General features: G+C 41.9%; 52 protein-coding genes and 4 pseudogenes (2 of these 56 only partly in view). 42 read left to right on the top strand and 14 right to left on the bottom strand.

The window, feature by feature from the left end:
* The 23 genes from fni to WKK05_RS04190 all read left to right on the top strand — a co-directional run.
* On the top strand, positions 1 to 369 hold the 3' end of the coding sequence (gene fni, locus WKK05_RS04300) for a type 2 isopentenyl-diphosphate Delta-isomerase (protein ID WP_341528551.1). The gene continues 687 nt to the left of window position 1, outside the view; only the last 369 of its 1,056 coding nucleotides appear in the window; its start codon lies off the left edge, out of view; it ends in the stop codon at positions 367 to 369.
* Positions 370 to 424: 55 nt separating this feature from the next.
* Positions 425 to 1,333, top strand: coding sequence for a DMT family transporter (locus WKK05_RS04295; RefSeq protein ID WP_341528550.1), 909 nt, complete (start codon positions 425 to 427; stop codon positions 1,331 to 1,333).
* A gap of 52 nt (positions 1,334 to 1,385) precedes the next feature.
* Positions 1,386 to 1,994 (top strand): LysR family transcriptional regulator, encoded by a 609-nt coding sequence (locus tag WKK05_RS04290; RefSeq protein WP_341528549.1) that lies wholly within the window; start codon positions 1,386 to 1,388, stop codon positions 1,992 to 1,994.
* Positions 1,987 to 2,676 (top strand): cupin domain-containing protein, encoded by a 690-nt coding sequence (locus WKK05_RS04285; protein WP_341528548.1) that lies wholly within the window; start codon positions 1,987 to 1,989, stop codon positions 2,674 to 2,676. Before WKK05_RS04290 ends, WKK05_RS04285 begins: the two co-directional genes overlap by 8 nt.
* A 12-nt stretch (positions 2,677 to 2,688) precedes the next feature.
* On the top strand, positions 2,689 to 3,483 hold the full coding sequence (locus tag WKK05_RS04280; RefSeq protein ID WP_341528547.1) for an SDR family oxidoreductase: 795 nt from the start codon (positions 2,689 to 2,691) through the stop codon (positions 3,481 to 3,483).
* 78 nt (positions 3,484 to 3,561) lie between these two features.
* Positions 3,562 to 8,574 (top strand): amino acid adenylation domain-containing protein, encoded by a 5,013-nt coding sequence (locus WKK05_RS04275; RefSeq protein WP_341528546.1) that lies wholly within the window; start codon positions 3,562 to 3,564, stop codon positions 8,572 to 8,574.
* Positions 8,575 to 8,833: 259 nt separating this feature from the next.
* Positions 8,834 to 9,610 carry an SDR family NAD(P)-dependent oxidoreductase gene (locus WKK05_RS04270; RefSeq protein WP_341528545.1) on the top strand — a complete coding sequence of 259 codons (777 nt, stop codon included), beginning with the start codon at positions 8,834 to 8,836 and terminating at the stop codon, positions 9,608 to 9,610.
* Positions 9,611 to 9,642: 32 nt separating this feature from the next.
* Positions 9,643 to 11,433, top strand: coding sequence for an ABC transporter substrate-binding protein (locus WKK05_RS04265; protein WP_341528544.1), 1,791 nt, complete (start codon positions 9,643 to 9,645; stop codon positions 11,431 to 11,433).
* A gap of 122 nt (positions 11,434 to 11,555) precedes the next feature.
* Positions 11,556 to 12,530 carry a 2-oxoglutarate and iron-dependent oxygenase domain-containing protein gene (locus WKK05_RS04260; protein WP_341528543.1) on the top strand — a complete coding sequence of 325 codons (975 nt, stop codon included), beginning with the start codon at positions 11,556 to 11,558 and terminating at the stop codon, positions 12,528 to 12,530.
* Between the two features lie 72 nt (positions 12,531 to 12,602).
* Complete coding sequence (locus WKK05_RS04255; protein ID WP_341528542.1) at positions 12,603 to 13,589, top strand: 2-oxoglutarate and iron-dependent oxygenase domain-containing protein; 987 nt, start codon at positions 12,603 to 12,605, stop codon at positions 13,587 to 13,589.
* Between the two features lie 70 nt (positions 13,590 to 13,659).
* Complete coding sequence (locus WKK05_RS04250) at positions 13,660 to 14,832, top strand: hypothetical protein (protein ID WP_341528541.1); 1,173 nt, start codon at positions 13,660 to 13,662, stop codon at positions 14,830 to 14,832.
* Positions 14,833 to 14,866: 34 nt separating this feature from the next.
* Positions 14,867 to 16,402 carry an MBOAT family O-acyltransferase gene (locus tag WKK05_RS04245; RefSeq protein WP_341528540.1) on the top strand — a complete coding sequence of 512 codons (1,536 nt, stop codon included), beginning with the start codon at positions 14,867 to 14,869 and terminating at the stop codon, positions 16,400 to 16,402.
* Positions 16,403 to 16,432: 30 nt separating this feature from the next.
* Positions 16,433 to 17,155, top strand: coding sequence for a class I SAM-dependent methyltransferase (locus tag WKK05_RS04240; RefSeq protein ID WP_341528539.1), 723 nt, complete (start codon positions 16,433 to 16,435; stop codon positions 17,153 to 17,155).
* 26 nt (positions 17,156 to 17,181) lie between these two features.
* Positions 17,182 to 19,020 carry a carbamoyltransferase gene (locus WKK05_RS04235; protein ID WP_341528538.1) on the top strand — a complete coding sequence of 613 codons (1,839 nt, stop codon included), beginning with the start codon at positions 17,182 to 17,184 and terminating at the stop codon, positions 19,018 to 19,020.
* Between the two features lie 5 nt (positions 19,021 to 19,025).
* Positions 19,026 to 19,433: an SxtJ family membrane protein gene (locus tag WKK05_RS04230; RefSeq protein ID WP_341528537.1), complete on the top strand. Its 408-nt coding sequence runs from the start codon at positions 19,026 to 19,028 to the stop codon at positions 19,431 to 19,433.
* On the top strand, positions 19,433 to 19,597 hold the full coding sequence (locus WKK05_RS04225; protein ID WP_190233927.1) for a DUF5989 family protein: 165 nt from the start codon (positions 19,433 to 19,435) through the stop codon (positions 19,595 to 19,597). Before WKK05_RS04230 ends, WKK05_RS04225 begins: the two co-directional genes overlap by 1 nt.
* Positions 19,598 to 19,607: 10 nt before the next feature.
* The gene (locus tag WKK05_RS04220; RefSeq protein ID WP_341528536.1) at positions 19,608 to 20,915 is read left to right on the top strand and encodes an SGNH/GDSL hydrolase family protein; all 1,308 of its coding nucleotides are present in this window, start codon (positions 19,608 to 19,610) and stop codon (positions 20,913 to 20,915) included.
* A gap of 119 nt (positions 20,916 to 21,034) precedes the next feature.
* Positions 21,035 to 22,123 carry an SGNH/GDSL hydrolase family protein gene (locus WKK05_RS04215; RefSeq protein WP_341528535.1) on the top strand — a complete coding sequence of 363 codons (1,089 nt, stop codon included), beginning with the start codon at positions 21,035 to 21,037 and terminating at the stop codon, positions 22,121 to 22,123.
* Between the two features lie 10 nt (positions 22,124 to 22,133).
* Entirely contained in the window at positions 22,134 to 23,096 is a 963-nt protein-coding gene (locus WKK05_RS04210) for a hypothetical protein (protein WP_341528534.1), read from the top strand.
* A gap of 70 nt (positions 23,097 to 23,166) precedes the next feature.
* On the top strand, positions 23,167 to 24,066 hold the full coding sequence (locus tag WKK05_RS04205) for a hypothetical protein (protein WP_341528533.1): 900 nt from the start codon (positions 23,167 to 23,169) through the stop codon (positions 24,064 to 24,066).
* A 99-nt stretch (positions 24,067 to 24,165) separates the two neighbouring features.
* Positions 24,166 to 24,849, top strand: coding sequence for a radical SAM protein (locus WKK05_RS04200; RefSeq protein ID WP_341528532.1), 684 nt, complete (start codon positions 24,166 to 24,168; stop codon positions 24,847 to 24,849).
* Positions 24,850 to 24,930: 81 nt separating this feature from the next.
* Positions 24,931 to 25,938, top strand: coding sequence for a 2-oxoglutarate and iron-dependent oxygenase domain-containing protein (locus WKK05_RS04195; RefSeq protein WP_341528531.1), 1,008 nt, complete (start codon positions 24,931 to 24,933; stop codon positions 25,936 to 25,938).
* Between the two features lie 376 nt (positions 25,939 to 26,314).
* The gene (locus WKK05_RS04190; protein ID WP_341528530.1) at positions 26,315 to 27,298 is read left to right on the top strand and encodes a 2OG-Fe(II) oxygenase family protein; all 984 of its coding nucleotides are present in this window, start codon (positions 26,315 to 26,317) and stop codon (positions 27,296 to 27,298) included.
* Between the two features lie 219 nt (positions 27,299 to 27,517).
* On the opposite strand, the gene WKK05_RS04185 is transcribed toward WKK05_RS04190, so the two are convergent.
* The gene (locus WKK05_RS04185) at positions 27,518 to 28,351 is read right to left on the bottom strand and encodes an aldo/keto reductase (protein ID WP_341528529.1); all 834 of its coding nucleotides are present in this window, start codon (positions 28,349 to 28,351) and stop codon (positions 27,518 to 27,520) included.
* A gap of 174 nt (positions 28,352 to 28,525) precedes the next feature.
* Here WKK05_RS04185 and WKK05_RS04180 point away from each other — a divergent pair, with 174 nt between their 5' ends.
* The 3 genes from WKK05_RS04180 to WKK05_RS04170 all read left to right on the top strand — a co-directional run bounded on the left by WKK05_RS04180 (position 28,526) and on the right by WKK05_RS04170 (position 33,179).
* Complete coding sequence (locus WKK05_RS04180) at positions 28,526 to 29,797, top strand: glycosyltransferase family 4 protein (protein WP_341528528.1); 1,272 nt, start codon at positions 28,526 to 28,528, stop codon at positions 29,795 to 29,797.
* 2 nt (positions 29,798 to 29,799) lie between these two features.
* Positions 29,800 to 31,191: an MFS transporter gene (locus WKK05_RS04175; RefSeq protein ID WP_341528527.1), complete on the top strand. Its 1,392-nt coding sequence runs from the start codon at positions 29,800 to 29,802 to the stop codon at positions 31,189 to 31,191.
* A gap of 194 nt (positions 31,192 to 31,385) precedes the next feature.
* Positions 31,386 to 33,179, top strand: coding sequence for an ATP-binding cassette domain-containing protein (locus tag WKK05_RS04170; RefSeq protein ID WP_341528526.1), 1,794 nt, complete (start codon positions 31,386 to 31,388; stop codon positions 33,177 to 33,179).
* 653 nt (positions 33,180 to 33,832) lie between these two features.
* Here WKK05_RS04170 and ftsH4 read toward each other — a convergent pair.
* Positions 33,833 to 35,719 carry an ATP-dependent zinc metalloprotease FtsH4 gene (gene ftsH4 / locus WKK05_RS04165; RefSeq protein WP_341528525.1) on the bottom strand — a complete coding sequence of 629 codons (1,887 nt, stop codon included), beginning with the start codon at positions 35,717 to 35,719 and terminating at the stop codon, positions 33,833 to 33,835.
* A 147-nt stretch (positions 35,720 to 35,866) separates the two neighbouring features.
* Complete coding sequence (locus WKK05_RS04160; RefSeq protein ID WP_341528524.1) at positions 35,867 to 36,091, bottom strand: DUF2949 domain-containing protein; 225 nt, start codon at positions 36,089 to 36,091, stop codon at positions 35,867 to 35,869.
* A gap of 214 nt (positions 36,092 to 36,305) precedes the next feature.
* Between WKK05_RS04160 and WKK05_RS04155 the strand changes: the two genes are divergently transcribed.
* The 4 genes from WKK05_RS04155 (at position 36,306) to groL (ending at position 40,171) form a co-directional block, all read left to right on the top strand.
* Positions 36,306 to 36,452, top strand: a complete 147-nt coding sequence (locus WKK05_RS04155; RefSeq protein WP_341528523.1) for a hypothetical protein — start codon at positions 36,306 to 36,308, stop codon at positions 36,450 to 36,452.
* Between the two features lie 982 nt (positions 36,453 to 37,434).
* A complete protein-coding gene (locus tag WKK05_RS04150) occupies positions 37,435 to 37,620 on the top strand; it encodes a hypothetical protein (RefSeq protein ID WP_341528522.1) in 186 nt (61 codons plus the stop codon).
* Positions 37,621 to 38,127: 507 nt separating this feature from the next.
* Positions 38,128 to 38,439 (top strand): co-chaperone GroES, encoded by a 312-nt coding sequence (groES, locus tag WKK05_RS04145; RefSeq protein ID WP_341528521.1) that lies wholly within the window; start codon positions 38,128 to 38,130, stop codon positions 38,437 to 38,439.
* Between the two features lie 97 nt (positions 38,440 to 38,536).
* Positions 38,537 to 40,171 (top strand): chaperonin GroEL, encoded by a 1,635-nt coding sequence (groL, locus tag WKK05_RS04140; RefSeq protein ID WP_341528520.1) that lies wholly within the window; start codon positions 38,537 to 38,539, stop codon positions 40,169 to 40,171.
* 519 nt (positions 40,172 to 40,690) lie between these two features.
* On the opposite strand, the gene WKK05_RS04135 is transcribed toward groL, so the two are convergent.
* Positions 40,691 to 40,957, bottom strand: coding sequence for a Precorrin-3B methylase (locus tag WKK05_RS04135; RefSeq protein ID WP_341528519.1), 267 nt, complete (start codon positions 40,955 to 40,957; stop codon positions 40,691 to 40,693).
* A 145-nt stretch (positions 40,958 to 41,102) separates the two neighbouring features.
* Between WKK05_RS04135 and WKK05_RS04130 the strand changes: the two genes are divergently transcribed.
* Entirely contained in the window at positions 41,103 to 41,330 is a 228-nt protein-coding gene (locus WKK05_RS04130; protein WP_341528518.1) for a hypothetical protein, read from the top strand.
* 47 nt (positions 41,331 to 41,377) lie between these two features.
* Positions 41,378 to 41,587, top strand: a complete 210-nt coding sequence (locus WKK05_RS04125; RefSeq protein WP_341528517.1) for a hypothetical protein — start codon at positions 41,378 to 41,380, stop codon at positions 41,585 to 41,587.
* 42 nt (positions 41,588 to 41,629) lie between these two features.
* On the opposite strand, the gene WKK05_RS04120 is transcribed toward WKK05_RS04125, so the two are convergent.
* The gene (locus WKK05_RS04120) at positions 41,630 to 42,901 is read right to left on the bottom strand and encodes an FAD-binding oxidoreductase (protein ID WP_341531017.1); all 1,272 of its coding nucleotides are present in this window, start codon (positions 42,899 to 42,901) and stop codon (positions 41,630 to 41,632) included.
* 320 nt (positions 42,902 to 43,221) lie between these two features.
* Between WKK05_RS04120 and WKK05_RS04115 the strand changes: the two genes are divergently transcribed.
* On the top strand, positions 43,222 to 43,983 hold the full coding sequence (locus tag WKK05_RS04115; RefSeq protein WP_341528516.1) for a TetR/AcrR family transcriptional regulator: 762 nt from the start codon (positions 43,222 to 43,224) through the stop codon (positions 43,981 to 43,983).
* 311 nt (positions 43,984 to 44,294) lie between these two features.
* Here the strand turns inward: WKK05_RS04115 and WKK05_RS04110 are convergent.
* Positions 44,295 to 45,357: pseudogene (locus WKK05_RS04110) on the bottom strand (ISKra4 family transposase).
* An 86-nt stretch (positions 45,358 to 45,443) separates the two neighbouring features.
* On the opposite strand from WKK05_RS04110, the pseudogene WKK05_RS04105 reads away from it, so the two are divergent.
* Together WKK05_RS04105 and WKK05_RS04100 are read left to right on the top strand one after the other, a co-directional pair.
* Positions 45,444 to 45,819 (top strand): annotated as a pseudogene (locus WKK05_RS04105) (hypothetical protein); the annotation flags it as partial.
* Between the two features lie 21 nt (positions 45,820 to 45,840).
* Positions 45,841 to 46,976, top strand: a pseudogene (locus WKK05_RS04100) (IS66 family transposase); the annotation flags it as partial.
* A 23-nt stretch (positions 46,977 to 46,999) separates the two neighbouring features.
* Here the strand turns inward: WKK05_RS04100 and WKK05_RS04095 are convergent.
* Positions 47,000 to 47,206 carry a hypothetical protein gene (locus WKK05_RS04095; RefSeq protein WP_341528515.1) on the bottom strand — a complete coding sequence of 69 codons (207 nt, stop codon included), beginning with the start codon at positions 47,204 to 47,206 and terminating at the stop codon, positions 47,000 to 47,002.
* A gap of 287 nt (positions 47,207 to 47,493) precedes the next feature.
* On the opposite strand from WKK05_RS04095, the gene WKK05_RS04090 reads away from it, so the two are divergent.
* On the top strand, positions 47,494 to 47,766 hold the full coding sequence (locus WKK05_RS04090; protein WP_341528514.1) for a hypothetical protein: 273 nt from the start codon (positions 47,494 to 47,496) through the stop codon (positions 47,764 to 47,766).
* Between the two features lie 12 nt (positions 47,767 to 47,778).
* On the opposite strand, the gene WKK05_RS04085 is transcribed toward WKK05_RS04090, so the two are convergent.
* Genes WKK05_RS04085 through WKK05_RS04070 form a run of 4 tightly spaced genes read right to left on the bottom strand, consistent with a single transcriptional unit; the run spans position 47,779 to position 49,080 of the window.
* The gene (locus WKK05_RS04085; RefSeq protein WP_341528513.1) at positions 47,779 to 48,321 is read right to left on the bottom strand and encodes a hypothetical protein; all 543 of its coding nucleotides are present in this window, start codon (positions 48,319 to 48,321) and stop codon (positions 47,779 to 47,781) included.
* Positions 48,299 to 48,541 carry a hypothetical protein gene (locus tag WKK05_RS04080; protein WP_341528512.1) on the bottom strand — a complete coding sequence of 81 codons (243 nt, stop codon included), beginning with the start codon at positions 48,539 to 48,541 and terminating at the stop codon, positions 48,299 to 48,301. The genes WKK05_RS04085 and WKK05_RS04080 overlap by 23 nt, the downstream gene beginning before the upstream one ends.
* 12 nt (positions 48,542 to 48,553) lie before the next feature.
* Positions 48,554 to 48,883: a hypothetical protein gene (locus WKK05_RS04075; RefSeq protein ID WP_341528511.1), complete on the bottom strand. Its 330-nt coding sequence runs from the start codon at positions 48,881 to 48,883 to the stop codon at positions 48,554 to 48,556.
* Complete coding sequence (locus tag WKK05_RS04070; RefSeq protein ID WP_341528510.1) at positions 48,880 to 49,080, bottom strand: hypothetical protein; 201 nt, start codon at positions 49,078 to 49,080, stop codon at positions 48,880 to 48,882. The genes WKK05_RS04075 and WKK05_RS04070 overlap by 4 nt, the downstream gene beginning before the upstream one ends.
* A gap of 113 nt (positions 49,081 to 49,193) precedes the next feature.
* Here WKK05_RS04070 and WKK05_RS04065 point away from each other — a divergent pair, with 113 nt between their 5' ends.
* Together WKK05_RS04065 and WKK05_RS04060 are read left to right on the top strand one after the other, a co-directional pair.
* Complete coding sequence (locus tag WKK05_RS04065; RefSeq protein WP_341528509.1) at positions 49,194 to 49,421, top strand: hypothetical protein; 228 nt, start codon at positions 49,194 to 49,196, stop codon at positions 49,419 to 49,421.
* 557 nt (positions 49,422 to 49,978) lie between these two features.
* Positions 49,979 to 50,260 carry a DUF5785 family protein gene (locus WKK05_RS04060; protein ID WP_341528508.1) on the top strand — a complete coding sequence of 94 codons (282 nt, stop codon included), beginning with the start codon at positions 49,979 to 49,981 and terminating at the stop codon, positions 50,258 to 50,260.
* A 137-nt stretch (positions 50,261 to 50,397) separates the two neighbouring features.
* Here the strand turns inward: WKK05_RS04060 and WKK05_RS04055 are convergent, their stop codons facing one another.
* The gene (locus WKK05_RS04055; protein WP_341528507.1) at positions 50,398 to 51,522 is read right to left on the bottom strand and encodes a hypothetical protein; all 1,125 of its coding nucleotides are present in this window, start codon (positions 51,520 to 51,522) and stop codon (positions 50,398 to 50,400) included.
* 215 nt (positions 51,523 to 51,737) lie between these two features.
* Between WKK05_RS04055 and WKK05_RS04050 the strand changes: the two genes are divergently transcribed.
* From WKK05_RS04050 to WKK05_RS04035, 4 genes and pseudogenes are all read left to right on the top strand, one after another.
* Positions 51,738 to 51,992 (top strand): hypothetical protein, encoded by a 255-nt coding sequence (locus WKK05_RS04050; RefSeq protein WP_341528506.1) that lies wholly within the window; start codon positions 51,738 to 51,740, stop codon positions 51,990 to 51,992.
* Between the two features lie 553 nt (positions 51,993 to 52,545).
* A complete protein-coding gene (locus tag WKK05_RS04045) occupies positions 52,546 to 53,256 on the top strand; it encodes a hypothetical protein (RefSeq protein ID WP_341528505.1) in 711 nt (236 codons plus the stop codon).
* 27 nt (positions 53,257 to 53,283) lie between these two features.
* Positions 53,284 to 54,150 carry a hypothetical protein gene (locus WKK05_RS04040; protein ID WP_341528504.1) on the top strand — a complete coding sequence of 289 codons (867 nt, stop codon included), beginning with the start codon at positions 53,284 to 53,286 and terminating at the stop codon, positions 54,148 to 54,150.
* Between the two features lie 63 nt (positions 54,151 to 54,213).
* A pseudogene (locus WKK05_RS04035) lies at positions 54,214 to 55,154 on the top strand (transposase); the annotation flags it as partial.
* A 212-nt stretch (positions 55,155 to 55,366) separates the two neighbouring features.
* On the opposite strand, the gene WKK05_RS04030 reads toward WKK05_RS04035, so the two are convergent.
* Both WKK05_RS04030 and WKK05_RS04025 read right to left on the bottom strand, forming a co-directional pair.
* On the bottom strand, positions 55,367 to 56,902 hold the full coding sequence (locus tag WKK05_RS04030; protein ID WP_341528503.1) for an alpha/beta hydrolase: 1,536 nt from the start codon (positions 56,900 to 56,902) through the stop codon (positions 55,367 to 55,369).
* A 226-nt stretch (positions 56,903 to 57,128) separates the two neighbouring features.
* A protein-coding gene (locus WKK05_RS04025; protein WP_341527207.1) for an IS630 family transposase crosses the window boundary here: on the bottom strand, positions 57,129 to 57,671 show its 3' portion. Its footprint extends 27 nt past the window's final position; 543 of the gene's 570 nt are visible here — the last part of the coding sequence; the start codon falls outside the window, past its right edge — the gene reads right to left on this strand; the stop codon is at positions 57,129 to 57,131.

The raw sequence follows: 57,671 nt of genomic DNA, 5'->3' as shown, positions 1-57,671 counted from the left end.
GGAACTTCATGGGCAAAAGTAGAAAGCCAACGCGCAAAAGACAACAAGCAGCGCCGTTTGGGACAAACTTTTGCTGATTGGGGTTTACCAACCGCAGAGTGTCTCAACTCCATCCGGGCGTTCGCACCAACAATTCCCTTGATTGCTTCTGGCGGGCTACTCACCGGATTGGATGTAGCAAAAGCGATCGCTTTAGGAGCCGATATAGCAGGTTTAGCCCGGCCTTTTTTAGAAGCAGCCGTCAAATCGGAAGCCGCCGTTGATGAGTTAGTCGAAGTTCTGATTGCTGAACTCGAAACAGCTTTATTTTGTACTGGCAATGCCACTTTAGCAGAACTCAGAAGTTCTGGGGCATTGCAACGTGTCTAGGTAAAGGGAATAGGAAAGCAATGTGTGTAATTGATTCTGTTTAGGTACTTTTAAGATGAAGCTAGATGACTGCAATCAACCGACGCCAAACGCCCTCCACATTCAGGGCATAATTGCGATCGCGATCGTCAGTTTAATATGGGCGACAACCTTCCCACTGACCAAAGATGCAGTCACTAGCTTTTCGCCAGCTGTACTTACCGCCAGCCGTTTCACCCTTGCAGCAGCGATATTTACTCCATATTTACGCTCTATAAATACTCAGATATTACGCGACGGCACAGTTTTAGGACTCCTACTTTTCGCCTGCTTCGCCTTCCAAGCGATCGGGCTAGAAACTGCCAATGCCAACCGGGGAGGATTCATTTTCAGCCTAAATGTAATCATTGTACCCATGTTAGGGGCGTTATTCGGTCAGCCGTTGCTAGTTAAAACTGTACTTGCCGCTGGAGTTGCCCTCACAGGTATCGGCATTATGTGCTGGGAAAATGGCTCTCTAGGCATAGGTGACTTGTTGTTATTTGGCGATACCTTCATTTATGGGGTTTATATGCTGGTACTTCAAGAAACGGCACAACGCCACTCAACCCTATCCCTGACTGCCATCCAACTGTGGATTGTAGCAGTATTAAGTACCATCTGGGCAGTGCCGGATCTGAACGTCGGGCAATTTGAGACTCTAAGCAATAACTGTGGTATTATCCTCTACCTCGGTCTGGTAGGGACTGCTTCAACCATCTGGTTAGAAACAATAGGTCAGCAATGGATTTCAGCAACTGAAGCTGCGCTATTGTGTACCCTCGATCCGGTACTCACGTCCATCTTCTCTTTTTGGTTACTTGGCGAGAAGTTTGGAGTACGCGGTTTTATTGGCACGGCTATGGTACTAACTGCATTATTTTTGAGTCAGAGTAAGTCTCAATATATAAATCGAAAATTAATATTTGGCGCAGAAGATGTTTAAAAATTAGTAATTTTAACTTTCTTTTTTTTACTATATAGCCTTGGTTAAAACTATGCTGAAGTTTTCGATTGAATTTCGACCTCCTATTCCTCCGGCCAAAACTTTGATTATAGGCACATTGGGGCCCAGCGGTACTAGTAGTGACTATGCTTCCAGCTATATAGTCAAGCAATTAGAGTCAGAAGAATTGACTGGAAAAATTCAGTTATTTAATAGCTTTGCAGATGTCAAAGAAGCTTTGTTACAAGACAAGGTGGATTTAGCTCTAGTTCCTCATGCTTACCATTTGATTAATGAGTTTTATATGGAGCCAAGTTTTGATTTGGGCTTCATTTTTATCTATCCTACTCCAGTTTATGGATTAGCTAAAAAGAAAAATACAGAGGTAGTTTTCAAGGGAGCTAGACTTGTTACTCATCCTGCGCCCTTACCTTTGTTATCAAGACTATTACCAGACTCCCTAGACCAATCAGAAATTCAGGTTGATTTGTCTCCTTCTACTAGCGATGCGGCAATTCAAGTACAACAGGGTTTAGCTACTCTAGCTATTACTAATGAAAACGCTGTTGACGCTTATGGTTTAGAGTTTATTTCCACTTATGGAAAAATCCCTATGAGCTGGTCAATTTTCTATAAAAGATTAGCAGAAAGTCATGTCTAAATTTTTTCCAACTCCCAAAAAGACAAATATTAGTTTAGATGTAGAGTTAATAGCATTTGAATGCCAAGACACACTTGTTCAATTAGTGTATCTGGCTCCAGGAGCTAATTTTGCACTACACGAACATCTAGAAAGCCAGATGGGTATGATAATTTCTGGACGTTTAGAAATGAACGTTAACGGAATTAAAAAAATTATTGAGCCGCTGCAACAAGCCTACATTGCCAATGCTTATGTTCCTCACGGTTCTGTAAATATTTTTCCAGAAACAGCACTAGTATTCGATGTAAAACGAATTATAAATTCTTTAGAAAAAACTGACGAGGTATTTCTCAATGTAGCGCCTAAAAAAGATGAAATTACTGGCTTCTCATGCAAATCTATAGTTGCTTCTTGGTTTGAGATTGCAATTACTGAAATTCCGCCAAGAGGAATAATCCCAATGCACCAATCGGCTAGCGAACAAATGGGAATAATCCTCAATGGTAAGTTGATGATGTCTGTGGAAAATGAACAGCAGCAACTAGAATATGGTAGGATTTATTACGCTCCACCTGATGTCCCTTATGGAGGATATAATTCCTCTGATGAAGCAGTATCTTTAATTGAAATTTTAATTCCGCCTCGTTCTTATTTATCTTACAAAGAAGCTTCTTTAAGTGAAATGCTAACTACGACCTAGAGGATTATTAACATGGATTTAGGGCTAACAGGGAAAGTAGCTTTAGTAACAGGAGCAAGTGCTGGTATTGGTTATGCCATATCCGAAAAACTGGCAGCAGAAGGTTGTCATTTAATTATTTGTGGGAGAAATGCAGACCGATTAGAAAAAGCTTATCAAAGTCTAGTGCATTTTCCAGCAAAAATTCTCAGTTTATCGGCTGATGTTCACATAGCAAACGACTGTGAAAAATTAGTGCAATCAGCTCTCAATCAATTTGGTAAAATTGATATCTTGATAAATAATTCCGATGGAGCTAATTTTTCTAGCATTGCGGTAGAAAATCTATCTGATGAAGATTGGATAACTGTATTTGAAGGGAAATTAATGGGCTATATCCGCATGACCAATCTGGTTTTACCTAACATGAAAAATCAGCATTGGGGACGAATTGTCAACATTATTGGCACATCAGGGAAAGAACCCTCTCCTCGTTTAATCAAATCAGGAGTAGCGAATGCAGCATTAATCAACTTTACTAAATCTGTAGCTACGCAAGTTGCAAAGTGGAATGTGTTAGTTAATTGTGTCAATCCTGGGATTATTGATACACCAAGGCATAGAGAATATCTAGAAGTATTTGCCCAAAAGGAAGACCGAAATATTGATGTAATCATAGAAGGAATAGATAATACCATTCCTATAGGTCGTCGCGGTCTTTCTGGTGAGGTTGCTAATTTAGTTGCTTTTCTCAGTTCAGAATGCGCTAGTTATATCACTGGTGTGAATATTCCAGTAGATGGTGGATTGTCTACAGGGGCTTTTTAAGTAATTTAATTGCATTTCTCTCTGCGCTCTCTGCGCCTCTGCGGTTAATTAAAAATATATATTTTATAAAAAACAGCAATGCTAACTATACAAAATAAAAATAAAACAAAAGATATCGAAGCCATCTATCCCCTTTCGCCAATGCAGCAGGGGATGCTATTTCATACTCTATATCAGCCAGAATCAAGAATATACTTTGAGCAGTTTCGCTTTACTCTTCATGGCGATTTAAACAAGAGTGTGTTTGAACAAGCTTGGCAACAGGTGGTGCAGAGACACTCGGCTTTACGGACTCTTTTTGTTTGGAAGAACCGCAAACAAGCAGTCCAAATAGTTCGTAAACAAGTTAATTTACCTTGGATTAACAGAGATTTGCGTTTGCTTTCACCTGAAGAACAACAAACACAAATTATTTCTTTTTTAAACACAGATAAAGAGCAAAGTTTTGAACTTGACAAAGCTCCCTTAATGCGCTTTATTTTATTTCAGTTAGCAGACGAGGCTTATCATTTTGTTTGGAGCTTTCATCATATATTACTTGATGGTTGGAGCTGGCCGATTCTCTTCAAAGAAATCTTTGCTTTTTACGAGTCTATCACCAACAATCAACAGTTATATTTAACTCCAACTCGCTCTTACCGAGATTACATTAATTGGTTACAGCAGCAAGACTTGTCTAGTGCAGAGGAATTTTGGCGGCGAACTCTTGAGGGTTTTACTGCTGCTACCCCTTTGGTTGTGGAACAAGCAGTAGGGCAGATTGCTCACCAGCAAACCAGTTATATTCGACACCAACATCTATCAGCCGAAGCAACTGCTACATTAAAATCTTTTGCCCAACAACATCATCTTACCCTTTCTACCTTGGTGCAGGCAGCTTGGGCGTTGTTACTGAGTCGCTACAGTGGTGAGCCTGATGTGGTGTTTGGGGCTACAGTGTCTGGTCGTCCTCATAGCTTATCTGGTGTAGAGTCGATAGTGGGGTTGTTTATTAATACCCTACCTGTACGGGTAAAAATCCCTGAAACAACTGATTTATTGCCTTGGCTGGTGCAATTGCAACAAGAGCATATAGAACGGGAGCAGTATTCATACACCTCACTGGTAGATATTCAAGGTGCGAGTGAGATTCCTCGGAATCAACCTTTGTTTGAAAGCATTGTTGTGTTTGAAAATTATCCTGTAAACGTTACACTGCAAGCACTTCCAGGGAATTTGAGAATAGGCGATCGCCAAGCCCTCGGAGAAACGAATTATCCTTTAACGGTGGTGGCAATTCCCAATGATGAACTAGTAATCAAAATCAACTACGATCGCGATCGCTTTAACGCAGATACTATTGACCGGATGATTGGTCATTTGCTCACACTGTTGCAGGGGATTGCTACTAATTCTCATCGCAGTGCAGGCGAACTAACGCTACTCACACCAGCAGAACAAGATTTACTGCTGGTACAGTGGAATGCTACCCAAGCCGCCCAACCCATCAATTATTGCATCCATCAATTATTTGAGCAGCAAGTTGAAAAAACACCTGATTCTGTGGCGGTGGTGTATGACAATCAACAATTGACCTACCGACAGTTAAACCAACGTGCCAATCAGCTAGCGCACTATCTGCAACATTTAGGTATCAAGCCAGATGTACCTGTGGGGATTTGTCTGGAACGTTCTTTAGAAGCGGCAGTTGCCATATTAGCAACCCTCAAAGCTGGGGGTGCTTGTGTTCCCCTTGACCCTACCTATCCTTCAGAACGTTTAGCATTTATGCTGACGGATACTTGTGCAACCGTTGTATTGACCCAAGCTAGTTTAAAAGGAATTGGGGAAGGTGGGGCCCCCTCTGGGGATAAGGGGCAATGGGGATTAGGGACTAGGGATCAGGAAAATTTGGTGAGGGATTCTGATCCGTTAGCCAGTACCCAGTACCCAGCCCCCAGTCCCCACGTGATTTTGTTAGATGAAGAATGGGGTGAGATAGCCAGAGAATCTGATATCAATCCTCAGACAGATGCACAAACACAGAATTTAGCTTTTGTAATCTACACTTCTGGCTCTACAGGAACTCCTAAAGGTACTCTTGTCCCCCATAGATCGCTCACCAATTTAATAGAACACCATGAGGCGAAAATGGCAACAGGCGTTGGTGTTCTCCAATTTGCTTCCCTCAGTTTTGATGTCAGCTATCACGAAATGTTTGCGGCGTGGGGTTTGGGTGGCACGCTGTATATGATTCCCGAAGGCGATCGCAAGGATTTAGATAAATTAATTCAGTTACTTGCTCAAGAACCAATTGCCAAAGTTTTCCTTCCTGTTAGCATCTGGCAACAATTAGCAGAAATATACGGAGAGGAAGAACATCTATTTAAAAACATTAGAGAAGCGATCGCCTGTGGCGAACAACTCCAGATTACTCAACCAATGATTAAGCTATTTCAACGTCTGGAGAATTGTAGACTTTATAATTTTTACGGCCCCACGGAAGCAGATTTAGTCACAGCTTATACCTTTAGCGAAAATCCAGAAGAGTGGCCTATTTATCCACCAATTGGTCAGCCTGCCGTTAACGTGCAAGTTTATCTATTAGACCACAATCTCCAACCCGTGCCGATTGGTGTTCCTGGAGAACTCTACGTTAGCGGTGATGGTTTGGCTCGTGGCTACCTCAACCGCCCAGATTTGACAAACCAAAAATTTGTCCCAAATCCGTTTGCGAAGGCAGAAGGTTTTTCCCCCTACTCCCCAATCCCTACTCCCCACTCCCAAAGAAGACTATACAAAACTGGCGACTTAGCTAAATACCTACCAGATGGCAACATCGAATTTTTAGGACGGATAGACGATTTAGTCAAAGTCCGGGGTTTTCGGGTTGAACTTGGCGAAGTTGAAGCGGTTTTGAGCAAACATCCCCAAATTAACCAATCAGTCGCTAAAGTGTTTGGAGAAAGTGCCAGAGAAAAATATTTGGTCGCTTACTTTGTACCAATTCAAGGACAGATTCTCGCCGTCGAACAGTTGCGTACTTTTCTGCAAGATCAGTTGCCAGACTATATGATTCCGTCAGCTTTTGTGCAGATGGAGTCGTTTCCTTTGACCTCCAATGGTAAAGTCAACCGTCGCGCTTTAAAAGAACCAACAACCAGCCGACCGGAATTAGCTCAAACTTTTGTTGCACCCCGAACTCCTACCGAAGAAATTTTGGCAAGTATCTGGAAGGATGTTTTGGGGTTAGAACAAGTTGGAATTTACGACAACTTCTTTAATTTGGGAGGACATTCTTTACTTGCTACTCAAGTTATTTCTCTGACACGCAAAGCATTTAAGGTAGAATTGCCTCTGCGAAGTTTATTTGAATCTCCGGCGATCGCAACTTTAGCTAGAACAGTCGAGACAGCCAACCAGCAAGAATTTCTGCCGGAAATTGTACCTTTGCCTTGGCGTAGCCCGTCGCAGACATCGCAAGAGAGAGTATTACCAATCTCCTTAACTCAGCTAGAGTTTTGGTTTTTCGAGCAATTCTATCCCGGTAATCCTGTTTACAACCTGCCGCTAGTCTATCGCGTCACAGGTTCGCTGGATGTGAAAGCGTTAGACGAGAGTTTAAGGGAAATTGTGCAACGGCACGAAACGTTGCGAACCACTTTTAAGATTGAGAATGGACAAGTGGTTTATGCCATTTCCCCCGAACCTATATTTGACTTTGCAGTAGTAGACTCACAAGACATCGGGGAAACTGAAGCAAAACGACAAGCAGAAAAAGAAATTAAGCAACCTTTCGATTTGGCGCGGGGGCCATTACTGAGGAGTAAGCTTTGGCGGTTGAGTGAAACTGAGCATTTGCTTGTTGTCACTACACACCATATTGTCGCCGACGGTTGGTCTTTTGGCGTGTTGACCCAAGAACTGGCAACCCTTTACGAAGCTTTTTCTCAAGGTAAACCCTCCCCCTTGACTGAGTTACCTATCCAATATGCAGACTTTGCACATTGGCAACGGCAATTATTGCAGGGGCAAGTTTTGGAATCACAGATGCAATTTTGGAAACAACATCTAGGTGTTACACCTCCAGTATTGCAGCTACCAACCGACCATCAACGTCCACCAGTGCGAACCTTTACAGGTGCGCGTCAACCTTTGGTAATTTCTCAAGACTTGACCAAAGCACTCAAGGCATTGAGTCAGCAGGAAGGCGTAACCCTATTTATGACCTTGTTAGCAGCACTCAAAACATTACTTTTCTGCTACACAGGGCAACCAGACATCATTGTCAGCAGCACTGTTGCCAATCGTACCCGCCAAGAAACAGAAGGACTGATTGGTTTCTTCGTCCACTTACTGCCATTTTGCACCAACTTAGAAGGCAATCCCACCTTCCGAGAACTACTGCGACGGGTGCGGGAAGTGGCTTTAGGAGTGTATGCACATCAAGAAATGCCCTTCATTAAGCTAGTAGAAGAACTGCAACCAGTTAGAGACTCTAGTTATACATTGCTAGCTCAGGTGATGTTTGTCTTTCAAAATACTCCAGAAGATGATTTAAAACTAGCAAATTTGACTTTAAAGGAGGAATTCATTGCAACAGATACCAAAGACACAGCCGAGTTTGATTTGAATTTGACACTCCAAGAAACAACAGGAGGAATTGAAGGCGCTTTAGTTTACAAAACCGATTTGTTTGAAGCTGCTACTATTACCAGAATGGTTACGGTATTTCAAAGTTTACTTGAATATATTGTGACCAATCCTGACCGGCGTCTTAGTGAACTTCCCTTTTTATCTGAAGGGAAAAGTCTGCCAATTCAAAATATCAAATTACCATTAGCTAAGAAAAATTATCAGAATGATTTTGCTGAACCGGGCAATCCTATTGAAGAAGTTGTGTTGGCTATTTGGAAAGAGGTTTTAGGATTAGAACATATTAGTACTCAAGATAACTTCTTTGACCTTGGAGGACATTCCGCTCTTGTTCTGCAAGTTATGTACAAAATACAAAAAGTTTTCCAAGTAGAGTTACACTTAGTTTCCCTATTTGAAAAACCTACCATAGCTCAGCAATCAGAAGCCATTAGCAATTTATTAAAGAGTTTATAGTAATAGTAAAATGATTTAAACTAACCGCAGAGACGCAGAGAGAAGGCTAAATAGAGATTTTAATGAATAATTCAGAACTGCTACACAACTCAATAAAATATTAATATTCAATTGATAATAGCGAAAGAAAACTTATTATTAATAACACAAAAACTCCCTCAAACTCTTTCCTCTGCGTTCTCTGTGCCTCTGCGGTTCGTATTATTCCTAAAGTCCTGTTCATTTTAAAATCACTCTAATTCAAACTGGAAAAATAATTGTGGAATCCTCCCTTTTTGACCTAACAGGTAAAGTTGCCATTATCACCGGAGCTGCACGAGGTATCGGCAGAGCGATCGCTCAAGGATTAGCATCTGTAGGCACAAAGGTTGTAATTGCTGATATTAAAGCAACCGAAGCAGAAAAAACTGCACAAATGATTCAAGCAGGTGGAGGCGAAGCGATCGCAATTCCTACCGATGTCAGAAATCGCCAAGATTGTTTACACCTAATTGAGCAAGCTGTGGCGCACTATCACAGGCTTGACATTATGGTGTGTAATGCCGGCATTGACATCATTAAATCGGCGGCTGTCTTAGAAGAATTAGAGTGGGATAACATCATCAACGTCAATCTGAAAGGATACTTTCACTGCGCTCAACTGGCGGCTCGACAAATGATTGAACAAGGGACAGGCGGCTCAATTATTATGAACTCTTCCATTGGCGGTGTAGTGGGAATCAGTGGTTCGGCGGCTTATACAGCATCAAAAGGAGGGGTAAATTTACTAGTGCGATCGCTTGCACTGGAATGGGCAGATCATCAGATTCGTGTCAATGCTTTTGCTCCTGGGTATATCGACAACATTATGGAAGGTACTGAAACATTTAGGCGATCGCCACAAGAAGATCAGCAACATTTGAGTGCTGTGATTCCTATGCAACGACGCGGTAAACCAGAGGAACTCATCGGCCCAGTGATATTTCTTGCGTCTGAAGCAGCTTCTTATGTGACGGGGGAAATTTTGATGGTGGATGGTGGATACAGCGCTATGTAGGGTAGGTAAAAGAAGTTTCCGAGAGTACAACTATGCGAAGATTGATCACACTTACTGCTATCCGCCGTCGTCGACAAGCGCCAGCTCTCATCGGATTTATCCTGGCGTTTGTCCTAGTTAGTTGCTTCCAAACTAACTTGATTTACAAAGCAGTAGCCGGATCTCAAATCATCGTTAGTAGTTCTGTCGAACCCAACACCTTTAATCCTCAGTTGATGGAGCAGGGAGTAGGAGTTTTGACTTTCCTCTATGAAGGATTAATTCGTGAAAATGGTCAAGGAGAAATTAAACCAGCCTTAGCGCGATCGTGGGAGATTTCTGAAGACCAAAAGCGAATTATTTTTACACTGAGGAAAGGGCTGAAATGGTCAGATGGTAAACCGCTAACTGCTGATGATGTAGTGTTTACTTATAAAGATATTTATACGAATCCTGCTATTCCTTCTTATGCCAAAGATTTTTTGCAAATAGGTAAAACTCGCAGTTTTCCTACAGTAAAAAAATTAGATAATTGGCGTGTTGAATTTACCCTTCCAGAACCTTTTGCTCCCTTTCTTCGCACGACAAAATTAGAAATTTTACCTGCTCACATTTTGCGCTCCAGCATTACCACAAAAGACTCCACAGGTAGACCGCTATTTCTCTCAATCTGGGGAACAAATACTCCACCCAATCAAATTGTTAGTAACGGTGCTTATAAATTAGAATCTTATATTCCAAGCGAGCGAATAACTTTTCGTAAAAATCCCTATTACTGGCGTAAAGATACTCAAAGTCATACTCAGCCCTATATTGAGCGCATTGTTCTAAATACGGTTAGTAATAATGATACAGCGTTAATTCAATTTCGTTCTGGAGGACTTGATTTTATTGAGGTAAATCCTAACTATTTTTCATTATTGAAACGAGAAGAAAAAAGGGGGAAATTCACAATTTATAACGGCGGTTCTCAAACAGGAACCACAGCGATGATGTTTAATTTAAATACGGGACTTAGAAATGGTCAGCCTTTAGTTAATCCGATTAAATCTCGCTGGTTCAATACAGTAGCATTCCGTCAAGCCGTTGCTTATAGCATCAATCGCCCGCGTATGATCAACAACCTATTTGCAGGCGTAGGAGCGCTGCAAAATTCACCCATCGCAGTGCAAAGTCCTTACTATCTTTCTCAGCAAGCAGGTTTACCAGTCTACAACTATAGCCAAGAGAAGGCAAAAACATTACTTCTCAAAGCAGGTTTTCGATACAACAATCAAGGTGAGTTATTCGATAGCAATGGGAATCGAGTCCGGTTTACGCTCACCGCTAATGTTGGTAATAAGGTGTTGCAAAACATGGCTCCTTTAATTCAAGACGATTTGAGCCAGATAGGAATTCAGGTAGATTTGAATTTAATTGCAGTGGGATTGGTTGTAGATAAGTTAACAAATCGTCTGGATTGGGATTGTCAGATTATTGATGGTTTCCCAATGACGGTAGAACCCAACGAAGCAGTAAATATTTGGTCTACGAAAGGGAACTGGCATTTTTTTAACCGCCACCCCCAAGCCGGACAAATACCGATTACTGGACAGCAGGTAGCAGATTGGGAACAAAAGATTGATGATCTCTACATTCAAGGTGCAGCAGCAAATGAAGCACAACGAAAACAAATTTATGCAGAAACTCAAAAGCTGAGTCAGGAATACTTACCGTTTATTTCTCTAGTGAACTCGTTATCAATGGTATCTGTGCGAAATCGTATTCACGGCGTCAAACACTCTGCTTTACAAGGAACATTTTGGAATGTTTATGAACTTAAAACCAATCCTGTCAATAATTAAGTAGCTATTATGAACTGCTTTTCTTTGTGTCTTTGTGGTTCAAAAAGTTTTTACCACTAAGATACTAAGTCAACAAGTGTTTTCAAGTCAGTTAGACAACATTAAAGAGAAATTTTTTAACAATGAACCCAATCAAAGAACGTGAACCCCAAGTAATTGTTTCCACACAAATTCCCATCATTGATTTCCATCCGTTTATGGTGGGTGATATTGCTGCTAAGGAAACAGTTGCCAATCAAATCTCGTGTGCTATTCAAGAAATTGGATGTTTTTACCTCGAAAATTGTGTACCTCATACCTTACTTGATCAAGTATTTGCTCAAGCGCAGAGTTTTTTTGCATTACCACAAGAGGAAAAAGACCAAGTACGCCTAGTTCCTGGGACGAGTCGAGGCTATGTTGCTCGTGGTAAAGAGCGGGTATTACTAGAAGCATTCAATTTTGGTTTAGACGTTGCAAATGATGAAGCGGGTGTAACTACCCAAGGCTTTGGTGAACCGAATCGATGGCCTGAAAACCAAAAAGAGTTTCGCCAAGTGCTATTGGAATTTTTTACAACTTGTCGTGATGCGTCTTTTAGTATTTTACAAGCGTTAGCGATCGCCTTAAAACTACCAGAGTCCTACTTTACTGATTTCCATATTGAGCGCAACTTCAACACCTCCATCAATCACTATCCATCTCTACAACAACCCCCCTCCCCTGGCGAGACGCGGTTTGCTGAACATACAGATTACGGCAGTATCACCTTAATATTTCAAGATCAAACAGCTGGACTAGAAGTTTGCAACGATGCTGGAGAATGGATTGCAGCCCCCTTCATCCCTGGTAAAGTTCTAGTTATCCTTGCAGATTTAATGCAGCGCTGGACAAACGATAAGTTTCCCGCCACCAAACATCGAGTTCCTCTACCTTCCCAATTCCCTAGTAATCCCAGGTACTCGATTATCTATTTTGAGTCTCCCGATTACGATGCCGAAATTACTTGCTTAGAAAGTTGCGTAAAAGCAAACGCAACTCCCAACTATCCACCAATTCGCACTCATGAATATATCAATCAAGTCGCTACAGGAAGCTATACATCGGAGAAAAAATAGACCTTTTTGTTTGTAGTATACACTAAAGTGCATACTACGAAATTGAATTTATAACTCCACTCATTTTTAACGATGCTATCAATTAACGAACTTTCAAAAGAGCCTATTATTTCAACACAGATTCCTGTTATTGACTTACATCTATTTTTAGTTGGTGACACGATTGCTAAAGAATTAATTGCTAATCAAATCGCCAGTGCTTTACAGGAAATAGGATGTTTCTACCTAAAAAATCATGATGTTCCCACAACTTTGATTGCTCAAGCATTCGCTCAAGCCAAGAGTTTTTTTGCACTGCCGTTAGAAGAGAAGAAACAGATAGCTTTAACAGAAAAATGTCATCGAGGATATATCCCTGTGGGGATGTCAAGCATACTCAGCGAACAGTTTTATTTTGGTAGAGAAATGAAACCAGAGGAATTAGATAAGCTAGATCATCCTTTTCACCAACCGAACCAATGGCTACAGAATCAACCTGAGTTTCGGGAAGTGATGTTGCAATTTTTTGCAGCTTGTCATGCAAGTACACTGAAAGTTCTTGAAGCCCTAGCCATTGCTTTGAAACTGCCAGAATCCTATTTTGCCGAGCTACATTCTGAACAAAATCATGCTATGGGTTTGCATCACTATCCTGGTGCATCTGAACTTCCGCAATCCCAAAATATTCGCCTAGGAGAACACACAGATGGAAATACTATCACTTATGTATTTCAGCATGAAGTAGAAGGTTTAGAAATTTGTACCAAAGCTGGAGAGCGAGTTCCAGTTCCTTTAATTCCTGATACTGTTGTCGTCATGGCAGGAGAAATTTTACAGCGATGGACGAACGATAAAGTGTATGCCACAAAACACCAAGTTGCCATACCGTATGCATCCCAACACATCCAACCAAGATACTCCTTTGCTTTTTTTGCGTCTCCTAATAACGATGCCGAAATTGCCTATCCTCAGAGTTGTTTAGGTGCAAATGAAACTGCAAAATATCCAGCCATTCTCACTAGCGAGTTTTACATCCAAAGAAATAATAATACATCAATTTTAACTTCCTCTAAAAATTAGACTTTTTTCTCTCTGCGCCTCCGCGCGTCTGCGTGAGAAATAAATAATTTATTTTCAAGGTAACCTGACAATGAATGTATATATTTGGAAAACAAGCATACCAAAACCAGTAGTTATATTTTTTTATAGCATAATTTTTATAATTGCTTTGATATCGACTGCTGGATTAATCAATACAATTTTACCCTCTTCTAATACTCCTCAAAATCTTGATGATGTCAGTACTAAATTTCAGTATTTTGCTAAACACAAAGATGATTATGATGTTATTTTTTTTGGGTCCAGTACCACTTATCAAGGAGTTATCCCCAAAATATTCGATGAAACAATGGCAGCAAATGGAAATAATATCAAGTCTTTCAACTTTGGAATTATGGCAGCAAATATAGTTGAAATGGATTTCTATTTACAAAAAACTTTAGCTTTAAAACCAGCAAAATTAAAATGGGTATTTTTAGACTGCTTAGTTAACAATTTTATGGAAAATGCACCAACTGCGCCTAAAAATGTTTACTGGCATACCCCTATTAAAACCATAGAAAATTTTCATTTAATTGCTGAAACAAACTATAGTTTAAAAGATAAGATTAGTGGATTTTATGCAAACTCTGTCAGCTTTCTCTATCGATGGCTAGGTATTGGTCACTTCTCTAATTATTGGCAGCAAAAAGCAGAGAAATTAGCATCATACGGATTACCAACAGTAGTTTCTAATAACGACAAATTAGTAGAGGAAGCTGGATATTATGCAATGGATTGGATGAAAGATAGTGAAAAATTGAAAAAAAGCTTTCAATTGAATTATTTGGAGAGTTATCAACAGAGATTAGCACAAGCAAAATTAGGAGTTTTACAGTCAAACGACACATCTACACATCTAATTAATTCTTATGGAATTAAAATGATTAAGAAGATTGTTTCTAGAATTGAGAATTCGGAGAGTTTTAGTATGAATAAAATTGTACCTATCTTTTTTATTCCTCCAATTCTAGATTCTGACGCCGACCATTATTCTATTGCGAGAGCTTACGATTTAGGATATATTTCAAACCTATTTGCTTTTAATGATCCTAATACTTTCGCCACTTTGTATGAACTCGACTACCGAGCTGATGGTAGGCATTTAAATCACCAAGGCGCTCAAGAATTTACACGCGCTTTGGCAGCAGAGTTTTTTGAGCATCTTAAATTATCTCAAAATGAAATATATAATCAATCGCCTATATCTATAAGTCAGAATTGATTTGGTAGAAGTTAATTTACCCATTAGCATAAATATGGTTTTTACAGAATTTCGTTTTATCTTTTTCTTTATTATTATTTTCTGTGTTTACTGGACTTTACAGAAACACAATCACCGTAAAGCTTGGTTGCTAATCTGTAGTTATATTTTTTACGGTGCTTGGGATTGGCGCTTTCTTTCCCTACTTTTACTTTCGACAGTGATTGATTACTTTGTCGGTTTGATGCTATCTAGACCACAGGTCGATGGTTCAACAGTAGAACAAGAAATTAAAACAAGTGAGGTAGTAAATAACGGAGAAACAAAGAACAGATGGATAAATATATTTTCTTGGGATGTGCTGCTGAGTAAACCACTCAATCAGCAGCAGCGCAAAGCATGGTTAGTACTCAGTTTAGTAGTAAATTTAGGATTATTAGGATTTTTTAAATACTATAACTTTTTCGTTGACTCTGCCTCAAACTTATTAAGTTTTTTGGGGCTAACCATAAGTGTTCAAACTCTAGAAATTATTCTCCCAGCAGGCATTAGCTTTTACACATTTCAAACTCTGAGCTATTCAATTGATGCGTATCTGGGTAAAGTCAAACCTGTGAGAAGTTTTTGGGATTTTTCTCTATTTGTATCTTTTTTCCCTCAATTGGTTGCAGGGCCTATTGTCCGCGCATCTACTTTTCTGCCTCAACTACTAACCCCGAAAAATTTAAATGATGTTGATTTTCGGGGATGTTTAACGCTTTTCTTGGTGGGATATTTTAAGAAAGCTTGTATTTCAGATAATCTTTCTCCTTTAGTAGACCAGTATTTCACGAATCCAGAGATTTATACCGCCTTAAGTTGTTGGATTGCTGTGATTGCTTTCGTTATACAAGTATACTGCGACTTTTCTGGCTATTCAGATATGGCGATCGCCTGTGCAGGTTTACTTGGATACAAGCTACCTCTCAACTTTAATTTTCCCTACTTTTCCAGCAATATCACTCAGTTGTGGCAACGTTGGCACATTACCCTCTTCACCTGGCTGCGAGACTATATTTACATCCCTTTAATGAGAAGGCGACCAAAAGCTGAACGCACAGAACTTTTTGGGTACAGAAATCTTCTCATTTTGATGCTTACCTCTGGATTCTGGCATGGTGCTGCTTGGCATTTTGTCGCTTGGGGAGGATTGCATGGAATTGCTTTAATTGTCCATAAAAAATGGTCATCTTGGATTGCTCCCTATAAGCAATTCCAGACCCTTAGAAATATCGTAGGTATCCCCCTCACGTTTTATTGGTTTTGTGCGTCTGCAATCTTCTTTCGGGATAATGATATCAGCAGTATTATACGAGTGGAGAAATCCTTTTTATTCCTGGATTCTCCTGGCTCTCAAAACATAAATATTCAAACTGGATGGATTTTTGTACCTTTAATTATTATGCACTGGGCAGCCTATAAAGGTTGGTTCGCTGATTGGTGGCAGAAAATTCCTAAATGGAGCTTTGCCGTTTTCTATGGTGTTTTAGTTTCAACCATACTTCGGTTTGCAGCAATCAATCCTCAACCCTTTGTCTACTTTCAGTTTTGATTCTCTTTAAAATTTTTCCCATTAAAAACTATGAGCAAAAATACTATTTTACATCCTATCAAATCTTTCTTTGATTATCTGTCATTTAATTTGCAATATGAATTAATGCTTTTATCGTTTCGAGGTAAAAACAGAAAAGAAGTTTTTAATGATATATATTATCGTAATAGGTGGGGCGATCGCGAATCTATTTCTGGCAGAGGATCTAATCTTCAGCAAACATCGGTCATCATAAAAAAAATACCAGTATTGCTGGAAAAACTTAATGTCAAAACAATGCTCGATGCTCCTTGTGGTGATTTTTATTGGTTAAAAGAAGCACAACTGAATATAGAAAAATACATTGGATGTGATATTGTTGCCGACTTAATTACTGCAAATCAACGTAGTTATGGTAACGAATTTAGAGAATTTATCAATCTCGATTTAGCAACAGATGAAATTCCTCAAGCCGATTTGATTTTCTGTAGAGATTGTCTAGTACATCTTTCATTTAAAGATGCTCTTGCTGTAATTAAAAACTTTAAAAAAAGTAATTCTAAATACCTTTTAACTACAACTTATCCGGGAATACTTGAAAACAAAAATATTGTTACGGGTGATTGGCGAGCAATCGATTTACAATTACCTCCTTACAGCTTTCCCGATATGCTCGAAATCATTGATGAAAAAACGACTGAAAGAAAAGACTACCCACAGAAAAGTTTGGGTCTGTGGAAATTGAGCGATATAGAGTTAGGGAATAGGGAATAAATAAAAATAGGAGTTTTATATAAAAAATGCGTATTCTGGGAATTTCAGCTTATTATCACGATAGTGCCGCCGCCTTAGTTGTGGATGGTGATATTGTTGCCGCAGCTCAAGAAGAGCGTTTTTCCCGCAAAAAACATGATGCGAGATTTCCTAAAGGTGCGATCGCCTATTGTCTCAAACACGCAGGTATTGGATTATCAGAAGTAGACCAAATCGTTTTTTACGATAAGCCATTGGTCAAATTTGAGCGACTCCTAGAAACTTATCTCGCCTACGCACCCAAAGGATTAGCTTCCTTTATTGCCGCGATGCCAGTTTGGTTAAAAGAAAAACTTTACCTGAAAACGCTGTTAAAAAAAGAATTGGCGACCCTCGGAGATTGTAAAAAAACTCAATTACCACAACTTTTATTTACTGAACATCACCAAGCGCACGCCGCTTCTGCCTTTTTCCCCAGCCCTTTCGATAAGGCGGCGGTGCTGTGCCTTGATGGAGTCGGGGAATGGGCAACCACCTCGGTTTGGTTGGGAGAAGACCATCAACTGACTCCCCAATGGGAAATTGATTTTCCCCACTCTTTAGGGCTGCTTTATTCTGCCTTCACCTACTACACGGGTTTCAAGGTCAACTCTGGGGAATACAAACTCATGGGTTTAGCGCCCTACGGTGAACCCAAATATGTAGACCATATCCTTAACCATCTTTTGGATCTCAAAGAAGATGGCACATTTCGGTTGAATATGGACTACTTCAACTACACCACGGGGCTGACTATGACTACCCCGAAATTTCATCAATTGTTTGGTGGTGAACCACGCCAAAGCGAGGGGAAACTCACCCAGCGAGAGATGGATTTAGCTCGTTCTATCCAATACGTTACTGAGGAAGTCGTTTTGCGTTTGGTAAGAACGGTTAAGAAGGAACTGAACACAGACTATCTCTGTTTAGCTGGTGGAGTCGCCCTAAATTGCGTCGCCAATGGACGCATTTTGCGAGAAACAGATTTTCGGGATATTTGGATTCAACCCGCCGCTGGAGACGCAGGGGGAGCAGTTGGAGCAGCATTAGCTATTTGGCATCAATATCATGAAAAGCCGCGCATTCCGCAGGATGGGGATGCTATGCGGGGAGGCTATCTAGGCCCTTGCTATGGCAAAACAGAGATTCGAGACTATCTCCAGTCTGTGAATGCGCCTTACCAATACCTAGAAGATGACAAACTCATGCCTGAACTTGCTGAAATTCTAGAGCAAGGGAACGTTGTCGGTTGGTTCTCTGGCAGGATGGAGTTTGGCCCGCGAGCTTTGGGAGGTCGTTCGATCATCGGTGATCCTCGTAATCCCAAAATGCAATCGGTGATGAACCTGAAAATTAAATACCGCGAATCCTTCCGTCCCTTTGCCCCTTCTGTTTTAGCAGAACAGGTTTCTAACTACTTTGAGCTTGACCGACCCAGCCCTTATATGCTTTTGGTTGCACCAATCAACGCCGAACTACAGATTTCCATGACACCAGAGCAAGAGGAGTTATTTGGCATTGAGAAGTTAAACATCAAGCGATCGCAAATTCCCGCCATCACTCATGTAGATTACTCGGCTCGGATTCAAACCGTTCATCAACACACCAATCCTCGGTACTACGAACTGCTGCGACATTTTCAAGCAAAAACGGGCTGTGCAGTTTTGGTAAACACATCATTTAATGTCCGAGGTGAACCAATTGTGTGTACCCCAGAAGATGCCTATCGCTGTTTTATGAGAACGGAGATGGATTACTTGGTATTGGAGAATTTTCTCCTTGCCAAATCGAACCAACCCCAGGTAGAGAAAGATGAGTCTTGGAAAACAGAATTTGAATTAGATTAACGCCGATGAACGAAATACAACAACTTGATCGCAAAGGACTACGGGATTTTGGACTGCTTAGCGGTGCGATCGCAGCTGGCTTATTCGGTAGTCTACTGCCCTTGCTCCATCACGAACCCTTATCGATTTTACCTTGGATAATTGCTAGCATCCTTTGGGTTTGGGCGCTGATCGCCCCCACCACACTCAATGGTGTTTACCAAATTTGGATGAGAATTGGACTGGTTTTAGGTTGGATTAATACGCGCATAATTCTCAGTATTATTTTCTATACCTTAATCACACCAATCGGTCTAGTGATGCGAGGCGTGTTTCATCATGATGCGATGGCCAGAAAGCTAGATACTGACGTAAAAACTTATCGCATTATCAATCAAGTAAAACCTATAAACAAAATGGAGAAACCCTTCTAATGCTTGAAACAACACAAGACTTGCTGAAAGATTTGTGGGGATTACTGAAGGAACGCCGCAAATTCTTCCTGCTACCACTTATCGTCACACTATTGCTCTTAGGTATCTTGATTGTGTTTGCACAGTCATCCGTGCTTGCACCCTTTATTTACACACTATTTTGAGGAAAAAGAGGTGGCAACATCGTCATTACCATTAAAGCGATGGGTAGCGGTGACGCTGACCCTAGCTTTATTGCTAGGCGGACTTGTGTTAGGGCTGGCTGTCGTGGAAATTGGCTTACGCATTGCTGGCATTGAATACAAGACATTTTATACCTTTGATGAACATAGAGGTTGGGCAGGACGACCATATACGGCTGGGTGGGTGCATGACGAAGGGGAAGCCTATATCCAATACAACAGTCTGGGCTTTCATGACCGAGAACATTCCCAAGTTAAACCACAGAATACTATCCGTATTGCCTTGCTAGGAGATTCTTTCATAGAAGCGCGACAAGTGCCACAAGCACAAGGAATCGCAGCAGTCATCGAACGTGAACTGAAAAATTGTCCAACCCTAGCAGGTCGTGACGTAGAAGTGATGAACTTCGGAGTCAATGGTTATGGAACTGATCAAGAACTAATCACTTTACAGGAAAAGGTCTGGAACTATTCACCGGATCTCCTACTCCTGAATTTTTATCCTGGCAATGATTTGATCAACAACTCCCGCACTCTCACCGAAAAAATGGTGAGTCAGAGTGCTATGGATAATAGCGCCCTCATGAAACCCTATTTTGTTGATCGAGATGGTGATTGGGTAGTTGATGACTCATTTGTGAATATGGATATTTATCGCTCACAAAAGTCATGGTGGCATCAGGCTTATCTCCAAGTTCAAGACCGTTTACGGATTTTGCAGCTTCTCAAACAAGCAAAATACGCTTTACCACTTCCTCATCAAGATAACAAAAAACAAGACCTCCAGTTGGCAACCAAGCCTGCAATACTGTCTCCGTTCACTGACCCTGAATGGCAGAATTTCTTGAAGCAAACAGAATGGCTGATATATAACACCGCAACTGATTCTGAATGGCAACAAGCATGGCAACAAACAGAAGGACTAATTCGCTTAATGCATAATGAAACAATTACCAAAAAAGCGAAATTTGCTGTGGTGACGCTAACAACTCCCCTTCAAGTTAATCCTGATCCTGGCGTGCGCGATCATCAGGAAATATCAGGGATTACAGATTGGTTTTACCCAGAAAAGCGGATTGCAGCATTAGGAGAACGTGAAGGTTTTACTACTATTAATCTAGGAGAATATTTTCAGGCTTATGCCAAGCAGAATAATGTCTGCTTACATGGGTTTGATAATACTTTTCGCTGCGACGGACATTGGAATACTTTGGGACATCAGTTAGCAGGGAAAATTGTTGCAAAAACGCTCTGCCGACAATTCGTAATACTCGCCAAAGGCGAGAAGCAAGCTACGTAATTAATAAGACTTTACGCAAAAACTCTCTCAAACTCTTATTTCTTTGCGTCTTTGCTATACCCTGCGGGAAGCCGCTAGTACGTCTACGTTTTTCCGTTTTCAGTAAAGAGTTAGAATTCATGCGAAAAATAAAGCCTTGGCTACAAAATTTATTGCTCATGTTGGCTGGAGTTATAGTTGGGCTGTTAATCGTTGAAACTTTTGCCATTACTACCGGAGTTGCTGCCCCACAAAAGACTAAGGCACAAATTTTTTATCAGTTTATTCAACCTGACGCTCAATTAGGTTACAAACCAAAATCAAACCTTAAAAACTTTAAAACTGTTTGGCAAGAAGCAAAAGTTGCAGAAGTTGCTAACACAGATAGTTATGGATTTCGCAATATAGGAAGAGATTACACAAAATCTAACTTGTATTTTATTGGAGATTCATTTACATGGGGTCAATGGGTAAATGAGGAAAAAATATTTCCCAGACTTGTGGAATCCGAATTGCAGCAGCCAGTAATTAATTTAGGTGTTCCAGGTTATTCTTTTGCCCAATATGAAACATTATTTAATGAATGGATCGCCCAATACAAACCTCATAAAGTAATCTTATCTATAGTTGCTAATGATTTGACTAATTATTCATCGGATATAGGTCAAAAAATATATGATACGCTGAAAGAAAGAAGCTTCTCATCTTGGTATGAAAAAACATTTTTGTATCAGTTTGTATTGAAAAATAACAAAAAAAGCTTGCAAGCTTCAAACGGTAATCCTATCTCTAAAGAAGCAAAAAATGGTTTAACTCTATTTAATTTATCGCTGGCAGCACCTGAGTCAGGAGTAGGTGTAGATAGCGATTATTTGACATCTGATGGTGTTGTAAAAGTAGAAGCAGCATTATCACGAATCATTCATTTAACCAAAGAAAATCAAGTTAAGCTGTTTGTTTTTCTTGTACCTTCAAAAGAATCAGCTTATATCAAAGATTACACCCAGTTATTCCCTGAGAATGTAGCTTTGCTCAAAAATGAAGAAATTGGGTATCAGCGTTTGTGTAATATAGCAAAATCACAAGATGTAACTTGTGTCAATCTAACTGATAATTTTAGGAAAAACAGTAAGCAAGAAAAGCTTTACTTTGATATCGATGGTCATTGGAATTCTGCGGGACATCAACTAGCTGCTAAGTTAATTTTAAATACTTTAAATAATTCGTAATTAAATGACAATGAGCCAAACAACCGCCGAGGAAATATCTAATGAGATGCCACCGCTTGCAATGGAAATTCAGGATGCATCTCTACGTATGCCCTATCCTCCACCAACCCCTTACCCGATGATGGGTGCTGCTTCAACAGAAGAGATGCCTTCCTTTGCTATGGATGGAGAAAATCTTGGGGGGTACTCTCAGTACGGTATTGCTGCCACTTCTGGGGCAGAAAATCGGCTGGATGTCTTTACCATTGGCAAAGATAGCGCTGTTTACCACAAAAAGTGGAATGGCTCACTCTGGAGTGATTGGGAAAGGTTGGGGGGCTACTGTGTTTCTGCACCAGCTGCGATCGCCAGAGGAGAGAACCGGATTGATATCTTTGCGATTGGGGGCGATCGCTCTGTATATCATAAAGGCTGGGATGGTTCAACCTGGAGTGATTGGCTAAATCTTGGCGGTTACTCTCAGTATGGTGTCGCGGCTGCTTCTTGGGGAGAAAATCGCCTGGATCTGTTTATTGTCAACTGGGATGGAGCTATATACCAAAAGTGTTGGGATGGCTCAATCTGGGGTGATTGGGAAAAGCTGGGGGGTTACTGTATTTATACACCAGCTGCGGTTTCTTGGGGATTAAACCGGATTGACACTTTTGCTTTGGGTAGCGATCGCGCTGTCTATCACAAATATTGGGATGGTTCAAACTGGGTTGGTTGGGAAAAACTTGGCGGTTACTCTCAGTACGGTGTTGCGGCTGCTTCTGGAACTAAAAATCGCCTAGATATTTACATCATTGCTCGTAATGGTGCAGTGTACCAGAAGTACTGGGATGGCTCAAACTGGGTCGGTTGGAATAATCTGGGTGGCTACTCTATTGCTGCATCGGCTGCGGTTGCTTCGGCTCCAAACCGCGTTGATACCTTCGTTCTGGGTAGCGATCGCGCAGTCTACCACAAGTGTTATGCAATAAGGGTCAGTTAAGGCTTAACTCTTTGTCAAAGTCAGTTTTTTTTAACGAACCGCAAAGAACGCAAAGGAAGAAAAGAGGCCAATGACAACGAGCTATCCAACTACAGCAGTAATTTCTCAGGATCGGGGTATGCCATTTCCGGCGATGAGTCCCGCCTCTAAAGAAGATATGCCAACATTTTCTACTGATGGGGAATATTTAGACGGATACTGCCAGTATGGTGTTACAGCCACTTCTTGGTCAGAGAATCGGCTGGATGTTTTACTCACAGCGAGTATTGGCCCTTTATGGCATAAGTGGTGGGATGGCTCAACTTGGAGCGATTGGCAAAGACTCGGAGGATATTGTATTTCCTCGCCAGCTGCGGTTTCTTGGGGATTGAACCGTATTGATACCTTCGTTTTAGGTAGCGATCGCGCCACATACCGGACATGGTGGGATGGTTCAAAATGGAGTCGTTGGGAAAACCTTGGCGGGTATTCGCATTATGGTGTTGCCGCTGCTTCTGGTGGTGAGAATCGGCTAGATATTTTTGCCATCGGGATTGATGGCGCGATGTACCACAAGCGTTGGAATGGTTCAGCCTGGGATGAGTGGAATAATCTTGGAGGTTACTGTCTTTCTGCACCAGCTGCGGTTTCTCGGAAGACAGGCTGCATTGACGCCTTTGTCTTAGGGGGAGATGGCGCGATTTATCACAAGGGGTGGGATGGCTCAACCTGGAGTGATTGGGAAAGCCTGGGAGGGTATTGCCAGTATGGTGTCGCTGCTACTTCTGTTGCTGAAAATCGGCTAGATATCTTTACTGTTGGCTGTGATGGTGCAATGTACCGCAAGAGTTGGGAAGGTTCAGCCTGGAGTGATTGGCTAAATCTTGGTGGTTACTGTAGTTCTGCACCGGCTGCGGTTTCTCGCGGGACAGGCTGCATTGACACCTTTGTTGCGGGTGGCGATCGCGCCGTCTACCACAAATGTTACTAGCTTTCTCAGCAGCATGGCTCATACTCAGAAACTCATGCACTCCGGTTAGAAATCAGCGATCGTGTTGAATAACTGTTGATATTTTAGGAGTTCAAAACGATGTATATTTATCAAGTTGAAATTTCCAATTTTTGTAATCTAACTTGCTCTTACTGTCCTCATCCATCTCAAAGTAGAGCAAAAGGAAATATGTCATTTTCTACATTTGTAGATGTTGTTGAATTAGCAATACAGTGTGGACAAAAAGATTTATTTCTTAATAATTTTGGAGAACCCTTACTTCATCCAGAATTATTCGATTTTATCTCTTATGCGAAAACGAAGGGAATTGAATGTAATTTTATCACCAACGGTATACTCCTTGATGAGGAAAAGGCATGGCGCTTATCTGAATTAGGAATGCGTGATATTTATCTCTCGGAACATCTTGTCGGGCAGAAAGAGCGTATTCAACAAATGCTGAAGGAAAATTCTATTCCTTTGTCTATCGTCTATACCTATAATCCTCATCAGCAAGAAAAGCATGATTGGGCTGGACAAGTTACTTCTAAAACCACATCAAGTCGAAGTTTAACTAGTACGATAGAAAAGTATAAACCTTGCATTTTTGAAAATAAAAAGCGAGTTGTAGTTTTGTGGGATGGAAGCATCAATACCTGTTGTATAGATGTTAATGGCACAGGTATTGTTGGTTCTGTTAAAGATTACCTTGGGAGAACGGATGAGTATGAGTTTCACTCAATTCCCCTATGTAGCACTTGTGATTTAATGCGTGAAGAATAAATCATAACTTTTCTAAAAAAGCATTTACATTTGTACCAAAGTGCTATCAATTACGAAGAAAAATTACCAATTTTTTTAACTATGACTTCAATCAATGAACTTACAAAGCAAACAAATATTACATCGCAGATTCCCATTATTGATTTTCACCCCTTTATTGTGGGTGACAGCAATGCTAAAGCAGCAGTAGCTAACCAAATTTCTCGTGCTATTCAAGAGATGGGCTGCTTCTATTTAAAAAACGGTGTTTCCCAAACTTTAATTGACCAAGCCTTTACCCAAGCCGAGGGATTTTTTACACTGCCATTAGCAGAAAAAGAGAAAGTAGCCTCAGCAGTGACTGGGCGTAGTCGGGGTTACATACCCTTTGAGAAAATGTTCATTGGCGATCAACCAGGACAATTACACGAATCCTTTAGTTTTGCTAATGAACTTGACCCAAACAAAGCCGGGGGTGACAGTTATACAGAGGCTTTAGATGTACCTAATCAATGGCCGCAAAATCCGCCGGAATTTCGTCAAGTTTTGCAGCAATTCTTCCAGGCTAGCCAAGAATGTGCTTTGAATGTGTTAGAAGCATTTGCGATCGCTTTGCAATTACCAAATTCCTACTTTACCGATTTACATTCTCAGCAAAACCACGCTGGAGTTTTCAATTACTATCCCAACATCTCCCAAGCTCCCAAAACAGGACAAACTCGCTTTTTTGAACACACTGATTTAGGCAGTATCACCTTACTATTTCAGGATCAAGGAGGAGGGCTAGAAGTATACACACCTCAAGGAGAGTGGATTATCACCACTTCAGTTCCTAACACCGTTTTGGTAATGGCAGCAGATATGATGTCACGATGGACAAACGATAAATTTTGTGCCACACCTCACCGAGTTTCTGTACCGACTGATTTTCATAAAGTAAAAGAAAGGTACTCATTTAGCTTTTTTGTGATTCCTAATTACGAAGTAGAAGTCACTTGTCTGGAAAGTTGCTTAAAGACAGATGAATCTCCCAAATATTCCCCAACATTTGTCGGTGATCATCTCCTCAAAAGAACCAATGATCGAGCCAAAAAATATGGTCGTAGTTAAGCCTAGTACTTCATCGCATTAATTGTGAACAGGAAATTAACTTTTAAATCTCTTTTCTTCCCTCTTTCTTTGTGTACTTCGCGTACTTCGCGGTTCGTTTTCTTACCTATTAGTTATGAAGGGTAAATAATCAAACTACAAAGGGCGTATACTCCTACGGAGAAGCAAGCTACGCGTAGCGTCTCGTAGAGAAGAACGCAAACAAAGAAAAGAAGAGGAATAGAAAATAGGTTGACCTAGCAAAATTAATGTTACAGACCATTAGTAATTCTTTTCTTTAATTTGTGAGGTTCGTAGTGAGTGATTTATCGCTCAAATCTAAGGACTAAAGTCCTTACTACAAACTTAATCAATTTACTTCACCGACTTTTAATGTATGAACACTATTCAAAAACTCGAACAACAAACTATCACTTCCACGCAAATTCCCATCCTTGATTTCCATCAGTTTACTTTTAGTGACTTTGCTAGTAAACAGGCGATCGCTTCTCAACTTTTATGTGCAATTGAAGAAGTTGGCTGCTTTTATCTGAAAAATTGTGTGCCTCAAAATGCAATTGACCAAGCCTTTGGCAGTGCTAATGGCTTCTTTGCGCTACCAGAATTTGAAAAAAGACAACTAGCCTGGAAGGATGGAGCAGCACTAGGATACTTTTACACCAAATATAATGGTGACTTTCGGGAAGCCTTCGTGTTCGGCGAAGCAGTTTTAACAGATCGGATCGATACAGATTCCCCTGTGGCGCAGCAGGTTCATCAACACCTTGCAGACCATCCGACCTTTCATGATGCTGTGCAGCAATTATTCACAGCTTGTCATGATGCTGGTAATCGTATTCTCAAAGCGATCGCCATTGCCCTAAACTTACCAGAATCTTACTTTAGCGATCGCCATCCTCAACAAGCCGACTACGGGCTTTTACATCGCTACTATGAAGTATCTGAACCGCCAGCACCCGGAGAAGCACGCTTCGAGGAACATACAGATTGGGGCAGTCTTTCCTTACTCTTTCAGGATGAAAATGGCGGGCTAGAGGTTTGCACCAATGCCGGAGAATGGATTGCTGCGCCTCCACTTCCTAACACAGCGATAGTCTTTATTGCAGATGTCATGCAGCGATGGACAAACGATAAACTCCCTGCTACCAAACATCGGGTACTGATGCCAGCCAATGCCCGTAATCTTCCAGAAAGATACTCCTTAGCTTTCTTTCTCTCTCCTGGTGATGATACAGAGATTGCCTGTATTGAAAATTGCTTAGATACAGGCAAATCTCCTAAATACCCGCCGATCCTCACAAAAGAATATTACAAGCAAAAAACTGAAGATTTGGCAAAAAGATTTAACAGTTCTAAATGAAAGGGAACAGGTAAAAGTAAGCCGCCTGTTCTCCCCAGAAACTTCTTAATTAATGCGATGTACAACTTATTCTTAAAACCCCGCTTCCATTCCTCTCCCCGAAGCGGAGAGAGGCTTTAATTTTTGCTCACCTTACCTTCTAGAGAAGGGGTTAGGTTTGAGAGAAAGTTTCACACCACATTAATTACGAATTACGAATTACGAATTACGAATTACAAATTACCAATTATCAAGCAGGGCAATAGGTGCAGATGGTGGGGGAAAAGCAACGTCTAAAACATTCAGTTCTTCTGTTGTTAACTGCAAATCGAAGGCAGCGCGATTCTGTTCAACGTGGGCGATACTGCTGGCTTTGGGAAAGACTATCACCTCTTGATGCAACAACCAAGCGATCGCCACCTGTGCAACTGTTACGCCGCGCTGTTGGGCAATTGATTGCAATTTGGGATGTTTGAGTAGTTCACCTTGTAGCAAAGGCGAATGTGCCATGATCGGGATTCCTCTTTGCCGACACCAGGATAACAACTTCCACTCACCATTGCGATGCTGCAAATTATAGGGGATTTGATTTGTAGCAATGGCTTCACCTCCGGGTAAAGCACTGGCTTCTTCCATATCCTCAACATCAAAATTGCCAACCCCATAATCTAGAATTTTGCCGGATTGTTTCAACGTCTCAAATGCTGCCAACGTTTCTGATAACTGTACAGGCCCCCGCCAATGCAACAAATAGAGGTCGATAAAATCTGTCTGCAAGCGCCGTAAACTGTTCTCGCAAGCTGCGATCGCCCCTTGCCTAGTTGCATTGCGAGGCGCAACCTTACTCACGAGAAAGATAGATGAACGACAATTAGCGATCGCTTCGCCAATTAACGTTTCCGCCGCACCCTCACCGTAAATCTCTGCCGTATCAATCAATGTCATCCCTAAATCGATTCCGCGACGCAAAGCAGCAATCTCATTCTCACGCTGGGCGATCGCTTCACCCAGTCCCGCAGTCCCCATTCCTAATACTGGCATCAATTGACCAGATGGTAAACAGATATTTTTCATCAGCAATTTTTTAACTTAAAACTTACAAGCTAACTCCATTTATTTTCAGATATTCTTGAGCAATAAAACACAATTTTTAGATTAATTTAGAATACCAATCACCACGACTAAAAATCGGATTATTTATCACCACTAAATTCGAATTATTCCCAAAAATTATCTAAATTTCTCATTATGAAAATAGCTTTTTTTGATTATCCTGTAACTCTAGCTGAACCACCTAAAACCGGGGGAATACGCCTAGTATCTTATGCGTTTGCGCTGCGTTTGGCTCGTGCTGGCCATGAGGTTTTATTTTATGGTTCAAAAGGTCATTATCAAGAATTGGAATACCACGAAGATGGGATTACCTATCGTCGCATCCCTGAATCATGGCTCGATAAAATATTAGAACCATTAAACTTTCTTGATATCTGGAATATCTCCCATCCTCAACGACCTTTTTATGCCTCTAAATTATTTTATTGTGAATTTTACCGAAAAGTCGCCAAGGATATTCAAGCACAGCAATGTGATGTAATTCACATGAACATTGTTTTTCAATTCGTTCCCCTCATCCGTGCCTATAACCCCCAAGCTAAAATTGTCTTACATATACATAGTGATTTTCTACCATTGTTCGATCCAATAATGGTTGAACAACATCTTAAGTCAGTCGATTTAGTAATTGGATGCAGCGATTATCTAAAAAATCAGGTTCGTAAATACTTACCTCACATTAACAGCCAAACTTTATATAACGGTGCAGATACTCGTCACTTCGCTCTCCCTAATCATCACAATAGAGAAGCCAAGAAAAAAGATATTAAACAAATCCTTTTTGTGGGCAGAATCTCACCAGAGAAGGGTATACACGTTTTAATTGATGCCTTTAATAAAGTAGTGTCTCGTTATCCTCAAGTACAGCTAAAACTTGTCGGTTCAGAAACTGCATTAGTACCGTGGTACACACTTGATAGAGAAGATCCGCAAATTCAGAATATTCTTCCTTATTACCAAGGTAGCTATCGATCGCAATTGCAAGAGCGAATTGCTTCTAACGCAGCCAATTCGGTTTTTTTTCTGGGAAAAGTTCCCCATTTCGAGCTATTTGAGTATTATCAGCAAGCAGATATATTTATTTTTCCATCTGTTTGGAATGAGGCATTTGGAATGCCGATTATCGAAGCAATGTCGATGGGATTGCCTGTTATTGCTACCCGTGGCGGTGCTTTCCCCGAACTGATAGAGGATGGGAAAACAGGATTATTGGTCGAACGCGGGAATGTGGATGCTTTAGCCGATGCAATGCTGCGGCTGCTTTTAGATGACAATCTCAGAATTGCAATGGGAGAACTTGGAAACCGCGAAGCAGTTGAAAAGTTTGATTGGGATCATCAGGCGCAAAAGCTATTGCACCAATATCAAGCAATGAAAAATTTGAATATGCATACACTTAGGAGTTGATCGTGTTAGCAATTATAGAAAAAACGCCACTAACTATTTTCCGTGAGATGAAACTGTTTATCATCGTTTGGGTGGGACAGCTCATTGCATCTATTGGTAGCAGCATCACCGCATTTGCTTTGGATGTTTGGGTTTACGAACATACAGGTTCTGTCACCCAATTTGCTCTTATTACCCTTTCCAATACTTTACCTCTAATCTTACTTGCACCTGTAGCTGGGTTATTAGTGGATCGGTGGGATCGGAGATGGACAATGATTCTCAGCGATTTATTTGCAACTTTAGCAACAGTGGCGATCGGTGCTTTATTTATCATTGGTCGATTGGAAGTGTGGCACATTTACTTAGCCAATACCTTCAGTGCTATCTTTATGGCTTTTCAGATACCCGCTTTCATCGCTTCCATAACCCTACTAGTACCAAAACAGCACCTTGGTCGTGCGAATGGAATGCTGAGTTTCATGAATGGTACGGCGCGGCTTGTTGCACCACCTTTAGGAGGTATCTTACTAGGGATGATTTCTCTGCAAGGGATTATTGTGCTGCATTTAACTACCGTATTTTTGAGTATTACTCTTTTGTTGCTGGTTCAGTTTCCTAAATCCAGCACTCCTGCTGTTGCAATTGAGGAAAGTTCTTTTCTTAAAGAAACAACTTATGGATTAACCTATTTATTGGCTCGACCAGGACTACTAGGAGTGTTAATCATCTCAGCTTATAGCCTTTTTCTCATAGGATGTGTTCAGGTTATAACTATACCTCTGGTTTTATCTTTTGCTCCCGTAACAGTTTTAGGGACTATTCTTTCGCTCTTTGGCGTTGCTATTTTAGCAGGGGGTTTACTGATTGGTATCTGGGGAGGTCTAGAGCGTAACATAAATACGATATATAGCTGTATGCTGCTCACGGGTGTGTTTCTTATCGTTGCCGGTTTGCAAGCTTCTATTTTTGTTTTCATTGTCGGCATCTTCTTATTCTTTTTGATCCGACCAATAATTGCTAGTTCAACCCAAGCTATTTTTCAGTCGAAAGTAGAACCATTAGTGCAGGGTAGAGTCTTTTCTATTAAAGGAGCGATCGAAGCTGTAGGTTTACCTCTAGGCTATATTACGATAGGGCCTTTGGCAGAAAAGGTGTTTGAACCCTTAATGGCTACTGATGGTTTTTTGGCAGGTAGTATCGGACAAATTATTGGTGTCGGCACAGGTCGTGGTATGGGACTTCTGTGCATCATCATGGGAATTTTGACTATTTCAGCAACTTGTATTGCCTACTTCTACCCTCGCCTACGACTTGTGGAAGATGAACTACCTGATGTGATTGATGAAGTTGCGTTGGCTAGGCCCGCCGCAGGCATCGCAGCTATAACGACCTCAGCTTTGCCGAAGGTCTGAGAGGATATCTTACTCAAACCCTTATTCTTTAGTTCCAGTTTGTGCCATCTTTATCTAACTCAAAGCAAACTAGGCAAGGATGATTTCTAAAAAAGCAATAGCTAAAAAGCTTATCCAATAATATTTTCAGGCTATATTTGCCTTGACTTCAGTGATACAGTAATAGAAAATTTTCGACGTACTTATTATAAAATATGCAAGCCCAAGTTCTTCGCAATCAAGCCTTAAAAGATACTACTTCGCCATTTTCGGCTTTTAATCAATTTTGGGAGAATGTTAGAGCGATCGCAGGGCCTTATTGGTATCCAACAGAGCCAGGAGACAGAGCATTTTCAGACGTGATTCGCGCATGGGGGATGCTTATTCTCTTGATCTTATTAATAATCGCACTTGTGGGCGTAGCTGCCTTCAATACCTTCATTAGTAACTATTTAGTCAATGTCATCATTGAAGAGAAAGATATTACTAAGTTTACTCAAACCTTGTCAGTTTATGGCGTTAGCCTGATCTGCGTAACCTTCTTGGTAGGATTTTCTAAATTTGTCAGAAAAAAAATTGCTCTTGATTGGTACAAATGGCTAAATAATCGCACATTATCAAAATATTTGAGTAAACGTGCTTATTATAGAATTAACTTTAAATCTGATATTGATAACCCAGATCAACGTATATCCCAAGAAATTGAACCCATTACCAATAATGCTCTAACTTTTTCAGCTACTTTCTTAGAAAAAGTGCTGGAAATGACGGCTTTTTTAGTAATTGTTTGGTCAATTTCCCAACAGATCGCTGTAGTTATGCTTGTTTATACGGTTATAGGAAATTTGATTGCTATTTACTTAACTCAAGAGTTGAATAAGATTAATCAAGAGGAACTTGAACTTAAAGCTGAATATAATTATTCCTTAACTCATGTTCGTAATCACGCTGAATCGATAGCTTTTTTTCAAGGAGAAAACCAAGAATCAAATATAATTCAGCGCCGATTCAGTAATCTCCTAAAAAATATTGAACGCAAGATTAATTGGGAAAGAGGTAAGGAAATTTTTAACAGAGGATATCAGGCTATTATCCAAATATTTCCGTTTCTAGTACTTGGCCCATTATATATTAATGGTGAAATTGATTTCGGACAAGTTGGCCAAGCCAGTTTAGCTACTGGTTTGTTTGCTAATGCTATGGCAGAATTAATCAATGAATTTGGAACTTCTGGGCGATTTTCGAGTTATGTTGAGCGTTTAGCTGAGTTTTCAGATGCGTTAAAAGCTGTTACCAAAGAACCAGAGAATGTTAGTACGATTAAAATTATAGAAGAGAATCGTCTTGCTTTTGAGAATGTTACTTTACAAACGCCCAACTATGAACAGGTAATCGTCGAAGACTTATCCCTATCTGTTCAACCGGGAGAAGGTTTATTGATTGTTGGGCCAAGCGGTCGAGGTAAAAGTTCTTTATTGCGAGCGATCGCTGGTTTGTGGAACGCCGGAACTGGCCGTTTAGTGCGACCTCCATTAGAAGAAGTTTTATTTTTACCCCAACGTCCTTACATAATTTTGGGAACTTTGCGGGAACAATTGCTCTATCCTAACACCAGTCGTCAAATGACTGATGCAGAACTCAAAGAAGTTTTGCAACAGGTCAACCTACAAAACTTACTTACCCGCGTCGATGGCTTTGATACAGAAGTTTCTTGGGAGAATATATTATCGATAGGAGAACAACAACGTCTTGCTTTCGCAAGACTGTTAGTTACTCATCCTAGCTTTACTATATTGGATGAAGCAACAAGTGCTTTAGATTTGGAAAATGAAGGAAGGTTATATCAACAGTTACAAAAGACAAAAACAACATTTATCAGTGTTGGCCATCGGGAAAGCCTGTTTGATTATCATCAATGGGTTTTGGAACTTTCACAAGATTCCAGTTGGCAACTTGTGACTGTGCAAGATTATCGGACTCAAAAAGAAATTGTCACTATCGGCACTTAGACAAAAATTAACCCCAAATGAAGCCCAAACTAGCTTTATAAGTGTGACTTGAATGAAAAAATGAGCTTTTAGCTCACTTTATGGGTTTTTGTTAGCTTTTGATACTGGTGGCGGAATATTGCTTATGCTCCATCAAGAGTTATTTAGCCCTGTTGTGTCACTCTCGGAAAACAATAATCGAAGCAAATACCTTGAGTCTGAATTGAAATATGTTCTGTTAAACAGTTAACTACTTCATTTAAGGTTTTACTATTAGTTAAAACTGGCTGTGTTGCAGTCATAGCAAAACTAAATTATCCTCAAAATCAAAAATTTTGCGTTTTTACCTCCATACTTTACAAAAATTGCATACCACAGTACCAGAACTATATTCTGGTGGGATTCTGGTGGGAGCCTAACCCTTAACTTTCTAGCTGATTAATTAGTTTTACTTATTTAAAGTTAGTCAAGGATTTTTCTAAAAACTGTATCTAAGAATATGGTTTTTTCGACGACAATCAGTTTTTCAGATATCAATCACGGAGCGATCGCAGAACTTTTAGGTCTACTGACAGTTGCTTAGCTCAATTAGTTATTGAGACTACAGATAAAAGCGGAACCATTGTGTTGGATTCCGCTGGTTATGTAATCAACGCTCGCCTACCAAGATCAAGTTAAGATGCAAAGGAGCCAGCAGCTAGCTCGGTTAACGGTTTAACTTGACTCAGCAGACTGTGCAGTTTCTCGCCTTCAATAACTTCTGTTTGCAAAAGTTCAGTGGCGATCGTTTCTAGCAAGTCTCGATTATTTTTGAGGATCTCCAGGGCTTGTTCGTGGGCTGTTTCCACAATTTCCTTGACTTCGCTATCAATGGCTTTGGCTGTATCTTCACTCATCGACCGCCGGGGATTAGTACCACCATTGCCGAGGAACATTGCTTGTTGTCCTTGTTGATAAGCCAGTGGCCCCAAGACTTTACTCATCCCGTAAGTGGTTACCATCCGTTCTGCTAAATCTGTTGCCCGTTGCAAATCGTTAGCAGCACCTGTTGTAATACTGTTAAACACAATCTCCTCAGCAGAACGTCCTCCCAGCAAGGTAGCAATTTGACCCCGCAGTTCTGTTTCATTCATCAAAAAGCGGTCTTCGGTGGGTAATTGCAAAGTGTAGCCCAAAGCTGCCATCCCACGGGGAATAATCGAAATCTTTTCCACACGACCACTTCCTGGGATTAATGCACCGACCATTGCATGACCAACTTCATGGTAGGCAACAATCTTTTTCTCAGTCTCGTTCATCACTCGACTCTTCTTCTCTAAACCTGCTACGACTCGCTCAATTGCTTCATTAAAGTCTTCTTGAGCAACCATTTTACGTTGATTGCGTGCTGCTAATAATGCAGCTTCATTCACCAAGTTTGCTAAATCTGCCCCAGCAAAACCAGGAGTACGAGTAGCGATCGCTTTTAAATTTACATCATCTCCTAGTTTCACCTTTTGAGCGTGAATCTTGAGAATTGCCTCACGTCCAGATAAATCAGGACGGTCTACCAACACTTGGCGGTCAAAGCGACCTGGACGTAGCAATGCCGGGTCAAGGGTTTCCGGGCGGTTGGTAGCTGCCAACACAATCACCGTTGCATCCCCAGCAGCAAACCCATCCATCTCCGTTAGTAACTGGTTGAGAGTCTGTTCGCGCTCATCGTTACCACCATAGAAGCCATTACTGCTACGAGACTTGCCGATCGCATCTAGTTCATCAATAAATACAATACAAGGAGCCTGCTTCTTCGCCTGCTCAAACAAATCCCGCACTCTAGAAGAACCCACTCCAACAAATAGTTCCACAAATTCCGAACCAGAAATACTGAAGAATGGAACACCGGCTTCTCCTGCTACGGCTTTAGCTAAAAGCGTTTTACCTGTACCAGGAGGCCCTATCAACAGTACACCTTTAGGAATCTTGGCTCCGATTTGGGTAAAGCGTGCCGGAGTCTTGAGGAAGTCTACGATTTCTACTAACTCAGTCTTAGCTTCTTCTACTCCAGCCACATCTGCGAAGGTAATTTTAGCTGATTCACCTTCAACGTAAACCTTAGCTTTGCTCTTACCAATCGATAATACTCCTTGCGGGCCACCACCACCGCCACGGGCGATAAAGAACTGCCAAATAGCAACAAAAATCAGCGGCGGAATCACCCAACCTATGACGGTTGTCAACCAACTGCCCTTGGGTGGAGGTGCTGCGGCGAATTCAACTCCTTTTGATTCAAGCAGCTTGGGCAACTCTAAATCAAAGATGGGTGTAGTCACAAACACTTGGCCAGGCTCAGAGTTCTCTGTTTTTAACTCGTAGCGTATCTGGTTTTGACCAACAGAAACACGGTTGACTTCTCCTTCCTGTACTTGATGAATAAATAGGCTGTAGGGAACGCCAGCAGGGCCAGAAGCAAATAAATTAGGCAAAAAGAAATTTAAGAGCAAAAATAACCCTGATACAGCCAGTAATACGTTGGCAATAATCCGAGACCGAGGTGGCTTAGGCTGTTCTTTAATTGTCATTTATGTTACCAATCTTTAGAGTTAAAACTGCAAATAGGGCATTGGGCATTGAGAGTGCCGAGAGACGCGATTATACTCTTACGAGAAGCCGCTCTTCGAGCGTCTACGCGTCTGTATAGGAGTCAGGAGTCAAGAGTTATTTCTCCCTCATCTCCCCCACTCCCCCACTCCCCCACTCTCCCAATCCCCAGCCCCCTCTAGCCAATCAAAAATTTGAGCTAACTGATCTAGTGTCACTAGCCCATACTGCCAAAGAGTTATGGCTAAATAGTTGGGTGTTTGCTCACAATGTCGCAAGGCAAAGGTAATCACTCCGTCAGGAACACCTAACTCTTCTTCTAAAAAATGAACTAATTGGTTTCTAGCTGTCATAGTAATGTTAAATAATGTTAAATATGTTTTATTTTTGACGAAGCTTGAGAATTTTAATTAGAAACTGGTCAAAAACGTAGTTGCACTACGACCAGTCAGGATTTACAGAATTATGAGAAAGACAAATCCAATCATCGACTAGCGACGATTGAGTTTTTTGAGATACTCAGTCAAACCCAACTGAGGCTCTTGTGTGACGTACATTTGCAGTCCTATGGCGTACCCACTGGACGTAGGCGATCGCCGCTCCAAGAGGCAGTGGCAAAACCAATCACAAAGTTATTCAGTTTGTCGTCAGCGTCCAGGATATTACCACTTTTTATGTGTTTTCCTAGTTAACAATGTTTGCGACCCTTTTTAATTTATGTAACTTAACTTAACAATTAAATTAATCTTTGTGAACTAAAATCCAAATACGGTTTTCCGTACTTAAAAGATTGCTTAAGAAGCAGCCATAAGGATCTGCTGGGGCGAGGAGGCAGTAAATTGGAGCAGTTCTGCAAAGAGAAATCTCAGCGGAGGGTTAGCCTAGGCTAGGCTAATGCGAGGTTCTTTCCCTTGTGGCAATCCCTGGCTTGTAGAGGTGTTGGGGTCGCAGAGAATAAGCGTCCCGAACCCGGAGGGCAGCATCTGGCGTTTAACAGTAAGAGGAGATGCGATTCTTCCGACTACTTTTATGAGAAAGGACAATTAAGCAGATGCAATAAACACGTAACACTTGAAGGTAATTTAATAATTAGACAATAAGCCTTTAAGGAAACGAAACAGCCCTACCTTTTAAAGGGTTCCCCAGCTTGTAGACGCCTGTAGGCGTGCTTTACGCGGCTTACTGACGGGTAGCAAGTGGCGTTAATTTATAGTGATGGAATAACGTTTTGGATTGCAGAGATGTATCTACACAGTAGGCCGCAACCAGGGGAATATTCCAGGGATAAGTAGGAAAATGAAAATAAATCGTGTCATTGCGAGCAAAGCAATTTCAAATAAAATCGGCTGCTTTGTTTCACTCACAGTGAGAGTATTATATTGTATTGTGTCTCCTACTTAAACAAGATTACCGAACAAAAATTATCCTAACTTAGTTGAGATTTATCGCTACCTGCTGTGGTTTTGGCTCTGAGCAGGAATTTATCATTACCGCGTTCTCCATTGCCACAATTTCTAACTCAGCTTCTGGATGATTTTCTGCGAGGTTTTTGAAAGCAATGGCGACGACAGCACAAGGGTCAACACCTTGATTATGATATTTTGACCGAAAAATTCCCTAGCGATGTTTTACTTGCAGAGGCTGTGGCAATGTGGATATAGGCACAGCACAATAACTTGTATTACAGGAAATACTTATGAACCGCTCAAAAATAGTTGCCATTATTACAGGCGCGATTTCTGTTATTTTAGCGATCGCCTACCTGATCTTAGTCCAACTACTGGACTACCGGGACATGAAACCCGCCCCTATCAGCCAAACTGACTTAGCACCAGCCATGATTTCTCAGAGTTGGCAGATTGACAAAATTGCTCAGGTATAAATTAGATTTGGCAGATTTCAAGAGACGCACTTGAGTGCGTCTCTTGTTATTTATATTAATAATCTCGAAAAATGGTTACTCTCATCAAATCGCGTTACTCCCGATGAGAGTAAATTACGGTCGCTATGCTGTTCAGTTGCAGCCTTATGAAGTTAAAGCTGTGCCGCGTTATTTTCTGATTCTGGCTAAAAAGCAGGAAAGGTAGCCGTTACACATTGACTTTATGGCTATATTTAATTACTATTGCCACTTTATTTAGTACCGATTATTAAAAATTAATTGTCTTTTTTCTAAGGTGTTGCTCACTGAAACACGGAAAAGGATGTCTAAAGGTAAAAGCCGGAAATAATTATCTACTCATACTTTAGTAAACTAGCCTGCTTGCTCTTTAGTGCGGGAAACCGTACTCAATAAACTATTGCTATTACACATCAAATACAGATAAATTAGCACTCAGGAGTTGAGAGTGCTAAACTCTAGATAAATTAAATTTATGGAGAATTTAATATGGCAGCTGTATCTCTAAGCGTTTCTACAGTTAAACCTTTAGGCGATCGCATTTTTGTAAAAGTAAGCGCCCCTGAAGAAAAAACCGCAGGTGGTCTGTATTTACCTGATAACGCCCAGGAAAAGCCCCAGGTAGGAGAAGTAGTTGCTCTTGGCCCTGGCAAGCGTAATGACGACGGTAGCCGTCAAGAATTAGACATTAAAGTCGGCGATAAGGTGTTGTACTCCAAGTACGGTGGTACTGACATTAAGCTTGGCACCGAAGAATACGTACTACTTGCTGAAAAGGATATTTTAGCAGTCGTCATCTAAAGGTATGTGGGTTATGGCACACGGGAACAATGCCCAAATCCTAATCCCCAATTCCTAGCTACATACAAAATTGACTCAATCGCTTATTTGGACATATATGGCAAAGCGCATTATCTACAATGAAAACGCCCGTCGCGCCTTAGAACGTGGCATTGATATTCTGGCTGAGGCCGTAGCTGTTACCCTTGGCCCCAGAGGTCGTAACGTAGTTCTAGAAAAGAAATTTGGCGCACCGCAGATTGTGAATGACGGTGTAACCATCGCTAAAGAAATCGAATTAGAAGACCACATTGAAAACACTGGTGTGGCTCTGATTCGTCAAGCTGCTTCTAAGACTAACGACGCTGCGGGTGATGGCACTACCACCGCCATAGTCTTAGCTCACGCGCTTATCAAGGAAGGCTTGCGGAACGTTGCAGCTGGTTCAAATGCGATTTTGCTCAAACGTGGTATTGATAAAGCCACGACTTTTCTGGTAGAGAAAATTGCTGAACACGCTCGTCCTGTAGAAGATTCTAAATCTATTGCTCAAGTTGGTGCAATCTCTGCTGGTAACGACGAAGAAGTCGGTCAGATGATTGCCGAAGCAATGGACAAGGTGGGCAAGGAAGGCGTAATTTCCCTAGAAGAAGGGAAATCTATGTTTACAGAATTGGAAATCACCGAAGGGATGCGCTTTGATAAAGGCTATATCTCTCCATACTTTGCCACCAATACTGAGCGGATGGAAGCGGTTTTTGATGAGCCTTACCTGCTGCTGACCGATAAGAAAATCACTTTGTTACAAGACTTAGTGCCAATCTTAGAACAAGTAGCTCGTGCTGGTCGTCCTTTGGTGATTATCGCCGAAGACATTGAAAAAGAAGCTTTGGCAACCTTGGTGGTTAACCGTTTGCGCGGTGTGCTGAATGTAGCTGCTGTTAAGGCTCCTGGCTTTGGCGATCGCCGCAAAGCTCTACTAGAAGATATTGCTGTATTGACTGGTGGTCAACTGATTACCGAAGATGCTGGTCTGAAGCTAGACAATATCAAGCTCGATAGCCTGGGCAAAGCTCGTCGCATCACCATTACCAAAGACAGCACCGTCATTGTTGCTGAAGGTAACGAAGCTGCTGTTAAGGGTAGAATCGAGCAGATTCGCCGTCAAATTGAAGAAACCGAATCTTCTTACGACCAAGAGAAACTACAAGAGCGTCTTGCTAAACTGGCTGGTGGTGTTGCAGTGGTAAAAGTCGGTGCAGCCACTGAAACCGAAATGAAAGACAAGAAACTGCGCCTAGAAGATGCAATCAACGCTACCAAAGCTGCTGTAGAAGAAGGTATCGTTCCTGGTGGTGGTACAACTCTAGCTCACCTCGCTCCTGAACTTGCTGAGTGGGCAAACAGCAACTTGACAGGTGAAGAGTTGACTGGTGCATTGATTGTAGTTCGTGCTTTGCCTGCGCCTCTAAAGCGGATTGCTGAAAACGCCGGTCAAAATGGTGCGGTCATTGCTGAACGTGTCAAAGAGAAGGAATTTAATGTAGGCTATAACGCTGCAACCAACGAGTTTGTCGATTTGTTGGCTGCTGGTATTGTTGATCCTGCCAAGGTGACTCGTTCTGCTCTGCAAAACGCTGCTTCCATCGCTGGTATGGTGTTGACAACCGAATGTATTGTAGTTGACAAACCTGAGTCTAACGACAACGCTCCTGGTGCTGCTAGCATGGGCGGCGGTGACTACGATTACTAATACTCTGTAGTCAATCTCTTGTTTGTAAAAACAGCCACTTCTACTGAAGTGGCTGTTTTTATTTAGAAGAAAGAACTCAGAGTCAGGTGGTCGCACCTCGACTGCGCTCGGTGGTCGCCGAGCGCAGCCGAGGTGAGCAAGAATTCAGAATTGAATGGGAGTACGACTGGCGGATGTAGCTTGCTTCTCCGTAAGAGTATAAAAGGGTTTAAGTCGAATGGCACTAAGTTAAGCACAAACCCTTGATATAACTGGATGAGAGGGTGTGGGGTGTAGGGTGTGGGGTGTGGGGAATTAAGAAGATGTTAAACTCCGCCGCCCAACTAAAATTTAATTGTCTTAAACACAAACCTGCAACCCTACCCCCAACAAAGAGCCCTGACGAGGTTTGACCTTTTCTTAGTGCCATTCGGTTTAAGTCCACTAACAAATTTTCAATTTGGTGGTCTTCGCTCAGATGTTGTAACATCCTTTCTCGAACCTACCCTTGTGAATATTTGGGCGGTGAACCAATTGAAATTATTTTAATTTTCGTACCGACTTAGGCGGCGTTCGGTGAGCGCCAAAGTATTTCTCACTGCGATAGCGTAACCACACCCGTAACGCTTGGGGAATTCTCTCTTTTTGTTCCTTGCTCAGGGTGTTGTAAAGTGCTAACGCACGATCTCGCTCACCTCGACAGGCAGCGTTATTGTGGGCATCCCAATAGCTGCGGGCTACCCGAATCCGCCGACAAACTTCCTTGATCAACGCTTCTCCCGTAAGTGGAGTGTCCTGCTTTGCCATACTCAGCTGCTATAGGTTTCTAATGCGATCGTAGCGAGTCAGACTTCTTGTAATAGTATAGGAGTGATAATTGCTTGTGTGCATCTTCACTCAAAGAGATAATTTGATTAAGAGTGGTTGCGTCCATATACACCATATACAAAGGATGCAAAAAGCTCTTACGGAGATGAATATACAATTACATCGTGTCATTAGTGATATTACAGGTACTATTGGCTTGAGTATAATTCGAGTAATTGTATCTGGAAAGCGTAATCCCATCAAATTGACTGGCTTTAAAGATGGACGTATTAAAGCTAGCGTCGAAGAAATAGCTGCATCCTTAACAGGAGATTATCGATTTGCGTATGGCTGCACAAAGCCTATGCCGTAGTCATTCTGCTTTAGGTGCTGACTACCGTCGTATATAATCCCGGATGGGTGCTCCAAAGCCAATTACCGCTACTGTTCATAAACTCGCACGCATTTTTTATCGCCTTTGGACATCTGGCGATCGCTATACTCACCTTCGTTATAGATGCTTACGAGCAAAAATATCGAGAGCGCACGCTGAAAAACCTAAAGAAAAAAGCTCAAGTTTTTGGCTTAGAACTTATCCCTATTTCCAACACTACAGAATGTGTTTCTTAGGAGTTATTAGACATCTTAAAGACCCATAAAAGCCAAGCTAGCTTAGGGTTTGATGTTCTGGTTGAGATGGAAAATGTTCTCAGGATCATAACGCTTCTTGATCTGCACCAAGCGATCATAGTTAGATCCGTAAGCTGCTGCGACGCGATCGCTCTCTTCTTCGGTCATGAAGTTCACATAGGTACCAGCAGAAGCATAGGTCGCAGAAGCTTGGAAAAACTCACGCGCCCACGCAATGCATTTCTCATCGTCTGCTGCATCATGCCATCGTCCATGCACATTAAGCACAAACTTCGCATCTCGATGATAATATGCCATAGCATCCGTCGAAACACGGTTGGATGCCCCAGCAATGAATCCTATGAAGATTTCGCATTCTTGAGAGGGTAACTTGCCTGCAAATTCCACGAGCGCATCTAATGCTCCATCGCCTAACTCTGTGAAATTATGAGATTTCCAGTAGTTCCTCGCACCCCTTGTCAGCAAGGGGTCAAATGCTTGCTGCCATTGTACGTATGGCTGAATACCAATATGTTCTCCATAAGCATCACCAAAACTACGCAGAGGTTCGATCAGTTTCTCACCCTCTACAATATCGCCTACATAAAAGACAGGTAGTACGACAACCTCTTTACCATGCACACTCTCAGGAAGAAAAGGCAGTGGTGGAGCCTTGCGAATAACTGCCCACACATTGAGTTCTTCGGGAGCTGATTCAACAAATTGGCGATACTTTGTCAGCACCTGTTTAGCTTGGCTAAATGGAAAAACAATCAACCCAGCTAATATTTCAGACCCCACAGGATGGAGATGGAATTCAAACTCAGTGATGATACCAAAGTTACCGCCGCCACCTCGAATCGCCCAGAAAAGGTCAGCGTTTTCGTTTTCGCTTGTTCGTATTTTATTCCCGTCTGCTGTGATTACTTCCGCAGAGATAAGATTGTCGATCGTCAGTCCGTACTTACGAGTCAACCAACCGAAACCGCCACCTAGAGTAAGACCTGCGATACCTGTCGTTGAATTAATTCCTACTGGAGTTGCTAACCCATGTATCTGTGCTGAAGAATCAAAATCACCAAGTGTTGCACCGGGTTCGACATACGCCCGCCTTTTCTGAGCATCTATACGGACGTTATTCATAGTTGAAAGATCGATCATTAGGCCATTATCACACACCGCATTCCCTGCTATGTTATGCCCAGCGCCCCTGATTGATATTTCCAGCCCGTTCTCTCGCGCAAATGCGATCGCCTGGGCAACGTCCGAGGTTTCTGCACATTGCACAATGACAGCAGGTCGCCGATCAATCATCGCATTCCAGATTTCGCGCACTTCGTCATAACGCGGCTCATCAGGAAGCACTACATAACCCTTCACATTGGTTTTCAGTGTTCCAAATTTCTCATCCAGCAGTATTGTCATGATATTTCTCCTTAGTATCTTTGCAAAAAGATGATGTATAAGTCAGTGATGCAATCTCTTCCCTTTCAGGTGGTATCAAAACTTTAAGCTATCCAGAGTTCTTTGTAGTTTTCCAATGATGTCGAATAAATGTGGTAATTTGATTTGTCTGTATAGACAGGTAATTTGACCTGATTGTGCTCAATTCTGGATTTTTTATACTGTTGGCAATGCCAACCACAATTGGAACTTTAAGTAAAAAGACGACCGTTCGTTTTTCACTTAACTATTTTGAGTATTACGACCGTTCGTGTTATTGTCAAGGTATGAGTAATATTTCGTCATTAAAAACCAGTTCAGAAGGTGGCGAGTCTCGTCCCTCAAAAGGTCAGACTAGTCGCGCCACTATTCTGTTGACTGCGGCAAAGTTAGTAACGATAAAGGGACTCAATGGCCTGTCACTTGGCGATCTAGCTGCTGAGGTTGGAATGAGCAAGAGTGGCCTATATGCGCACTTCAAAGACAAAGAAGAACTGGAATTGGCGACGATCGAAACGGCAGCAGTAATTTTTGATAATGAAGTACTTCAACCTGCCATGAAAGCACACGCAGGAACTGAGCGACTTAAGGCAGTGGCTAATTCGTTTTTTTCTCATCTTGAACGCAAGGTTTTTCCGGGTGGGTGTTTTTTTGCCGCAGTCGCAGCAGAACTAGACACACGCCCCGGCCCAGCGCGCGATCGCGTTGTCGAGGTGCTAGACAAGTGGCTTTCATTATTAAAGCAGTGTATCCTTGATGCACTGCTTCGCGGTGAGATAGATCCCAAAACAGATGTTGCTCAGGTAGTTTTTGAAATCGAAGCCATGCTTTTGGCTGCAAATTTCCTCTTTGTTATGAGGAATGACCCGATTTATCTGACCCAATCACGCAGGGGGATAGACAATATATTAGCCCGACTCGCAGTTAGTACGGTGGCGAAGAAGAAGCGTTAATTTTTCCTCCTGCTCCCTGCTCAAGACCCTGCAAAACGATGGATATTTTATTATTTGGAAGTCACTTACCTACCGAATGTGAGCAGATACGGCTCCTTTGCAATCGCCTTGCTCGAATATATTCTGACTCCCTGGAGGAGACAGTCAGAAATCTGTTGCAGTCGTTGGGGAAGTTGAATTGCACTTATCTTATTGCTGTGGAGGAGAAATTGTTAAGTGTATTGGAATCGGAATATAGCAATTAGATAAAGTTTTAAGTCGTTTTCGCTGGGAGCATATCAACTTTGTTAGAACAAAAGAACTAACAGCACTTAAAGCTTGTCATTAAGATAAGCACAGCGATGCATGAGGACTTGAGAGACATTAGATTCATTCCATTGTGCTCCAGAGATTTTTAATCGCCGATCTATCTGTTTAATAGTAGACTCGATAGCACTCCTATCCAATAGAACAAATATTTTCGGTTTGATAATAGTCATAGTTCACAATTCGATGTCGATGGGTTGACAAATACCGACAAAAGTTTTGAGCCGCTTTAGCTTTAAGTGGAGAGAAGAGAACGAGTGTTTCATCAACCTTTCCTTGCCAAAGAAAAGTTTCAGCAGCTTTGAGTTGTTTGAGAGAACCACCAACTTTATGTAGATTTTCAACAAGATGAAACCAATCTAAAATCTCGCGTCTTTCTCCAGGACAATTAAATTGTCGAATTATTTTCCAAATCCCAGGATGTCCATCACCTAAGCAAGTTAATGGGTCTGCCAACTGCTGTTGATTTACATAATCAATTAAAGCTTCATTTTCACCTAATCTAGCTACTTTTATTTCTTGGTTGATGCAGATGGCTTTATAGTCTTTCCAGATACATGGATCTCATGCATTTTTCAGTCCGAAGCCTCACCTTACCGCCATCTACACTAATTTCTTCGAGTTGTTGTCCACATTCTATTTCCGGAAATTCATACCGCTGAACTATTCTTTGTTGTGTGCTAGCAGAGAGCGATATACCAATATATTTATAAATATCTTTTGCTGTATTTTCATAAGAGACATTTGCACTGGCTCTCAAACAACATTCCTCTAAGTAAGGACTGATTTTTTGATGATTTTTTAGTTTTAACTTTCGCGCTTGTTTCTCACTGACTGGTAATTCTCCGAGAATACTTTTAATTATTTTTACTCTTCCCGATGAAGTTCCTGTTGCTTCTTTGAGAAAAAAACTCCTAATTCTGGCGTAATATACTCTAGAGTCTGTGCTCTGATTGTTTTTTCAATTCCAGTTAGACTCTCTAATTCTTCAGTTTCCGTTTCTTGATATAGAATTTCGGCTATGGCTTGTAGATGCTCCTGAAGTTTTTTCTGATTAGCTGGTTCCATTATTGGGTGGGGATTAATTTCTTCCCTTATTTTCGCTGATTCTGATTTCCACTTGCTAGTTCATATGTTCTAACAATTCTGAGATGCTCCCAGATACTAATGTATCAGGTCAAAGGCTAATTTCTTTAATATTATTAATCTCACTTGCATATACGGCTGCAACTATATCTGGTCAAAAAATTAAACGTATGGGTGTTCAAAAATATGTCGGTCGAATTAAAGAATCAGGGCGGACAATTCGCCGTCATAGCAGTTTTTATGTTGGATTATATGGTGGGTGAGACAGCGCTGCGGGAGGGTTTCCCTCCGCAGGCGACTGCGAACCCGAAGGGGTCTAACTGGGTCGATTTCATGGAAAATTCTTATGAATTGGTGGTTGAGTTAATGACACTAGCTCCTAATAAGCGCAAGTATTATCAACAAGGAGAAAGGGCTATGAGGCTTATTTTATCTGCATCCTAGCCCTTTTTGTCCCCCCGCAAGGGTCACAAAGCATTTGCTCCTCTTGCATTAAAAGTAGAAAAACAGTCAGTAGCGCAATTAGTGGAACATCCCATAGAAATAGTTAAGTACCAACGCCAAACCTGCGTGTGTGAGAGTTGTGGCAATGTACAAGCTGCCCAGTGGCCAGAAGATATCATTCCAGGACAAGATTTAGGGGTGAAATTACAGGCGTTTTTAGGATGGGCAAATAACTATGCACATATGCCCTATGAAAAACAGCAGGAAATGTTGTGGGAACTGGGGCAAATCGATATTGGGCTGGGGACGTTAGTTGCAACCAATGAACGAATAACTGGGGCAATTGAACCGAGCATCACTGAGTTAAGTAGTTGGTTAAAACAGACGCAGCCTAACATTCATGTGGATGAAACACCTTGCTTGGTCAGTCAAGGGAGTTAAAGAGTGGCTGTGGGTAGTTGCCAATTCTGAATTCTGCCTATTTACTGCGGCTGATACTCGTTCACGATCCGAGTTAGAAACAATTTTAGGCACTAAATATACAGGCGTACTCAGCAGCGATGATTTTAGCGTTTACAACGGCTATCAAGCTGTTGCTCAACAGAAATGTTTAGCACATCTACGCCGTCACTTCAAGAAATTAATTCAACTTCCAGGTCTTCACAACCAAGTTATTGGTAAAGCATTCGTTAATTTAATTGATGAAGCTTTTAGAAATTACGCTCTTCGGGTTTGAAACTCTTAATTCCAGCCTTTACAACGATTGGGTCAATGAATTCAAATTCAAGTTGCAATCCTCTATTGATCAATGGATTAACTTAGCCGGAGCAAAAGCCGGGCAGCTTTTACGTTCTTTGCGCGATAAAGCTCATCAATGGTGGTATTTCTTAGATAACCCTGAAGTGCCTCCTGATAACAATCAGGCTGAACGAGAGTCCTTCGGACACGCTTCGCGAACGCTGCGTTTAGCTGTCACCAAACGTAAAGTTAGTGGTGGTTCCCGTTCGATGGAGCGGTTTCAACATACTGCTAATTTGCTGACAGTGGTGCAGATTTGTCGCCGTCAAGGTAGGTCTGTCATTGATTTTTTTACACAAGCTCTAATTGCTGATTCTAGTAATTCTCTATCTCGCCCTTCTTTACTTCCTCAATATTAGACCTGAATCCTTACAAGTGTCCATCAGAACTCAAAAAAAATTTGATAACTTTTTCCTGATTCCTCCCACGCTTTATTTACCTGATTTAGTACCCATCTTGCATATCTCGGAGTTTTTTGCTGCCAGCGTTGTATTGTTCTTGTATCACGCTCGAAAAACGCTGCCAACAAGTTTATAATTTCGTAATCCTGGGATAACTCCCACTTATTTAAAAACTCTAATAAACTCATAATTTTTATTACTCCATCTTCTGTTGTCTTAGAGAGACAAAGTTCTAACAGCTATCTACTGTACTCATCTTAATAGTACTGTACTTTTACAGTCGTTAGTTATTCAAAAGAACTTAGCCTTTGAGGAGGTATAAAAAGTTCGTTAGCTAAGTCAAAGCTAATCCTGCCAATGATTTAAGTGCGGGAATATCAACAATGAAACGCTACTTCCTTGTTCTGAATTTGGCATTCTTGTTTAATTAAGTGGCTTTGTACAGTACTATAGTCAAACAAAGAAGTTCTTCCTTATGCCACGTAAAGGTTTTCAAAACGTCACATTAAGGGATTCAGTCATAGAGATACTAGACACTATCCCCGGTATCAGCAGACCAGAAAAATTAGAAAAAATCATCAGGAGTACAAACGATGCTTTGTTACGCGTCGGTTCACTTCCTGATGAGCCACCAGAGGCTGTTATTGAGTATGTACTTGAGCAAATTCCTACTTGGGAGCGAAATAAAGTCTTAGAATTAGCGATCGCATTGTTAAAATCGCTGCAATACAATGACCGCCCCTCTTGATCATCTTCTTCACTAAACTTTTCCCTTAATCAACTGCTCGATTTTCACCTGCCGTGTCCTTTTCTTTTCCAAAGCTTGAATTGCATATGTACCCACACCCAGCCCAATAGTTCCCCCACTGATGGCGTACATCGTGTTTCTTCCCAAAAACTTTACACCAAAATACCCAACGGCAATAGTAGCAGCTGCTCCAGTAATGCAAATAGCAATGATTTGTGGTCGCCGAGCCTGTCTTGAGCGTAGCCGAAAGGCGTAGTCGAGGTGTGGTCGTTTCATAAATAAATTTCTTGGTTTTGAATGAAGATGTGAAGTGGTGGCATAAGCACCCGCTATGGGTGATGGCAAAATATCTGCCAGAGGCGAGCGCATCAAGAGGAGATCACCGCTTGTTATTTCCCGTCTTTTTTTCGGTAGTTCATATTTAGTCAACAGGTTTGCAAAGTCGTAAATTGTTACTGTTGGTTGTGGCTCTGGTTCAATTTTTGGTAAAAGCTCTAGTACGATTTCAGGATGACTTAAACCGAGTGCATCTTTAATCTCCTGTTCTACGTTCATATCCCCCTGTTTGGTGCATTAATTGTTCCACATCATCAATCGCCTCTATTAACTCACCCAAAGTGTTCACAACATTGTTAAGAACCATATCATTCGAGGTTGAAAAGTCAGGTGAGCCTTGCAGCTGACGATAATCCTTACTACTCCCTACGAAGCGCAAAGTACATTGACAGCCTTGTAAGATAGCGCGAATTTCTGATGTTGACAGTTTCATTTCCATACAGCGACACCTCTAAAATTTGTCCTGGTGAATACTAAAGCTTGCTCCGATTAAAGCACTCCCCAAAAAAGCTGAAAAACTCACCAGCATTCCTCCGAGGCAGATGTTTTTTTGGTACTGCCAACCAGAGATAATGATGTTGGGATTGGCATTCATTTCGACAATTTCCATTCCCCAGCAAGCCATCGCTCCTACTCCCGAAAATCCAGTAGTCAGTAATGATACGATTGCTGCTGTTTCAACGGTGCGATCAATGAAAATTCTGGGGTTAAATCTTCGTTTAGTACGGCGGCGAAGAACTATTTTGCTAGAGGCTGATTGAATTCTTTGGCGTGTTCTCATGCTACGTCGTTTACCTCCACATAAATTCCTGAACCTGTATTCGTAATCTTCACTGTGTTGTTATTTATCAGTGTTTGAATCACAGCAATACTAAAATGGATGCTGCTGAGTCTTGCGCTACCCCCACAACGCTTTATATATTGCAGGCATAGAGAAGAGCTATCTTGTGTAGTGGGATGTGAGTTCTTTCTCGGCATAATGTCTTCTCCTTGTAATGTATAGTTCATGCAATTGCACTCTTGGGACACATTAAGTTAAATGCAAAGTACGCTAATCTAGAAAATGCCGTTGTAAGAAGTAGGTGGCTCTTATGACTTTCTCTCAATTACGGATAGGCGATTATTTTCGGATACCTGGAATGATTTCAGGATACGTATATAGAAAGGCTAATGAGTCTCAATGCAGTATCAATTCTGTATTACAGCCAATTAGATCCGAAATAGAGGTTAGACGACTGACTCCAACAGAGGTAATCAATCATTTTAGCCAAGAGCATGAAGAGTCTAACCAATTTAAAGATGTAGTAATTCGTCATTAAATCTACCTACTAGCACAAATCAAGATATAGTTTGGGTGGAATAAAGTTCCACTTTTTTGTTTCTAGCCATTGCATATCCCTGTTGATAAAGCTGTTGTTGTAACTCCCGTGCAATGCTATTCAAAAATATCCATTGCTTTAATCTAACTAAATTGTGAAAAACACTAGTTATTAATTCCCTAGTTATTATTAACAATTCTTGCACTAAGAATTTTATATAAGTCAGTAGCTTTTATACCAGTAACTCCTGGTTGAATTTCTGTTTTCAATTGCTTTAGTAGAAATTGAAATTCTATGTGGATAACATTGACTTCTATCTCAATCAAATCAGAGCTTGTCGATGTAATAACTGCCCAATCGGGTAAAGATTGAGGGATTTTGTTTGTATAAAGCTTTATAATTGTGTTTCTTGATTGAATTTGACTTTAATAAAATAACTAAGAGAATTCATTGCTTTTCTGAAGTAAAAACTAAGTCTAAAGATGGAAGGCTGGACTAGTGAGTAACTTTAGTTTAGGAAGTAAATATCTCAATCCCTGTTTAATCAGGTGAATCTTATGCCTAGTAAATCTAACAACAAACGCGAACATCGCGGCCCAGATAAAGGAGAGGCTTATGGAGTGGCAGCTGTCACTCAAGCACTAGCGGGTGTAGATTTTCCTGCTACTAAAGAAGAAATCCTCAGCACAGCAGGAACTGATGGAGAAATCCAATGGACAAAAGATAAAACAGTAGATTTAACTTCATTGCTCCAGGAAATAGACCAGGATGAGTTTGAAAATATGCCGGAGTTAGTCGAAGCCATCAGTCAAAAAGTTAGAGAGAAAGAACGTGCATAGAAAAAGTAATTCATAGGTGGGCAATATAGCGGTTTCTGATGGGAGCAAAGTACATTTTCAAGGCTATTAACCTTAGTAACTAAAACTTAGTGTATTTATTTGCTTAAGAAACGCTACAATAGCCCACTCCTATTTTCTTATGCCGCGACTAATTCCTCAGTCTGAGTCTCGAATTCTAGCATCCACTTCCACATCGGGATAGTACTAGTATCAGGCGTATCTATATTAGTAATAGGAGCTAATTCTGGACTTTTGTTAATACTGATAGGGATAAAATGTACTGTCTGATAATCATAGTTTATGCCCTCATCAATAATACCTTGTTCGACTTCCAAATAGCTCCCGAATAGAGAATCTAACTTTGGGGGTACTGTATTGTGTACCTGATGAAGTTTTCCTAATTCTAAACTTTCGATACTATCTTTCACATAACTAAATTTTGCATTAGCTTGACTCAGCCAATAATACGTGGCTGAGTCATTTTCCCAAAAGCAATCACTGTTACGGACTCTGAACACAATCCCCAGCTGTTCGTCACCCTTGTAAACATTGTAAGCAGTCTGAATATCAGTACGTCCCAGGTAGTGGAGCCGATAGTCATCTTGGGGCTGGCACAAGTCCACCGCACGAATCCCGTGGTAGTTGCAGTTGCCACAGCCAACTCCATTGCAGGTAGGGCAGATGGCGGCAGGTAAATTCCATTTGGGAATGCTGAAGTCCCATTCACCCAGGGGTTGCTGTGCTGTGATTATTTCTGTCGTATCGTCTGCTGATGCGGATTCTTCAGTAGCTGGCGATGGAGTGGTGGCAGGTAACAGAGCGAATAAAGTCCCCCGCTTGTAATGCCAGCAGATATCGTTGAAACACTTTTGCCACCAACCACGGCGGAATACTTCCTTGCCATTCACCATCACTACCCAACGCTGAGTCAAGTGATTGTCGTCGTAGGTGATAGTTGCAATCAACTTTGAAGCGCAATATATTTCGTGATCGTAAAAACTGATTTCCACAACTGTAAATTCTTCTGGTGCTACAGCTTGCGCTTGTGCTTCAATGTGAAGCTCTAGCTCAGCTTGGGCAATCGCTTGTTCATCGACTTTGTGGAGTTGGGAGGATTGGTGAGCGGTGATTGCGTTTATCCAGGCATCTTTGCAGCGTTTGTCTGTAACTTCAACGGTAGCACCAATCTGGCTGTAGATTTCTTTGAGCCGAGCTATGGACTTGAGTTGCAGCTGTTGTTGGGTATACGTTCCGTGTGTCATTATTATGGTTACTCCATCTGTAGAAGGTGGGAAATCTAAAAGGCGATCGCTTTGTTTTCCAGACTGTGGCGGTCGCTTTTTAATTTCACCTTATAAATACATTGTAATGCGTTTGCAGTGCAAAAACCAGGTTTGCATTACAAAAGTTTTCAATATTTTCAAGTAGAGATATACTTCGATCAAATAAATGCACTGCAACACAATACATGGAGATTATGAAACTTGATGCACAGGTAAGTTTCCGTACTAGCGGCGAAATCAAGGCAAAAATAGAAAGCCTTGCCAGAGAAGCTGGTAAGAAACCATCACAGATAATTAATGAACTGTTGGCAAGGGCTTTAGAGAGCTTGGAACAGTCGCAAAAGCAAGATGAAGCACTTAGCCTAGAAACGATGCGTCAAACGCTTTTACTTGTGGAACAACGCATGAATAAATTGGAGCAAGAATTGGAGGGAAAATTAGCAGCCTGAGAGAAGAAAATGAATCTCTCAGGCAACAACGTGATCTCGTCTTGCGAATAATGAAAGAAAGCCCGCCTCCGTCAACTGACAAGGCGGGTTAACTTTTCTTAAACCACAATGCATTATAAATGAATACAATGCATTATAATCCAATTAGCAATTTCTTCCGTATATTCTGGCTGGGAGGTGCTTATTCATCTCAATAGAGGTTCTTTTATCCTTGTAGCAACAGGATATAAGATTGGCAAAAGACTTTATCTTATGAGCTAAAGAATTCAGTATTGCTTGGTGAATAGTTAAAAATTAATCCCCGCTAATAGCCTGGAAAACTTAGAGCGGGGATGCCCAAATGATCATCGGTTAAGACTATGGACAATCAAATAATATCAAATTTTATTAAATTATGCACAGTAGCCAATTACCTTATTGGCCATCAAATAATTCTATTGCATAAGGGCGGAAATACTTTCCTTGGTGAAATACAGGCAGGGCAAGAAGAAACCTTGCGTCAGCCTAGCACACTTTTAAGCACCTCTCCTACCGCTGAAAATAGGAGAGAGCGATGCTGACACAAAAAAGCGAACAAACACCACCACTCGATTACAGTAGTCTCAACAGCAGCATACTCGATACCTTAGCCGCCATTGATCGATTCGAGTGGCAGGCAATAGAAGAATTGCAGATGATGCCAGATAATCGCTATTTTAAGGATGCTGGGTACACCAGTTTTGAAAGTTATTGCGAAAAGGAACTTACCAGATATGGTGGTTACCGTCGTGTAAGAGATTTACTTGCAGCTTCTAAAGTGGTTGACACTCTGCCACAGTCGCTTAGAGAAAAAATTACCAAACCTTCTCAAACTCGCCCATTACTCCGGCTAGTCAAAACTCCCGACAAGTTACAGGAAGTCGTAGCGATCGCCGCCAAAGAAAAACCCTTCCCCACTGCCGCAGATTTCGCCAAAGCAGTCCAGAAGGTTGTACTAAAATGCACGTCGGACACTAATAAAACCAATACCACAACACAGGAAAAACCCAAAACGCAATTGTGTCAATCAGTCAAGATTTCATCACAATCTCATCCCCGTTACGGTGAATCCGGGGTAATTGAGGCAGACGCACCAAACACTTCACAGCAGATTGTCACTTTTAGCGATGGCGAAAGACTGCTGGTAAACAATCGTGATTTGACTGATGAAAATGACACAATTGTGTCATTTTCCACGGAGCGCAGATACCCCCAAGAATACGCCGAAGTGATTGCTGAACTTTAAGATCAGCACAGACGGGAGCTAGAGCGCTTGGAGCAGGAGTTGAGGATTGGTCTGCAAACAGAAGCCAACACCAGAGCCGAAGCACAAATAAGAGAACAACTTGAATCATCCCAAAAACTGTATCAGCAGCAGAAGTCAGAGAACATCAAGTTACAGCAGCGCCTAGACGAAATGGAGGGGTTACGCCAGCTAGAACTGGAGAATCAGCGATTGCAGCAACGTATTCAGGAATTAGAAAACGCTGTAGAACAACGTCTTACCCAACAGTGGGGGAACACCATGACGGCTCAAGCAACCAAGGCACTGAACAAGCAGGTGAAACAGGCACTGGAGAAAACTATTGATCTGCGATCGCTGGCTGTTGAACCACCCAAAGAGAATGCCCAGGAATGCTTACGGCTCATGGGTATGGCTTTGAAGAATCTCGCCAGCGCGATGAACAACACCCAAGCACTCGAAGCAGCGGCGATAATCCTGGGGAGTAGTCCAACTCCAGAGGCGATCGCTTATCGAGCCGAACAATTGGAAATGTTGCCCCAGGCAGTTAGCGATATTAGGCAGGTGTTGTCCAAGCCTGGGTGTACATGGCAGGAGTTTTGGAGCGTTGCCCAAGAATATGAGGTGATTAAATCGGATTACTGGGCAGAACTTACCACCCAGGAAAAAGAGTCAATCAAAACTCTGGAAAACTCATCCACTGAACCCCGCACGATTGGCATCGGTTCTATTGTCGCGCACGCTGACCCGTACCGTACTTTGTATTTGCAGAGGGGCGAAGTTGTAGAGGAGATGGGGGATAAAGTAGTTGTCGCCTGGGAGCATTGGCGCAATGAGTTGAAAAAGACTGAAACTTATTCCAGGGACGAGTTGCGATTCTGGCAACCGCATACCTGAGCAGGTGAGGTTTTGGCTAGAACACCGATTCAGTAATAGGGGAACAGAAGAGAAATCAACTGAACTTTTCCTTTACTGTTTGAAGTATACAAGCCACGAGAAAAATTAAAGCCAGGAGATAAATATCTTACCAAGCCTCAAATTGGGGCAATGCTAATAAGAAAGCTACAGTTGATGGGTTTCAAATTCAACTTAGTACTGGCAGACAGTTTATATGGGGAGAGCGGTACAAATTTTATATCTGTATTAGATGAGCTAGATTTAAATTATCTAGTTGCAATTCGCTCAAACCATTCTGTAGACCTGGGTAAGGGGCAGTACACTCAATACTTAAAGTGGCAGAGATTTAAACGAGTATTCTCTGATCTGGACAGTGAAAATCGGTTCATTAGAGAAATAATTCATGGAAAACGTGAAGAACATAGATATTGGCAAATTACCACAGATACTGAAACATTACCTGGAAACTCGACCTGGTATGTCATGAGTAAATTTCCAGATATTACACCAAGAGATGTTGGGAATTTTTATGGGTTAAGAACTTGGGTTGAATATGGCTTAAAGCAAAGTAAAAACGAATTAGGTTGGGCGGATTATCGTTTTACTCGCTATGAGGATATTGAGCGATGGTGAGCCAGCGCGGTCTTGGGGGTTTCCCCCATGAGCGACTGGCGAACCCGAAGGGTGGGAGATTGTATGTAGTGCCTACTTGTTAGTTAGTCTTCATTCAGAACAGATACGTCCATCTCCTCCTAAACCTCAATCACAATTTGCTTCTCATCCCTGGTGGGATAACGGTAAAGGCTGGAAGAATATTTTGAACAATCTGCGTTTAATTATTCAACATGCATGTTTTATTCAACCTCATATATCCCTGGTTAACAGTCTTTCCTATTCCTCAACTGTCTTTGGGTTTTTCTCAACTTCAATCCATTGTTTATAGGCTAACTTCTCCAATTTTTCTATTCCTGGCTCACCCCGAATTCTATTTTTCTTCCGCCTAAAGTGACACAAGAGGGATATTTGTGCAACTTGTCCGGTAAGGGAACGTTGTACTAATTCTAAAACTGGGCGCAGTGTTTCCATTCATCCTGATTACTGAATCGGTGTTCTAAGCTAATGAGCATTTAAGTTGCATAAAATAGGGTTCAAGCCCTTACTACAAGCAAATCAGTCTGGAAAAATGAGTGACGATTAGCTTAGTGTCCCAACGCGCCTAAAGGACGCAGCGAGCGCCGTCTGCGGGGATTTTGAGACCGATGAGGTAGTCGGCGACGATGTCGTTGACACACGCATTGCCGGGGGTGAGGGCTACACCGTGCTGTTCGCCCTCGACGGTCAGCAGACTCGCGCCGAGCGTCTTGGCGAGGCTGATGCCGCCCTCGTGCGGGGTGGCCGGATCGCGAGTGACCGACACGACCAAGGTTTTAGGGAGTCCTTTGATGTTCTGGGCGTAGGGGTAGCCGAGGGTGGGTTTCACGCGCCAATGCTCACAGAGGTCGCGGGCGTTGACGGGTCGGCCAGTGTCCAGAAACGGTGCGACCTTGAAAATGTCGCGCGTCATCGCGCTCTCCTGCTCGGGCGTGTGGCGTTCCTCGTCGAGGCAGTTAATGGCCACCAGGGACTCGTAGTTATTGCCGTAGCTACCGTCGGCATTGCGCTGGCTGAGGATGTCGCGCAAGAACAGCAGGGTTTTACCGCTTCCGGACTTGAGTTCGGTGATGGCTTTGATCACCGCAGGCCAGAGCGTCTCGCCGTAAAGCCCAGTGGTCACGCCGTCAATTACGGCGGTGTAAGTGACCTTGCGTCCGTCTGCGGTGATGATCGGTTTATCAATCAGTGGCCGCACGATCTGCTGGAAGGCAGCGTTAGCTTGCTTGGGATCGGTGCCGAGCGGACAAGTCGGGGTTTTAGCGCAGAAGGCCGCCATGTTGTCGAAGGCACGCTGGAAACCCGCGAACTGGACGAGGCGACGCTCGGTGGTGCCGATGGTGGGGTCGATCGCGGCGTCGAGCACCATGGCCCGGACGTTCTGCGGGAAGGTTTCGGCGTAGATCGCGCCGAGCCGGGTACCGTAGCTGGCACCGAAAAAGGAGAGCTTGTCATCGCCGAACACCGCGCGGAGTACGTCCATGTCGCGGGCGACATCGCGCGTGCCGACGTGAGCCAGCACGTCCTCACCGCCGGAACGCTCGGCGCATTTTTGGTACAATTGACGGGTCTCGTGGTCGGTGTAGTCCTTGCCCCCGGAGTTGATCGAGTTGACCAACAAGTCGGCCTCTCGTTCGGCATCGGTGAAGCAGTCTAGGGCTGGTGTCGAGGCCGCAACCCCACGTGGGTCGAACCCGATCAGGTCAAACTGCTTGGTGATCGGACTGTCGGCCAATTTTTCTGCCACCTCAACCGCGTAGCTCATCCCGGACATGCCGGGGCCGCCTGGGTTGAGCAGCAGGGAACCGATTCGTTTGCTCGGCTTGCCCTTCGCCGGTACGCGCAGCAGTGCAATCTGCGCGGTTCGCCCGCGGGGGTTCTGGTAGTCGAGCGGCACCTCAAGCCGGGCGCATTCGAAGGTGTCGTTGGCGAAGTCCTTAGCGTCGGCATCCGTGGTGGCATAGCCCTCGCACGAGCCGAAGGTCAGCTTCTGGTCGTAGAAGCGTTTCAGATCCGCAGGGATCTTTCCTCCTGGCTCTGACGGGTGCCCGAATGTGGGCTGGCCGCAGGCACTAAGAACCAATATCACCGCCCCAATCATTAGCGAGCTTCGGACGTGGGGCTTGTGAGCAAGCATGGTTCTCCTCTTAGCGGGAACCGTTGGCTCAGAGCCGTGCGTGGGTAGGCCACGATCTTGCTTGTGGTTAGAAGAAATGTGAGACATGGGGATAAACTCCTTCGAGCTAGTTGTTGATGGGTTCAGGTATTAACGGGGTCATCGATGACCCCACCAAAGCGCAGACTGTAAATTAGTTTGTTATACCAATTCACGAAAAATTTGATTCAAATAAAGCATCAAGAATAAAATCCCAACCTGTAATAGAAGCAACGATTGATGTGTTTAATTTCTCCAAACGCTTCCAGATAAATTGCCTCAATTCATCTAAAGTTCCAAAGCTCTCCCAAGCTAAATGTCTTTTAACTTCCTCCCATAATCGCTCGATAGGATTAACTTGCGGTGTATGTGGAGGTTGAAACAATAAAATTATATTCTCTGGTATCTGTAGATGCTGACTAAAATGAAAAGCACCATTATCTAACTGAATGATATGTATATCTTGGGCATAAGTGGCAGAAAACTTTTCTAAAAAAATCTGAAAACAAGCTGCATTTAAATGAGAGAATTCCCAGATAAAATACTCTCCAGTTAATGGTTCTACTAATCCATATAAATAAAAATTATCTCGGTTCCATTGCATAATACCAACAGGCTTGACACCTTTTATTGTAATTAATCTGCCAGCTTCAGTTTTCAACCCAACACGGCTTTCATCTTCACACCAATATCTAATTCTTCTGTTTTTATCTAT

The sequence above is a fragment of the Nostoc sp. UHCC 0302 genome, from assembly GCF_038096175.1.
Classification (GTDB): Bacteria; Cyanobacteriota; Cyanobacteriia; order Cyanobacteriales; family Nostocaceae; genus UHCC-0302.
This window is presented reverse-complemented; position numbering and strand designations above follow the sequence as displayed.

Excerpts from the sequence above, each read along its gene's own strand:
- WKK05_RS04295 (WP_341528550.1), top strand. The coding sequence starts at position 425 with ATGAAGCTAGATGACTGCAATCAACCGACGCCAAACGCCCTCCACATT.
- WKK05_RS04290 (WP_341528549.1), top strand. The coding sequence starts at position 1,386 with ATGCTGAAGTTTTCGATTGAATTTCGACCTCCTATTCCTCCGGCCAAA.
- WKK05_RS04285 (WP_341528548.1), top strand. The coding sequence starts at position 1,987 with ATGTCTAAATTTTTTCCAACTCCCAAAAAGACAAATATTAGTTTAGAT.
- WKK05_RS04280 (WP_341528547.1), top strand. The coding sequence starts at position 2,689 with ATGGATTTAGGGCTAACAGGGAAAGTAGCTTTAGTAACAGGAGCAAGT.
- WKK05_RS04275 (WP_341528546.1), top strand. The coding sequence starts at position 3,562 with ATGCTAACTATACAAAATAAAAATAAAACAAAAGATATCGAAGCCATC.
- WKK05_RS04265 (WP_341528544.1), top strand. The coding sequence starts at position 9,643 with ATGCGAAGATTGATCACACTTACTGCTATCCGCCGTCGTCGACAAGCG.
- WKK05_RS04260 (WP_341528543.1), top strand. The coding sequence starts at position 11,556 with ATGAACCCAATCAAAGAACGTGAACCCCAAGTAATTGTTTCCACACAA.
- WKK05_RS04255 (WP_341528542.1), top strand. The coding sequence starts at position 12,603 with ATGCTATCAATTAACGAACTTTCAAAAGAGCCTATTATTTCAACACAG.
- WKK05_RS04250 (WP_341528541.1), top strand. The coding sequence starts at position 13,660 with ATGAATGTATATATTTGGAAAACAAGCATACCAAAACCAGTAGTTATA.
- WKK05_RS04245 (WP_341528540.1), top strand. The coding sequence starts at position 14,867 with ATGGTTTTTACAGAATTTCGTTTTATCTTTTTCTTTATTATTATTTTC.
- WKK05_RS04240 (WP_341528539.1), top strand. The coding sequence starts at position 16,433 with ATGAGCAAAAATACTATTTTACATCCTATCAAATCTTTCTTTGATTAT.
- WKK05_RS04235 (WP_341528538.1), top strand. The coding sequence starts at position 17,182 with ATGCGTATTCTGGGAATTTCAGCTTATTATCACGATAGTGCCGCCGCC.
- WKK05_RS04230 (WP_341528537.1), top strand. The coding sequence starts at position 19,026 with ATGAACGAAATACAACAACTTGATCGCAAAGGACTACGGGATTTTGGA.
- WKK05_RS04225 (WP_190233927.1), top strand. The coding sequence starts at position 19,433 with ATGCTTGAAACAACACAAGACTTGCTGAAAGATTTGTGGGGATTACTG.
- WKK05_RS04215 (WP_341528535.1), top strand. The coding sequence starts at position 21,035 with ATGCGAAAAATAAAGCCTTGGCTACAAAATTTATTGCTCATGTTGGCT.
- WKK05_RS04210 (WP_341528534.1), top strand. The coding sequence starts at position 22,134 with ATGAGCCAAACAACCGCCGAGGAAATATCTAATGAGATGCCACCGCTT.
- WKK05_RS04205 (WP_341528533.1), top strand. The coding sequence starts at position 23,167 with ATGACAACGAGCTATCCAACTACAGCAGTAATTTCTCAGGATCGGGGT.
- WKK05_RS04200 (WP_341528532.1), top strand. The coding sequence starts at position 24,166 with ATGTATATTTATCAAGTTGAAATTTCCAATTTTTGTAATCTAACTTGC.
- WKK05_RS04195 (WP_341528531.1), top strand. The coding sequence starts at position 24,931 with ATGACTTCAATCAATGAACTTACAAAGCAAACAAATATTACATCGCAG.
- WKK05_RS04190 (WP_341528530.1), top strand. The coding sequence starts at position 26,315 with ATGAACACTATTCAAAAACTCGAACAACAAACTATCACTTCCACGCAA.
- WKK05_RS04185 (WP_341528529.1), bottom strand. The coding sequence starts at position 28,351 with ATGAAAAATATCTGTTTACCATCTGGTCAATTGATGCCAGTATTAGGA.
- WKK05_RS04180 (WP_341528528.1), top strand. The coding sequence starts at position 28,526 with ATGAAAATAGCTTTTTTTGATTATCCTGTAACTCTAGCTGAACCACCT.
- WKK05_RS04170 (WP_341528526.1), top strand. The coding sequence starts at position 31,386 with ATGCAAGCCCAAGTTCTTCGCAATCAAGCCTTAAAAGATACTACTTCG.
- ftsH4 (WP_341528525.1), bottom strand. The coding sequence starts at position 35,719 with ATGACAATTAAAGAACAGCCTAAGCCACCTCGGTCTCGGATTATTGCC.
- WKK05_RS04160 (WP_341528524.1), bottom strand. The coding sequence starts at position 36,091 with ATGACAGCTAGAAACCAATTAGTTCATTTTTTAGAAGAAGAGTTAGGT.
- WKK05_RS04155 (WP_341528523.1), top strand. The coding sequence starts at position 36,306 with ATGGCGTACCCACTGGACGTAGGCGATCGCCGCTCCAAGAGGCAGTGG.
- WKK05_RS04150 (WP_341528522.1), top strand. The coding sequence starts at position 37,435 with ATGAACCGCTCAAAAATAGTTGCCATTATTACAGGCGCGATTTCTGTT.
- groES (WP_341528521.1), top strand. The coding sequence starts at position 38,128 with ATGGCAGCTGTATCTCTAAGCGTTTCTACAGTTAAACCTTTAGGCGAT.
- groL (WP_341528520.1), top strand. The coding sequence starts at position 38,537 with ATGGCAAAGCGCATTATCTACAATGAAAACGCCCGTCGCGCCTTAGAA.
- WKK05_RS04135 (WP_341528519.1), bottom strand. The coding sequence starts at position 40,957 with ATGGCAAAGCAGGACACTCCACTTACGGGAGAAGCGTTGATCAAGGAA.
- WKK05_RS04130 (WP_341528518.1), top strand. The coding sequence starts at position 41,103 with ATGCAAAAAGCTCTTACGGAGATGAATATACAATTACATCGTGTCATT.
- WKK05_RS04120 (WP_341531017.1), bottom strand. The coding sequence starts at position 42,901 with ATGATTGATCGGCGACCTGCTGTCATTGTGCAATGTGCAGAAACCTCG.
- WKK05_RS04115 (WP_341528516.1), top strand. The coding sequence starts at position 43,222 with ATGCCAACCACAATTGGAACTTTAAGTAAAAAGACGACCGTTCGTTTT.
- WKK05_RS04095 (WP_341528515.1), bottom strand. The coding sequence starts at position 47,206 with ATGAGTTTATTAGAGTTTTTAAATAAGTGGGAGTTATCCCAGGATTAC.
- WKK05_RS04090 (WP_341528514.1), top strand. The coding sequence starts at position 47,494 with ATGCCACGTAAAGGTTTTCAAAACGTCACATTAAGGGATTCAGTCATA.
- WKK05_RS04085 (WP_341528513.1), bottom strand. The coding sequence starts at position 48,321 with ATGAACGTAGAACAGGAGATTAAAGATGCACTCGGTTTAAGTCATCCT.
- WKK05_RS04080 (WP_341528512.1), bottom strand. The coding sequence starts at position 48,541 with ATGGAAATGAAACTGTCAACATCAGAAATTCGCGCTATCTTACAAGGC.
- WKK05_RS04075 (WP_341528511.1), bottom strand. The coding sequence starts at position 48,883 with ATGAGAACACGCCAAAGAATTCAATCAGCCTCTAGCAAAATAGTTCTT.
- WKK05_RS04070 (WP_341528510.1), bottom strand. The coding sequence starts at position 49,080 with ATGCCGAGAAAGAACTCACATCCCACTACACAAGATAGCTCTTCTCTA.
- WKK05_RS04065 (WP_341528509.1), top strand. The coding sequence starts at position 49,194 with ATGACTTTCTCTCAATTACGGATAGGCGATTATTTTCGGATACCTGGA.
- WKK05_RS04060 (WP_341528508.1), top strand. The coding sequence starts at position 49,979 with ATGCCTAGTAAATCTAACAACAAACGCGAACATCGCGGCCCAGATAAA.
- WKK05_RS04055 (WP_341528507.1), bottom strand. The coding sequence starts at position 51,522 with ATGACACACGGAACGTATACCCAACAACAGCTGCAACTCAAGTCCATA.
- WKK05_RS04050 (WP_341528506.1), top strand. The coding sequence starts at position 51,738 with ATGAAACTTGATGCACAGGTAAGTTTCCGTACTAGCGGCGAAATCAAG.
- WKK05_RS04045 (WP_341528505.1), top strand. The coding sequence starts at position 52,546 with ATGCTGACACAAAAAAGCGAACAAACACCACCACTCGATTACAGTAGT.
- WKK05_RS04030 (WP_341528503.1), bottom strand. The coding sequence starts at position 56,902 with ATGATTGGGGCGGTGATATTGGTTCTTAGTGCCTGCGGCCAGCCCACA.